General features: G+C 60.1%; 53 protein-coding genes (1 of these 53 only partly in view). 26 read left to right on the forward strand and 27 right to left on the reverse strand.

Annotation, left to right across the window (positions count from 1 at the left end; all coding sequences use genetic code 11):
• The 3 genes from lon to AC1Q9F_RS19050 all read left to right on the forward strand — a co-directional run.
• Positions 1 to 1,256, forward strand: partial view of an endopeptidase La gene (lon, locus tag AC1Q9F_RS19040; protein WP_007951557.1) — the 3' portion only. The gene continues 1,141 nt to the left of window position 1, outside the view; only the last 1,256 of its 2,397 coding nucleotides appear in the window; the start codon falls outside the window, past its left edge; it ends in the stop codon at positions 1,254 to 1,256.
• A 148-nt stretch (positions 1,257 to 1,404) separates the two neighbouring features.
• A complete protein-coding gene (locus AC1Q9F_RS19045; RefSeq protein ID WP_002552737.1) occupies positions 1,405 to 1,677 on the forward strand; it encodes an HU family DNA-binding protein in 273 nt (90 codons plus the stop codon).
• Between the two features lie 231 nt (positions 1,678 to 1,908).
• A complete protein-coding gene (locus AC1Q9F_RS19050) occupies positions 1,909 to 3,780 on the forward strand; it encodes a SurA N-terminal domain-containing protein (protein WP_492620634.1) in 1,872 nt (623 codons plus the stop codon).
• A gap of 60 nt (positions 3,781 to 3,840) precedes the next feature.
• Here the strand turns inward: AC1Q9F_RS19050 and AC1Q9F_RS19055 are convergent, their stop codons facing one another.
• Positions 3,841 to 5,046: an MFS transporter gene (locus AC1Q9F_RS19055; protein WP_492620635.1), complete on the reverse strand. Its 1,206-nt coding sequence runs from the start codon at positions 5,044 to 5,046 to the stop codon at positions 3,841 to 3,843.
• A 122-nt stretch (positions 5,047 to 5,168) separates the two neighbouring features.
• Here AC1Q9F_RS19055 and AC1Q9F_RS19060 point away from each other — a divergent pair, with 122 nt between their 5' ends.
• Complete coding sequence (locus AC1Q9F_RS19060) at positions 5,169 to 6,068, forward strand: LysR family transcriptional regulator (protein ID WP_492620636.1); 900 nt, start codon at positions 5,169 to 5,171, stop codon at positions 6,066 to 6,068.
• A 93-nt stretch (positions 6,069 to 6,161) separates the two neighbouring features.
• The gene (locus AC1Q9F_RS19065) at positions 6,162 to 7,025 is read left to right on the forward strand and encodes a DUF2242 domain-containing protein (protein WP_492620637.1); all 864 of its coding nucleotides are present in this window, start codon (positions 6,162 to 6,164) and stop codon (positions 7,023 to 7,025) included.
• A gap of 320 nt (positions 7,026 to 7,345) precedes the next feature.
• On the opposite strand, the gene AC1Q9F_RS19070 is transcribed toward AC1Q9F_RS19065, so the two are convergent.
• Both AC1Q9F_RS19070 and AC1Q9F_RS19075 read right to left on the reverse strand, forming a co-directional pair.
• A complete protein-coding gene (locus AC1Q9F_RS19070; RefSeq protein ID WP_492620638.1) occupies positions 7,346 to 8,386 on the reverse strand; it encodes an AraC family transcriptional regulator in 1,041 nt (346 codons plus the stop codon).
• A gap of 3 nt (positions 8,387 to 8,389) precedes the next feature.
• Complete coding sequence (locus AC1Q9F_RS19075; protein ID WP_492620639.1) at positions 8,390 to 9,520, reverse strand: nitrilase-related carbon-nitrogen hydrolase; 1,131 nt, start codon at positions 9,518 to 9,520, stop codon at positions 8,390 to 8,392.
• A 205-nt stretch (positions 9,521 to 9,725) separates the two neighbouring features.
• Here AC1Q9F_RS19075 and AC1Q9F_RS19080 point away from each other — a divergent pair, with 205 nt between their 5' ends.
• Positions 9,726 to 11,765, forward strand: a complete 2,040-nt coding sequence (locus AC1Q9F_RS19080; RefSeq protein ID WP_492620640.1) for a 2,4-dienoyl-CoA reductase FMN-binding domain-containing protein — start codon at positions 9,726 to 9,728, stop codon at positions 11,763 to 11,765.
• Between the two features lie 172 nt (positions 11,766 to 11,937).
• On the forward strand, positions 11,938 to 12,846 hold the full coding sequence (locus AC1Q9F_RS19085; RefSeq protein ID WP_492620641.1) for a 1-aminocyclopropane-1-carboxylate deaminase/D-cysteine desulfhydrase: 909 nt from the start codon (positions 11,938 to 11,940) through the stop codon (positions 12,844 to 12,846).
• Here AC1Q9F_RS19085 and AC1Q9F_RS19090 read toward each other — a convergent pair.
• From AC1Q9F_RS19090 to AC1Q9F_RS19100, 3 genes are all read right to left on the reverse strand, one after another.
• Positions 12,843 to 13,397, reverse strand: coding sequence for a cytochrome b (locus AC1Q9F_RS19090; RefSeq protein ID WP_207983285.1), 555 nt, complete (start codon positions 13,395 to 13,397; stop codon positions 12,843 to 12,845). The two genes, AC1Q9F_RS19085 and AC1Q9F_RS19090, sit on opposite strands and share 4 nt — an antisense overlap.
• Before the next feature lie 197 nt (positions 13,398 to 13,594).
• Positions 13,595 to 14,422, reverse strand: a complete 828-nt coding sequence (gene phnX / locus AC1Q9F_RS19095; protein ID WP_207983284.1) for a phosphonoacetaldehyde hydrolase — start codon at positions 14,420 to 14,422, stop codon at positions 13,595 to 13,597.
• Positions 14,423 to 14,567: 145 nt separating this feature from the next.
• Complete coding sequence (locus tag AC1Q9F_RS19100; RefSeq protein WP_492620642.1) at positions 14,568 to 15,677, reverse strand: 2-aminoethylphosphonate--pyruvate transaminase; 1,110 nt, start codon at positions 15,675 to 15,677, stop codon at positions 14,568 to 14,570.
• A 113-nt stretch (positions 15,678 to 15,790) separates the two neighbouring features.
• Between AC1Q9F_RS19100 and AC1Q9F_RS19105 the strand changes: the two genes are divergently transcribed.
• Positions 15,791 to 16,651, forward strand: coding sequence for a LysR substrate-binding domain-containing protein (locus tag AC1Q9F_RS19105; RefSeq protein WP_492620643.1), 861 nt, complete (start codon positions 15,791 to 15,793; stop codon positions 16,649 to 16,651).
• Here the strand turns inward: AC1Q9F_RS19105 and AC1Q9F_RS19110 are convergent.
• Positions 16,621 to 17,520 carry a LysR family transcriptional regulator gene (locus AC1Q9F_RS19110; RefSeq protein ID WP_007951543.1) on the reverse strand — a complete coding sequence of 300 codons (900 nt, stop codon included), beginning with the start codon at positions 17,518 to 17,520 and terminating at the stop codon, positions 16,621 to 16,623. The genes AC1Q9F_RS19105 and AC1Q9F_RS19110 overlap by 31 nt on opposite strands.
• 270 nt (positions 17,521 to 17,790) lie before the next feature.
• Here AC1Q9F_RS19110 and AC1Q9F_RS19115 point away from each other — a divergent pair, with 270 nt between their 5' ends.
• Positions 17,791 to 19,116 carry an MFS transporter gene (locus AC1Q9F_RS19115; RefSeq protein ID WP_007951542.1) on the forward strand — a complete coding sequence of 442 codons (1,326 nt, stop codon included), beginning with the start codon at positions 17,791 to 17,793 and terminating at the stop codon, positions 19,114 to 19,116.
• A 73-nt stretch (positions 19,117 to 19,189) separates the two neighbouring features.
• Positions 19,190 to 20,581 (forward strand): FAD-dependent oxidoreductase, encoded by a 1,392-nt coding sequence (locus tag AC1Q9F_RS19120; protein ID WP_492620644.1) that lies wholly within the window; start codon positions 19,190 to 19,192, stop codon positions 20,579 to 20,581.
• 3 nt (positions 20,582 to 20,584) lie between these two features.
• Here AC1Q9F_RS19120 and AC1Q9F_RS19125 read toward each other — a convergent pair whose 3' ends face one another.
• A complete protein-coding gene (locus AC1Q9F_RS19125; protein WP_492620645.1) occupies positions 20,585 to 21,991 on the reverse strand; it encodes a type VI secretion system Vgr family protein in 1,407 nt (468 codons plus the stop codon).
• A 220-nt stretch (positions 21,992 to 22,211) separates the two neighbouring features.
• Between AC1Q9F_RS19125 and AC1Q9F_RS19130 the strand changes: the two genes are divergently transcribed.
• A complete protein-coding gene (locus AC1Q9F_RS19130; protein ID WP_007951538.1) occupies positions 22,212 to 22,916 on the forward strand; it encodes a YebC/PmpR family DNA-binding transcriptional regulator in 705 nt (234 codons plus the stop codon).
• A 39-nt stretch (positions 22,917 to 22,955) separates the two neighbouring features.
• Here the strand turns inward: AC1Q9F_RS19130 and AC1Q9F_RS19135 are convergent, their stop codons facing one another.
• A complete protein-coding gene (locus AC1Q9F_RS19135; protein ID WP_492620646.1) occupies positions 22,956 to 24,269 on the reverse strand; it encodes a leucine-rich repeat-containing protein kinase family protein in 1,314 nt (437 codons plus the stop codon).
• Between the two features lie 61 nt (positions 24,270 to 24,330).
• Positions 24,331 to 25,464: a cell division protein ZapE gene (gene zapE / locus AC1Q9F_RS19140; RefSeq protein WP_492620647.1), complete on the reverse strand. Its 1,134-nt coding sequence runs from the start codon at positions 25,462 to 25,464 to the stop codon at positions 24,331 to 24,333.
• A 287-nt stretch (positions 25,465 to 25,751) separates the two neighbouring features.
• Here zapE and AC1Q9F_RS19145 point away from each other — a divergent pair, with 287 nt between their 5' ends.
• The 7 genes from AC1Q9F_RS19145 (at position 25,752) to AC1Q9F_RS19175 (ending at position 32,175) form a co-directional block, all read left to right on the forward strand.
• Positions 25,752 to 26,261, forward strand: a complete 510-nt coding sequence (locus tag AC1Q9F_RS19145; protein ID WP_492620699.1) for a Csu type fimbrial protein — start codon at positions 25,752 to 25,754, stop codon at positions 26,259 to 26,261.
• Between the two features lie 101 nt (positions 26,262 to 26,362).
• Positions 26,363 to 26,896, forward strand: a complete 534-nt coding sequence (locus AC1Q9F_RS19150; protein WP_492620648.1) for a Csu type fimbrial protein — start codon at positions 26,363 to 26,365, stop codon at positions 26,894 to 26,896.
• A 20-nt stretch (positions 26,897 to 26,916) separates the two neighbouring features.
• A complete protein-coding gene (locus AC1Q9F_RS19155) occupies positions 26,917 to 27,453 on the forward strand; it encodes a Csu type fimbrial protein (RefSeq protein WP_007951533.1) in 537 nt (178 codons plus the stop codon).
• 4 nt (positions 27,454 to 27,457) lie between these two features.
• Positions 27,458 to 27,958: a Csu type fimbrial protein gene (locus tag AC1Q9F_RS19160; RefSeq protein ID WP_492620649.1), complete on the forward strand. Its 501-nt coding sequence runs from the start codon at positions 27,458 to 27,460 to the stop codon at positions 27,956 to 27,958.
• A 24-nt stretch (positions 27,959 to 27,982) separates the two neighbouring features.
• Entirely contained in the window at positions 27,983 to 28,765 is a 783-nt protein-coding gene (locus tag AC1Q9F_RS19165) for a fimbrial biogenesis chaperone (protein WP_492620650.1), read from the forward strand.
• Positions 28,766 to 28,849: 84 nt separating this feature from the next.
• On the forward strand, positions 28,850 to 31,207 hold the full coding sequence (locus tag AC1Q9F_RS19170) for a fimbria/pilus outer membrane usher protein (RefSeq protein ID WP_492620651.1): 2,358 nt from the start codon (positions 28,850 to 28,852) through the stop codon (positions 31,205 to 31,207).
• A complete protein-coding gene (locus AC1Q9F_RS19175; RefSeq protein ID WP_492620652.1) occupies positions 31,204 to 32,175 on the forward strand; it encodes a Csu type fimbrial protein in 972 nt (323 codons plus the stop codon). The genes AC1Q9F_RS19170 and AC1Q9F_RS19175 overlap by 4 nt, the downstream gene beginning before the upstream one ends.
• Before the next feature lie 5 nt (positions 32,176 to 32,180).
• On the opposite strand, the gene AC1Q9F_RS19180 is transcribed toward AC1Q9F_RS19175, so the two are convergent.
• On the reverse strand, positions 32,181 to 32,933 hold the full coding sequence (locus AC1Q9F_RS19180) for an anti-sigma factor family protein (RefSeq protein ID WP_207983272.1): 753 nt from the start codon (positions 32,931 to 32,933) through the stop codon (positions 32,181 to 32,183).
• Positions 32,930 to 33,436 carry an RNA polymerase sigma factor gene (locus AC1Q9F_RS19185; RefSeq protein WP_085667513.1) on the reverse strand — a complete coding sequence of 169 codons (507 nt, stop codon included), beginning with the start codon at positions 33,434 to 33,436 and terminating at the stop codon, positions 32,930 to 32,932. Before AC1Q9F_RS19185 ends, AC1Q9F_RS19180 begins: the two co-directional genes overlap by 4 nt.
• Before the next feature lie 157 nt (positions 33,437 to 33,593).
• On the opposite strand from AC1Q9F_RS19185, the gene AC1Q9F_RS19190 reads away from it, so the two are divergent.
• Both AC1Q9F_RS19190 and AC1Q9F_RS19195 read left to right on the forward strand, forming a co-directional pair.
• A complete protein-coding gene (locus AC1Q9F_RS19190) occupies positions 33,594 to 34,688 on the forward strand; it encodes a catalase family peroxidase (RefSeq protein ID WP_492620653.1) in 1,095 nt (364 codons plus the stop codon).
• Entirely contained in the window at positions 34,685 to 35,230 is a 546-nt protein-coding gene (locus AC1Q9F_RS19195) for a cytochrome b (protein ID WP_492620654.1), read from the forward strand. Before AC1Q9F_RS19190 ends, AC1Q9F_RS19195 begins: the two co-directional genes overlap by 4 nt.
• Positions 35,231 to 35,237: 7 nt before the next feature.
• Here the strand turns inward: AC1Q9F_RS19195 and AC1Q9F_RS19200 are convergent, their stop codons facing one another.
• A complete protein-coding gene (locus AC1Q9F_RS19200; RefSeq protein ID WP_492620655.1) occupies positions 35,238 to 36,446 on the reverse strand; it encodes an MFS transporter in 1,209 nt (402 codons plus the stop codon).
• 147 nt (positions 36,447 to 36,593) lie between these two features.
• Entirely contained in the window at positions 36,594 to 37,745 is a 1,152-nt protein-coding gene (locus AC1Q9F_RS19205; RefSeq protein WP_207983268.1) for a M14 family metallopeptidase, read from the reverse strand.
• A gap of 97 nt (positions 37,746 to 37,842) precedes the next feature.
• Between AC1Q9F_RS19205 and AC1Q9F_RS19210 the strand changes: the two genes are divergently transcribed.
• Positions 37,843 to 38,061 carry a hypothetical protein gene (locus tag AC1Q9F_RS19210; RefSeq protein ID WP_143492966.1) on the forward strand — a complete coding sequence of 73 codons (219 nt, stop codon included), beginning with the start codon at positions 37,843 to 37,845 and terminating at the stop codon, positions 38,059 to 38,061.
• A 163-nt stretch (positions 38,062 to 38,224) separates the two neighbouring features.
• Here the strand turns inward: AC1Q9F_RS19210 and AC1Q9F_RS19215 are convergent, their stop codons facing one another.
• Positions 38,225 to 38,563 (reverse strand): DUF6124 family protein, encoded by a 339-nt coding sequence (locus AC1Q9F_RS19215; RefSeq protein ID WP_492620656.1) that lies wholly within the window; start codon positions 38,561 to 38,563, stop codon positions 38,225 to 38,227.
• Between the two features lie 129 nt (positions 38,564 to 38,692).
• Between AC1Q9F_RS19215 and AC1Q9F_RS19220 the strand changes: the two genes are divergently transcribed.
• The gene (locus AC1Q9F_RS19220) at positions 38,693 to 39,349 is read left to right on the forward strand and encodes a LexA family protein (RefSeq protein WP_492620657.1); all 657 of its coding nucleotides are present in this window, start codon (positions 38,693 to 38,695) and stop codon (positions 39,347 to 39,349) included.
• Positions 39,350 to 39,388: 39 nt separating this feature from the next.
• On the opposite strand, the gene AC1Q9F_RS19225 is transcribed toward AC1Q9F_RS19220, so the two are convergent.
• The 4 genes from AC1Q9F_RS19225 to AC1Q9F_RS19240 are packed head-to-tail and all read right to left on the reverse strand — an operon-like array spanning position 39,389 to position 44,950.
• Entirely contained in the window at positions 39,389 to 41,338 is a 1,950-nt protein-coding gene (locus AC1Q9F_RS19225; protein ID WP_492620658.1) for an acetyl/propionyl/methylcrotonyl-CoA carboxylase subunit alpha, read from the reverse strand.
• On the reverse strand, positions 41,338 to 42,153 hold the full coding sequence (locus AC1Q9F_RS19230; RefSeq protein ID WP_492620659.1) for a gamma-carboxygeranoyl-CoA hydratase: 816 nt from the start codon (positions 42,151 to 42,153) through the stop codon (positions 41,338 to 41,340). The genes AC1Q9F_RS19225 and AC1Q9F_RS19230 overlap by 1 nt, the downstream gene beginning before the upstream one ends.
• 13 nt (positions 42,154 to 42,166) lie before the next feature.
• Positions 42,167 to 43,774: a carboxyl transferase domain-containing protein gene (locus AC1Q9F_RS19235; RefSeq protein ID WP_492620660.1), complete on the reverse strand. Its 1,608-nt coding sequence runs from the start codon at positions 43,772 to 43,774 to the stop codon at positions 42,167 to 42,169.
• 12 nt (positions 43,775 to 43,786) lie between these two features.
• Complete coding sequence (locus AC1Q9F_RS19240) at positions 43,787 to 44,950, reverse strand: isovaleryl-CoA dehydrogenase (protein ID WP_064597789.1); 1,164 nt, start codon at positions 44,948 to 44,950, stop codon at positions 43,787 to 43,789.
• Positions 44,951 to 45,151: 201 nt separating this feature from the next.
• On the opposite strand from AC1Q9F_RS19240, the gene AC1Q9F_RS19245 reads away from it, so the two are divergent.
• Positions 45,152 to 46,849 (forward strand): AMP-binding protein, encoded by a 1,698-nt coding sequence (locus AC1Q9F_RS19245; RefSeq protein WP_492620661.1) that lies wholly within the window; start codon positions 45,152 to 45,154, stop codon positions 46,847 to 46,849.
• A 72-nt stretch (positions 46,850 to 46,921) separates the two neighbouring features.
• Here AC1Q9F_RS19245 and AC1Q9F_RS19250 read toward each other — a convergent pair whose 3' ends face one another.
• A complete protein-coding gene (locus AC1Q9F_RS19250; protein WP_492620662.1) occupies positions 46,922 to 47,281 on the reverse strand; it encodes a DUF6124 family protein in 360 nt (119 codons plus the stop codon).
• An 87-nt stretch (positions 47,282 to 47,368) separates the two neighbouring features.
• Positions 47,369 to 47,734 carry a DUF6124 family protein gene (locus AC1Q9F_RS19255; RefSeq protein ID WP_492620663.1) on the reverse strand — a complete coding sequence of 122 codons (366 nt, stop codon included), beginning with the start codon at positions 47,732 to 47,734 and terminating at the stop codon, positions 47,369 to 47,371.
• A gap of 615 nt (positions 47,735 to 48,349) precedes the next feature.
• Here AC1Q9F_RS19255 and AC1Q9F_RS19260 point away from each other — a divergent pair.
• Positions 48,350 to 48,544, forward strand: a complete 195-nt coding sequence (locus AC1Q9F_RS19260) for a hypothetical protein (protein WP_492620664.1) — start codon at positions 48,350 to 48,352, stop codon at positions 48,542 to 48,544.
• Positions 48,545 to 48,556: 12 nt separating this feature from the next.
• Positions 48,557 to 48,895, forward strand: a complete 339-nt coding sequence (locus tag AC1Q9F_RS19265) for a hypothetical protein (RefSeq protein WP_492620665.1) — start codon at positions 48,557 to 48,559, stop codon at positions 48,893 to 48,895.
• Between the two features lie 539 nt (positions 48,896 to 49,434).
• Here AC1Q9F_RS19265 and AC1Q9F_RS19270 read toward each other — a convergent pair.
• Positions 49,435 to 50,202, reverse strand: coding sequence for an HNH endonuclease (locus AC1Q9F_RS19270; protein ID WP_492620666.1), 768 nt, complete (start codon positions 50,200 to 50,202; stop codon positions 49,435 to 49,437).
• A 3-nt stretch (positions 50,203 to 50,205) separates the two neighbouring features.
• A complete protein-coding gene (locus AC1Q9F_RS19275) occupies positions 50,206 to 51,531 on the reverse strand; it encodes an ATP-binding protein (RefSeq protein WP_492620667.1) in 1,326 nt (441 codons plus the stop codon).
• A gap of 319 nt (positions 51,532 to 51,850) precedes the next feature.
• Here AC1Q9F_RS19275 and AC1Q9F_RS19280 point away from each other — a divergent pair, with 319 nt between their 5' ends.
• The gene (locus tag AC1Q9F_RS19280; RefSeq protein ID WP_492620668.1) at positions 51,851 to 52,555 is read left to right on the forward strand and encodes a hypothetical protein; all 705 of its coding nucleotides are present in this window, start codon (positions 51,851 to 51,853) and stop codon (positions 52,553 to 52,555) included.
• A 172-nt stretch (positions 52,556 to 52,727) separates the two neighbouring features.
• Here the strand turns inward: AC1Q9F_RS19280 and AC1Q9F_RS19285 are convergent, their stop codons facing one another.
• The 4 genes from AC1Q9F_RS19285 to AC1Q9F_RS19300 all read right to left on the reverse strand — a co-directional run bounded on the left by AC1Q9F_RS19285 (position 52,728) and on the right by AC1Q9F_RS19300 (position 54,765).
• The gene (locus AC1Q9F_RS19285) at positions 52,728 to 53,498 is read right to left on the reverse strand and encodes a hypothetical protein (RefSeq protein WP_492620669.1); all 771 of its coding nucleotides are present in this window, start codon (positions 53,496 to 53,498) and stop codon (positions 52,728 to 52,730) included.
• A gap of 274 nt (positions 53,499 to 53,772) precedes the next feature.
• Entirely contained in the window at positions 53,773 to 54,093 is a 321-nt protein-coding gene (locus AC1Q9F_RS19290; RefSeq protein WP_492620670.1) for a phage virion morphogenesis protein, read from the reverse strand.
• 287 nt (positions 54,094 to 54,380) lie between these two features.
• Positions 54,381 to 54,521: a hypothetical protein gene (locus tag AC1Q9F_RS19295; RefSeq protein ID WP_492620671.1), complete on the reverse strand. Its 141-nt coding sequence runs from the start codon at positions 54,519 to 54,521 to the stop codon at positions 54,381 to 54,383.
• Positions 54,522 to 54,633: 112 nt separating this feature from the next.
• On the reverse strand, positions 54,634 to 54,765 hold the full coding sequence (locus AC1Q9F_RS19300) for a hypothetical protein (RefSeq protein WP_492620672.1): 132 nt from the start codon (positions 54,763 to 54,765) through the stop codon (positions 54,634 to 54,636).
• Positions 54,766 to 55,395: the final 630 nt, after the last annotated feature.

Here is a 55,395-nt window from a genome sequence, read left to right on the forward strand (position 1 = left end):
TGCGTGATGAAGCGGAAATCCGTGGTCACCGTCGGACTTACATCGGTTCGATGCCAGGAAGATTGATTCAAAAGATGACAAAAGTGGGTGTGCGCAACCCGCTGTTCCTGCTCGATGAAATCGACAAAATGGGCAGCGACATGCGTGGCGACCCGGCGTCGGCGTTGCTGGAAGTGCTCGATCCTGAGCAGAACCACAACTTCAACGACCACTATCTGGAAGTCGATTACGACCTCTCGGACGTGATGTTCCTGTGCACCTCGAACTCGATGAACATTCCGCCGGCGCTGCTGGACCGGATGGAAGTCATCCGTCTGCCGGGTTACACCGAAGACGAGAAGATCAACATCGCGGTCAAGTACCTGTCGCCGAAGCAGATTGCAGCCAACGGCCTGAAGAAGGGCGAGCTGGAATTCGACGAAGAAGCGATCCGCGACATCATCCGTTACTACACCCGCGAAGCCGGTGTCCGTGGCCTCGAGCGGCAGATTGCCAAGGTCTGCCGCAAGGCGGTCAAAGAGCACGCGCTGGAAAAACGCTTCTCGGTAAAAGTGACAGCTGATCTGCTGGAACATTTCCTCGGTGTTCGCAAGTTCCGCTACGGTCTGGCCGAGCAACAGGACCAGATTGGTCAAGTGACCGGCCTGGCCTGGACTCAGGTGGGCGGCGAACTGCTGACCATCGAAGCCGCTGTGGTGCCGGGCAAAGGTCAGCTGATCAAGACCGGTTCGCTGGGTGACGTAATGGTCGAATCGATCACTGCGGCCCTGACCGTGGTGCGCAGCCGTGCCAAGAGCCTGGGCATTCCCCTGGACTTCCACGAGAAGCGCGACACGCATATCCACATGCCGGAAGGTGCTACGCCGAAAGACGGCCCGAGCGCCGGTGTAGGCATGTGTACTGCGCTGGTGTCGGCGTTGACGGGTATTCCCGTGCGTGCCGATGTCGCCATGACCGGCGAGATCACCCTGCGTGGTCAAGTCCTCGCCATTGGCGGTCTGAAGGAAAAACTGCTGGCCGCTCACCGTGGCGGAATCAAGACAGTGATTATTCCGGAAGAGAACGTGCGCGACCTGAAGGAGATTCCTGACAATATCAAGCAGGATCTGCAGATCAAACCGGTTAAATGGATTGACGAGGTCCTGCAAATTGCGCTGCAATACGCGCCGGAGCCCTTGCCGGATGTGGCTCCGGAGATAGTTGCCAAGGACGAAAAACGTGAGTCTGACTCTAAGGAAAGAATTAGCACGCATTAATACGCTTTTGCCTGGGGGGCTTCCTTGACAGCTTTTTAGAGCCCTTGTTATAAAGCGGCTCTTAAGTGTCTGTAGGCCATTCAGCACTCGTTTTTGCTTTCACCAAAAAACTTAGAATCATACTCAAATAGATATAAGGGGACTTAGAGTGAACAAGTCGGAACTGATTGATGCTATCGCTGCATCCGCTGATATCCCGAAAGCTGCTGCTGGCCGTGCGCTGGACGCTGTAATCGAATCCGTCACTGGCGCTCTCAAGGCTGGCGACTCCGTTGTTCTGGTTGGTTTCGGTACTTTCTCCGTGACTGATCGTCCAGCTCGCATCGGTCGTAACCCACAGACCGGCAAGACTCTGGAAATCGCGGCAGCCAAAAAGCCAGGTTTCAAAGCCGGTAAAGCCCTGAAAGAAGCCGTCAACTAAGTTTGATTCAGGTTTTTACCCATCCGGGTCGGGGTCATGCCTGACTTGGCAGCGGAGCGGTAGAGCAGGCGGTTGGAATAGCTGCCTGTCACACCGGGATCGAGGGTTCGAGCCCTGTCCGCTCCGCCAGTTACGAGAAGGCGCATCCTCGGATGCGCCTTTCTTCTATCCGGATTCTACCCACGCTCCACGGTTGCCTAATTTTGAAGTTCAACCGTTTCTGGGGGACGCATGCTGCAGAATATCAGGGACAATTCACAAGGCTGGATTGCCAAGACCATTATCGGAGTCATCGTTGCACTGATGGCTCTGACCGGTTTCGACGCCATTTTCCAGGCCACGACTCACAAGAATGAGGCGGCCAAGGTCAACGGTGAAGAAATCAGCCAGAACGAGCTGAGCCAGGCGGTGGATATGCAACGCCGTCAGCTGATGCAACAACTGGGCAAGGATTTCGACGCTTCCTTGCTGGACGAAAAAATGCTGCGCGAATCGGCCCTCAAGGGTCTGATCGATCGCAAGCTGCTGCTGCAAGGCGCAGAACAATCGAAATTCGCTTTCTCCGAAGCGGCCCTGGACCAAGTGATCCTGCAGACGCCTGAATTCCAGGTCGACGGCAAGTTCAGCTCCGACCGTTTCGATCAGGTGATCCGTCAACTGGGCTACAGCCGCATGCAGTTCCGCCAGATGCTGGCTCAGGAAATGCTGATCGGCCAACTGCGCGCCGGTGTGGCGGGCAGCGGTTTCGTGACCGACGCTCAGGTGCTGGCCTTCGCCCGTCTGGAAAAACAGACCCGCGATTTCGCCACGCTGAACATCAAGGCTGACCCTTCGGCCGTCAAGCTGACCGATGACGAGGTCAAGGCTTACTACGACGAGCACGCCAAGGAATTCATGACCCCGGATCAAGTGGTCATCGATTACCTGGAGCTGAAGAAGGCTTCGTTCTTCGATCAGGTCGCCGTCAAGGACGAAGACCTGCAGGCGGCGTATCAGAAAGAGATCGCCAACCTGTCGGAACAGCGTCGTGCGGCGCACATTCTGATCGAAGTCAACGACAAGACCACCGAAGCTCAGGCCAAGGCGAAGATCGAAGAAGTCCAGGCGCGTCTGGCCAAGGGCGAGAAATTCGAAGCGCTGGCCAAGGAGTTCTCGCAGGATCCGGGTTCTGCCAACAACGGCGGTGACCTGGGTTATGCCGGTCCTGGCGTTTACGATCCAGCCTTCGAGAAAGCCCTGTACTCGCTGAACAAGGATCAGGTTTCCGAGCCGGTTCGCACCGACTTCGGTTTCCACCTGATCAAGCTGCTGGGTGTCGAGGCGCCTGAAGTGCCGACTCTGGCCAGCCTGAAAGACAAGCTGACCCGCGAGCTGAAAACCCAGCAAGTCGAGCAGCGTTTCGTCGAGGCGACCAAGCAACTGGAAGACTCGTCTTTCGAAGCATCCGACCTGGCCCAGCCAGCGCAGGACCTGAAACTGACCGTGCACACCTCCAAGCCGTTCGGCCGTGAAGGTGGCGAAGGCGTTGCAGCCAACCGTGCCGTTGTGACTGCCGCGTTCAGCACCGAAGTGCTGGAAGAGGGTGCCAACAGCACCGCTATCGAACTGGATCCGGAAACCGTGATCGTGCTGCGCGCCAAGGAGCACCTGAAGCCTGCTCAACTGCCGTTGGAAAGCGTGGCCACCGCCATTCGCGCCCAGTTGACCAAAGAGCATGCCAGCGCTGCTGCCAAAACTCACGCCGAGCAGATGATCGCCAGTCTGCGTGATGGCAAGACGCCGCTGGACAAGGCTGTCGACGGTCAGAGCTGGAAAGTCACTGAAGCGGCGAACCGCGCTCAGGAAGGCGTTGATCCGGCAGTGCTGCAAGCGTTGTTCCGCATGCCGAAACCGGCCGCCAAGGACAAGCCGACCTTCACCAGCGTGACGCTGGCGGATGGCAGCCTGACCATCGTGCGCCTGAACGGTGTGAACGAAGCGGCGGCTCCGACCGATGAAGAGAAAGCGCAATACCGTCGCTTCCTCGCATCGCGTGTGGGCCAGCAGGACTTCGCGGCATACCGCAAGCAGCTGGAAGCCGAAGCCGACATCAAGCGTTTCTGATGCCTGGCTGAGCCGCAAGACCCGAGCCCCGGATGAAAATCCGGGGCTTTTTCATGCGCGCTATCCGACGTTCGGGAAACCATGGCTCCGGGCATTGATGGTCGCATACAGGGTCAGCAGCAACAGACCCGCGACCATCCACGGGTAAGTCCCGACGCCCAAGTTGTTCAGCAGCAGACCACCCGCAAGCCCGCCGCCGGCAATGCCGACATTCCACAGGGTCACCAGCATCGATTGCGCGGTGTCGGCAGCCTCCCTGGCGGTTTTCGCCAGAGCCGTCTGCAACAGCGAGGGCATCGCGCCGAACGCCAGACCCCAGACGGCAGTGGCGGTGTAGACCACGCCCGGCGATTCGCGCCACAGACCCAGTGCAATCGCCGACAGAAGGAACAGCGCGGCACTGACCAGAACCAATTGACGCAGCCAGCGATCAATCAGGCTGCCGACGATCCACAGGCTCAGCACCGACGCCAGGCCGAATACCAGCAACACCCGGTCGATTTCTGCGCCAAGTCCTGATGGCTCCAGAAATGGCGCGATGTAGGTGTACAACAGGTTGTGCGCGACGACGTAGGACAAAGTCACAAACAACACGGATCGCACGCCCGGCAAGGTAAACACCTGACGCAGTGGCAGGCGTTTTTCGGCGCGTTCACCGGCAAAGTCCGGCACTTGCCAACGCACCCAGATCACCAGCAGCACGGTCAGCCCGGTCATGATCGCGAAGCTCAGACGCCAACCGACGGCCGTGCCCAGCAAGGTGCCGGCGGGGATGCCCAGTGACAGCGCAAGGGGCGCCCCGAGCATGGCCACCGTAATCGCCCGGCCTTGTAGGTGCGGTGCGACCATCCGGCTCGCGTACCCCGCCAGCAAAGCCCAGAGCAGCCCGGCGAATACGCCCGCGATCAAGCGTGCAATCAGGGTCAGCCAGTACAGCTCCGACAGCGCAGTGATGCTGTTGGCGATGGCAAATCCACCAATGGCCGACAGCAGCAGCGGGCGTCGACGCCAACCCCGGGTGGCGATGGTGAGTGGAATTGCTGCCAGCATCGAACCGACGGCGTACAGCGTGACCAGTTGCCCGATCAGTGCCGGAGAGACATCAAGCCCAGCGCTCATCTGCGGCAACAGGCCGGCGGGCATCGCTTCGGTCAGCACGGTGATGAATCCGGCGGTGGCCAGAGCGAGCAGTGCGCCCAGCGGTAATCGTTCTGCGGGCTCGACGGTGCCGGCGAGCGAGGGGGAAGTGAGTGGCGCATCGTTCATGGGCGGGTTTCCATTTTGCCAAAGGAGACGAAGGCCATAGGGTAGGGCGCTGTACATTCGGGAAAAACAGGTTAGGGTTCCGAACATCTCGGACAAAAATGTCGCGAATCAGGGAGGGACGAATGGACAGTCTGGGCAGTATTTCGGTGTTCGTGCAGGTGGCGGAAACCCGCAGTTTTACCGAGGCCGGCCGCTTGCAGGGCGTGTCTTCGTCGGCGGTCGGCAAAAGCATCGCCCGCCTGGAAGCACGGCTCAATGTGCGCTTGTTTCATCGCACCACCCGCAGCATTACGCTGACCAGCGAAGGCGCGCTGTTTCTTGAACGTTGCCGCAAGATCCTCGCGGAGGTCGAAGCGGCTGAATTTGAAATGTGCGATGCCGCAGCGGCGCCTCACGGCAAGTTGCGGGTCAGCCTGCCGCAGGTGCATGAGCTGGTGATGCCAGTCATGAATGAATTCATGGCGCTGTACCCGCAGATCGAACTGGATCTGGACCTGACCGATCGCATGGTGGATGTGGTTGAAGAAGGCTTCGACGCGGTAATCCGAACGGGTAAACCGAGAGACTCGCGATTGATGGCACGACCGTTGGGCGAGTTTCACATGGTGTTGGTGGCCAGCCCCGCCTACTTGCGCGAGCGCGGCGAGCCGCAGACCCCGGCCGATCTGGCGGAGCACGTCTGCCTGCGCCATACGTTTCACGCGACCGGCAAGCTGGAGCCTTGGCCGCTGAAGCGCGAGGAGGGCGCGCCCGAGCCGACCTTGCCGACACGTTTGGTCAGTACGTCGATCGAAGCCGTGCGGCATGCAGCACTGGCGGGCATGGGCATCGCCTGTCTGCCGGACTTCATGATCTTCGAGGCGCAGCAGCAGGGCCGCTTGCAGCGCGTGCTGGATGAGCATCTGGAGCACGTCGGGCAGTTCTGGGTCCTGTGGCCGTCGAGCCGGCACGCAACCGCCAAATTGCGCGTGTTCGTCGATCATTTATCGACGCGACTTTTTCCTGCCACTGAAGGTCAATAGAGTTGTAACTGTTTTAAGACACTAATCCATACGCCGCGGGGCAGCGATCTGTTGCACAATACGCCCCGGACCGTTTTCCCCTCAGGATGTTTAATGTTGAATTCTATTCCCGTGCGTTTCATCGGGTTGGCGTTGTTGCTGACCGCCGCTGCCGGCTGCTCCAAGGACAAGCCCATCTACGAGCATGAGAATTTCGACGACTCCGGCACCTTTTCGCGCAATTACCCGGTGACCGACACCGCCAGTTGCGAAGCGGCCCGCCGAGCGTTGCTCAGCCAGGGCTACATCATTACCAGCAATGACCCGAAACTGGTCAGCGGGCACAAGAGCTTCCAGCAGACCGGCGAAACCCACCTGGAGATCAGCTTCAACGTGGTGTGCGCCGATGATGGCAGCGCCGGCCATCACGCCACCGTGTTCGCCAACGCCTTGCAGGACCGCTACGCGCTGAAGAAGACCAACAACTCGGCCAGCCTCGGGGTTGGCGTGTTGGGCTCGGTGTCGATGCCGATCGGCTCGTCTGACGATTCGATGGTCAAGGTGGCCAGCGAAACCGTGTCCTCGCAGAAGTTCTACGAGCGTTTCTTCACGCTGGTCGAGCTGTTCCTGCCGGCCGATGCGAAGAAAGCCGCGCACATCACTGAAAAACCGAAGACCGATCTGGGTGTGCCGGAAGCCAAGGCTGCGCCGGCTCCATTGGCTCCAGCCCCTGCGGCTGAACCGACCCCGGCCCCAGCGCCGGCCGCCGAGCCCGCTGCGGCACCGACGCCAGCGCCTGCAGAAGCGACCCCGGCCAGTTCCGAGCCGGTAGCACCGCCGGCTGAAGCTGCACCGATCACCCCGGCACCGGTTGTCGAGCCTGCGCCCGCGACGGAAACCATCACGCCGCCGGCCAACCCGACGGACATCCCGCCGCCCTCCGAGCCGATTCCGGCCATGCCTGCCTCCGGGCAGTGAACTTTACGCCACGCCTCCGACCCCTGTCGGACGTGTGGCGTTTTGTTGTCTCCCTTGAGCTTCTTCCTGCCAGCCCCGTCGAGAAATTTCCCGCGATAAATTCCTGACCGCCTGCTACGTTTAGTTCATGAAGGCCGTGTTTCATTTTTCCTTCATACGGGCACTTTATGCTCGAGGCACTGGTCATTTGTTCCAGGCCATTTCAAGCAAGCAGTAGGGGGATTACGCAATGGATGACTATCAAGAAGAACTGCTCGAATTCCAGGCTTACGAACTGGATTCTCCAGAGCCTGCGGAAGACGCCACCGAGCTGTGACGCGTCAGCCTGTCTTGCGGTGACTGCGGCGAAATTCGCCCGGCGTCTGGCCGTTCCAGCGCTTGAAGGCGCGCTGGAAAGCTTCGGCCGAGGCAAAGCCCAGCAGGTAGGCAATTTCACCGAATGCCAGTTCGGTGTCGCGGATGTAGGTCATCGCCAGATCACGACGGGTGTCATTGAGGATCGCGCGAAATTGCGTGCCTTCCTCGGCCAGCTTTCGTCGTAACGTCCAGGTTGGCAGCTTCAGGCGTGCCGCCACTTCTTCCAGGTCCGGTTCCCGGCCGCCATTGAGCAACGGCCCGAGCAATTGCGTGATACGTTCGCGCAGGCTGCGGGTGCGGGTCAGTTGTTCCAGTTCCCGTTCACACAAACCGAGCAAATGTTTCCAGGTGCTGGGGCAGTGCTCCGGGTTGCGTTGGGCCAGGCTGGTGAGGCTCAGACGCAATTGATTGTGTTCGGCGCCGAACTGTATCGGGCAATCGCCCAGCACCGCATAAGCGTCGCGATAATCCGGGCTATCGAATTCGATCTCGATCCGCTCGGCGCGCAAGGGCTCGGGGCTGACGCTGGACAACTGATGCAACCAGCCGGCGATGATCGAATCCACCACAAAGCGGTTGTAGGCGTTGTACGGGCTGATTGAGTAGAACCGCAGCCACGCACCGCTGGCATCCTCGTGGAAACTCGACTGGCCGCGATAGTTGGAGCCGTACAAGGGTTCGAAGCGAGTCAGGCAGCGAGCGGCCTCGCGCACCGTCGGGGCCTGCGCGGCGGTCACACCGGCCAGCCCGGCCTGACTCAATCGGCTGAGCCGGCCCATGCGCAACCCCAGTGCCGGATCGCCGGTCAGCTGGATCGCGCCATGCCCCAGGCGCATGTAGCGCGGGATCGACAGGCGCGCCCCGGCTTCGGCCAGCCGTGCGGCATCCAGGCCGTACTGTTCGAGCAATGGCAGCGGATCGACGTCATGGCTGCGCACGGCATCGGCCAGGCTGTGGACGAAGCCCACTGACAGATCCCCGAGACGCATCGGCTGCGGTTTCATGGGTTACAACCAGAGGTTCAGCAGGCGCGCGCCACGGGCTTCGCTGTCAGCGAATTGCTGGCCGTTGCTGCTGAGGAAGCTCTGCCCGGAACTCGGTTTGTCCCAGAACTGCCCGCGCAGAAACACACTCATGCCGGCCAGCGCCTTGCTGGCCGACAGTTGCGCGGTCAGGGTCAATTGGTGCCAGGCCTGGCCTTCACTGACTGCTCCCGGTTTCAGGCTGATCGAGTCTGGCACGCTCAAGCCTTTGTAGCCCCGCCAGGGTTGATCCCACGCGCCATGACCCGCGACGAACGCGGGCACCGCGATCAGTTGCGCGCCTTGTTCGTCGAGTTTGCGGTAGTTGTCCGGATACCAGCTGTCACTGCCGATGAGCACGCCGAGGCGCCCGGCCGGGGTATCGACCACATTGACCCGGGAAGTCTCGCGGGTGTCGGATGCGTCAGCCTGATCCAGGATCGGGCGCATCTGCCGTTGTGGCTGGCCGAGCGGGGCACCATCGCGGCCAAACACTACGGTGCTGTTGTACAGCGCACCACTGCCGGCCTTGAGCCGGCCATCGATGATGTTCGGTTCAGGCAATACGATCGAGCCGGCAACCAGGGTGATGTGGAATTCCTTGGCCAGGCCACCGAACAGCGCCTGATAGTTCTTGGCCATGTCCCGGGATTTCATCCGCAGATGTGCGTCATCCAGACGACTGCTGCCCTTGGCGGTGAGCCAGGCGCGAGCAAATTGTACCGGGTTGCTCGCCGCCAGCCAGTTCATCGCCTCGGCGAGGGTGGCGGCTTGGTACAGCTCGTCTTTCTCGCCGCTGATCATCAGCCAGGTGCCGACATGCTCCGGCAGGATGACCACGGTTTTATCATTCAACAGCCCCTGATCCTGCGCCTGCTGCAAGTAGGCGGCGAGCTTGCGGTGCAGGCGTTCGGGGCTTTGGTAGTCGGTGGGGAACAGCTCGGGCTGGATGCCCAGCAGGTTGCCATGGTCGGCGGGCGTGCCCTGATCGACCGCGAGTTTGATCCGCAGGTCCGACAGGTAATGACCGGCCGGGCGGTCAGCCGCCCACATGGCGTAGAAGGTAAGCGCGGCGATGAGCGCCATGGAAAAAGTCAGGTACAGAAGTTTGCGCATGAAATCCAACAACAACCGGGTACAGGGTGTGCGGACAGGGTAGGGCGCCAGCTCCGGCTTGCCAAGGGGCGCTGCGCATTTGGATCAATAACTTGTCAGTTACGGTCATTGAGTGACAGCGATTCGACTCCTAATCTGTCGAACATGACTGACGGGGGACGCAGAGCTCCCGCATTTTCCGTGATCGCTCGCTGTGGAGTTAACGATGACCGCCACTCAATACCCGCACCTGTTGGCCCCGCTGGACCTGGGATTCACCACGTTGCGCAACCGCACCCTGATGGGCTCGATGCACACCGGCCTTGAAGAGAAGCCGGGTGGTTTCGAACGCATGGCGGCGTACTTCGCCGAGCGTGCCCGTGGCGGCGTCGGCCTGATGGTCACCGGCGGTATCGGCCCGAACGACGAGGGCGGTGTGTATTCCGGCGCGGCCAAGCTGACCACCGAGGAAGAAGCGCTCAAACACCGCATCGTGACGCGCGCCGTGCATGATGCGGGCGGCAAGATCTGCATGCAGATCCTCCACGCCGGCCGTTATGCCTACAGCCCGAAACAGGTCGCGCCGAGCGCCATTCAGGCGCCGATCAACCCGTTCAAGCCCAAAGAGCTGGACGAGGAAGGCATCGAGAAACAGATCAGCGATTTCGTCACCTGCTCGGTACTGGCCCAGACCGCCGAGTACGACGGTGTGGAAATCATGGGCTCGGAAGGTTATTTCATTAACCAGTTCCTCGCCGCCCACACCAACCACCGCACCGACCGTTGGGGCGGCAGCTACGAAAACCGCATGCGCCTGCCGGTGGAAATCGTTCGCCGCGTACGTGAAGCGGTCGGCCCGAACTTCATCATCATCTTTCGCCTGTCGATGCTCGATTTGGTGGAAGGCGGCAGCACCTGGGAAGAGATCGTCACCCTGGCCAAAGCCATCGAGCAGGCCGGCGCGACCATCATCAACACCGGTATCGGCTGGCACGAAGCGCGGATCCCGACCATCGCCACCAAAGTGCCGCGTGCGGCGTTCAGCAAGGTCACGGCCAAGCTGCGTGGCTCGGTGAACATTCCGCTGATCACCACCAACCGCATTAACACTCCGGAAGTCGCCGAGCAGATCCTCGCCGAGGGCGATGCCGACATGGTTTCGATGGCGCGCCCGTTCCTCGCCGACCCGGACTTCGTCAACAAGGCTGCTGAAGGCCGCGCTGACGAAATCAACACCTGCATCGGTTGCAACCAGGCCTGCCTCGATCACACTTTCGGCGGCAAGCTCACCAGCTGCCTGGTCAACCCGCGTGCCTGCCACGAGACCGAACTCAACTACCTGCCGGTCAAGCAGATCAAGAAAATCGCCGTGGTCGGTGCCGGTCCTGCCGGTCTGTCCGCCGCCACCGTGGCCGCCGAGCGCGGGCATCAGGTGACGCTGTTCGATTCGGCCAGCGAGATCGGTGGTCAGTTCAACGTCGCCAAACGTGTGCCGGGCAAGGAAGAGTTCTACGAAACCCTGCGTTACTTCAAACGCAAACTGCAGACCACCAACGTCGAGGTGTGCCTGAACACCCGCGTTGACGTGGCGAAACTGGTAGAAGGCGGTTACGACGAAGTCATTCTGGCGACCGGTATTGCACCGCGTCTGCCGGCGATTCCGGGTGTCGAGAACGCCAAAGTGCTGAGCTATCTGGATGTGCTGCTCGAGCGCAAACCGGTCGGCAAGCGTGTGGCGGTGATCGGCGCTGGCGGTATCGGTTTCGACGTGTCGGAATTCCTCGTCCATGAAGGCGTGGCCACCAGTCAGGATCGCGCTGCGTTCTGGAAAGAGTGGGGCATCGACACGAACCTGGAAGCCCGTGGTGGCGTGGCCGGGATCAAGGCTGCACCGCACGCACCGGCCCGTGACGTGTTCCTGCTGCAACGCAAGAAGTCCAAGGTCGGCGACGGTCTGGGCAAGACCACCGGCTGGATTCACCGCACCGGTCTGAAGAACAAGCAGGTGCAGATGCTCAACAGCGTCGAGTACCTGAAGATCGACGACGAAGGCCTGCACATCCGCATCGGCGAAACCGGCGAGCCGCAAGTGCTGTCGGTGGACAACATCGTCATCTGCGCCGGCCAGGATCCGTTGCGCGAGCTGCACGACGGGCTGGTCGCAGCCGGGCAGAACGTGCACCTAATCGGCGGCGCCGATGTGGCGGCCGAGCTGGATGCCAAACGCGCGATCAATCAGGGATCGCGTCTGGCCGCCGAGCTGTAATGCTGCAACCAGGTTCAGCGTGCCGATGACCATCGCGAGCAAGCTCGCTCCCACAGGTTTTGCGTCGTTCACAGATGTTGTGAGCTCAGCAGACCTTGTGGGAGCGAGCTTGCTCGCGATGGCGTCCTTTGAGCGACTAGAATGCTGGCTCTGTCCAGAATGAAAAGTCGCCATGTTTCTGCCTCCCACCGACTGGCTACCTCAAGCCCCCCTCGAACCGCTTCATCTGGACTGGCTCACCGCCGCCGGCATTGAAGTCGCGATCCTACGTCTCGACCGGATCGATCCGCTGATCAGCGGCAACAAGTGGTTCAAACTCGTCGAACACCTGAAGGTCGCCGACCGCGCGGGTGCCGAAGGCATCATCAGCCTGGGCGGTGCGCATTCCAATCATCTGCATGCACTGGCGGCTGCGGGCAAACGCCTGGGATTCGCAACGGTCGGGCTGTTGCGCGGGCATCCGCAGGACACGCCGACGGTCAGGGATCTGCAGGATTTCGGCATGCAGTTGCACTGGCTCGGATTTGGCGGTTATCGGGCGCGGCACGAGCCGGGGTTCTGGCAACCGTGGCAAGCGCAATACCCGACGCTGCATCCGGTGCCTGAAGGGGGCGGCGGTTTGCCGGGCGCGCAGGGTTGCGCGTCATTGAAGGAGCAGGTCATTAACCAACTCGGGAAGCTCGGCTGGGACGACTACCACGGTTGGTGGCTGGCCTGTGGCACGGGCACCACGCTCGCGGGATTGGTGTTGGCCGAGGCCGGACAACATGCGGTGTACGGCGCAATGGCCGTGCCCGACGATCACGGCGTCGCGGCGAATGTCGAGGCGATTGTGGGCAAGGCTGGAGGCTACGAGCTGATCGACGCCAGCCGTGGCGGTTTCGCCAAGGTCGATCCGGCGCTGCTTGAATTCATCGCGCAAACCGAACAGGCCAGCGGCATTCCCCTCGAGCCGCTGTACACCGGCAAAGCCTTGCTGGCGCTCAAACAACAGATCGAGGCGGGCCGCTTTGCCCGGGGTTTGCGCTTGATCTTCATCCACACCGGCGGCTTGCAGGGCCGGCGCGGCTTCGACGGTTAACCCTGGCTGCGCTTGGGCATCATCCGCAGCAGCGTGTTATCGCGCACCACGTAATGGTGATAGATCCCCGCCAGCGCATGCAGGCCGATCAGCCAGTAGCCGACGGTGCTGATCAGTACGTGCCAGTGCTCAACGTCTTTGGCGAACACCTTGTCTTCACTCACCAGCAACGGCAGGTCGAAACCGTAGAACATCACCTGATGACCTTCAGCGCTGGTGATCAGCCAGCCGAGAATCGGCATGCTGATCATGAACAGGTACAAGGCCCAGTGCATCAAGCGCGCGAGGGTGGTTTGCCATTGCGGCGAAGCGGGGAAGATTTTCGGCGCCGGGCCCAGGCTGCGGGCGAACAGGCGAAACCAGACCAGCACGAATACGGTCAGCCCGAGCATGTAATGCACTTCGCGGATCAGCGTGCGACCGCCGCTGCCCTTGGGAAACAGCCCGCGCAATTCCATGCTGGCGTACACCAGCACCAACAGCACCAGCATCAGCCAGTGCAACAGGATCGACACGGTGCTGTAACGGGATTCGGAATTTGTCCACGGCATACGGCGTTCCTCACGGTTCAGGGCTCAAGCGTACCGTTCTGCGACGGCATGCCTTAACTGTAATCCCCTTTGGCGCGTTTGCCCGAGGCTAAAAAAGCTTTCACTGAGCTGAGTCAGCGATTTGACTGAAAACACCCATGAAAAAACGCCAGTGTCGGGCAGACACTGGCGTTTTTTGTTTGCCGCGATGGATGCAATCAGCTGCTTTGCGGCATCTCGCCGTTGGCCAGGCGCTTGTTGATGTCGGCGATCACTTCCGGCAGATCGCTGATGGTGTCGATCATGTAGTGCGGGCGTGAGCTTTCGAACAGCGCATGAATGCGCTTGCGCTCGCTGGCCAGCGCGTCGCTGCCCAGTGCGCGAAAGCCTTCGTAATCCAGGCCCAACGCGTTGCCGGAGCAGATCAGCGCCACGGTCCACATCCCGGCGCGTCGGCCTTCAAGAATGCCCGGCACGGTGTCGTCGATCTTCACGCAGGCGGCGACATCGTCGATGCCCAGCGCAATCACGTTGGCCAGCGCTTGTGCAGGCCATGGGCGGCCGTTCGGCACTTCATCGGTGGCCACGACGTGGTCGGCGATGTAGCCGTTGGTGGCGGCCAGTGCCACGACCTTGTCCATCACTTGCTTCGGATAACCGGAGCAGGAACCGATCTTGATGCCTTGCTGACGCAGGTTGGCGATGGTCTCCAGCGCGCCGGGAATCAGCGCCGAGTGCTCGGCGATTTTCTCGATCTGCAGCGGCATGAAGCGGTTGTAGATCGCGGTCACGTCATCGTCGGTCGGGGTGCGGCCGAATGCCTTGCGATAGCGCTCGGCAACCTGCGGCTGATCGCACAGGGTACGGATGTGATCCCACTTGCCCATGCCCATCGGGCCACGGGCTTCTTCGATGGAGACCTGGACGTCGAACTCGGCGAAGGCTTCAACGAAGATCTGGGTCGGTGCGAAAGAACCGAAGTCGACGACGGTGCCGGCCCAGTCGAGGATGGCGGCTTGCAGCTGGGTTGGGTTGTTGTAGTTCATGGCAAAAATTCCTGTGATAACACGCAATTCGAAAGTTTGGTGATCTTGTGGGAGCGAGCTTGCTCGCGAAGGCGTCGTGCCAGTTGGCATCTAGGTTGAATGTGTGACCGCATTCGCGAGCAAGCTCGCTCCCACAGTGGGTGGCTTAAATATCGAGCACTTCCATCTCGCGCAGCACTTCACCCACCGCCGCGACGGCTTCGCGCATCTGCGCCGGGGTGACGTGGCCGATGCAGCCGACGCGGAAGGTTTCGACCTGGGTCAGCTTGCCGGGGTAGAGGATGTAACCCTTGGCCTTGACCCGTTCGTAGAAGTCCTTGAACTGGTAGCGAGGATCTTTCGGTGCGTGGAAGGTCGCGATGATCGGCGCCTGAATCGCAGCCGGCAGGAAGCTGCGCAAGCCGAGTTTGCCCATCTCTTCCATCAGCGCCTGGCAGTTGGCGGCGTAACGCGCATGTCGCGTCGGCAGGCCACCTTCTTCGTTGTATTGCAGCAGGGCTTCGTGCAGCGCGGCGACCACGTGGGTCGGCGGGGTGAAGCGCCATTGGCCGGTCTTCTTCATGTAGCTGTGCTGGTCGAACAGGTCCATCGCCAGCGAATGCGAATTGCCGGCGGCTGCGGCCAGAGATTCCTTGCGGGCAAACACGAAGCCCATGCCCGGTACGCCTTCGAGGCATTTACCCGATGCGGCGATCAGCGCGTCGAACGGGACTTTTCGCGCATCCACCGGCAGTGCTCCGAAGGAGCTCATGGCATCGATGATCAGGCGTTTGCCGTGCTGCTCTACAACCTGGGCGATTTCCGGCAGCGGGTTGAGAATGCCGGTGCTGGTTTCGCAGTGGATCAGCGCGACGTGGGTAATGTCGCTGTCGGCGCGCAGCAGACGGTCGACGTCGGCGGCGGTGGTCGGTTCGTCTTCAGCGGTTTCAAAGTTGCTGAACGAGCGGCCCAGCACTTCGCAGATTTTCGCCAGACGCTTGCCATAGGCGCCGTTGATCAGCACCAGCACCTTGCCGTCACGAGGGACGAGGGTGCCGATCGCGGCTTCGACGGCGAAGGTGCCGCTGCCCTGCAAAGGTACGCAGTGATGGCTGTCGGCGCCGTTGAGGATCGCCAGCAGTTGTTCGCACAGGCTGGCGGTCAGTTGGTTGAAGCGGTCATCCCATGAACCCCAGTCGACCATCATCGCCTGGCGGGTGCGGGCCGAGGTGGTCAACGGGCCGGGAGTGAGCAGGATGGGTGCGGCAGTACTCATTCGTGTGTCCTCGCGATAGCGCTGTGGGATGAAGCTACGGGGCATACGTTGCAATTCGGCGGATCATCAATCAAATTGTTTGTTGTTATGCCAGCCATCAGTGAGGGTTATCCATGAACCTGTTCCAGCTCCGCGCCTTCGACGCCGTGGCCCGGGAAGGCAGCTTCACCCGTGCCGCCGCGCGCTTGTTCATCAGCCAGCCGGCGGTCACCGGGCACATCAAGGCGCTGGAGGAGCATTACCAGATCACCCTGTTGCGACGGACGGCGCGCCGGGTGGAGCTGACGGAGGAGGGCACCAAACTGGCGGCAATCACCCGGGCGATGTTCGGTATGGCGGAAGAGGCGCAGGCGCTGCTAGAGGCTAATCGGCAATTGCTGACCGGACGCCTTGAGGTGGCGGCGGACGGTCCGCACATGGTCATGCCGATGCTTGCCAACCTGCGGGCGCGCTATCCGGGGATCACGGTGAATCTGCGATTGGGCAATGCCCAGGAAACCTTGGCGGCGTTGTTGTCCGAGCATGCTGACGTGGCGGTGCTGACCGAAGTCGAACCGCGCAAAGGGCTGCATCTGCAAGCGCTGAGCGAATCGCGGATCTGCGCGCTGGTGCCGGCGGGGCATCCGTGGGCGACACGTGCAGGCGAGGTCAGGCTCAAGGAACTGGATCAGGTGATCATGGTGTTGCGCGAGCCGAGTTCGATTACCCGGCGCACGTTTGATCAGGCCTGTGCGCAGGCGTCGGTCAGCCCACGGGTGTTGCTGGAACTGGACAGTCGCGAGGCGGTGACGGAAGCGGTGGCGGCTGAACTGGGGGTTGGGGTGGTGTCATCGGTGGAGGTCAGTCATGACCCCCGTGTCGTCGCGATTCCCATTGCCGGAGAAGGGCTGGTGAACCGGCACATGATCGGCTGTGTGGAGCGGCGGCGGGAGTTGCGGTTGATTCAGGCGTTTTTCGGATTGGCGCCGGTCTGAACAAGGCTTTCGCGCACCATCTCGAGAAACGTCGCCACCACCCGCCGCGAACTCTGCTCGCGCAGGCACACCAGTGTCTCGGTCAACCTCCGGGTGCAATCGGTGATCGGCAGCGCGCAAACCCGTGAGTCCGCGCCAAACTCCGCCGCCGATACCACCCCCACACCAATCCCCACCACCACTGCCTCCCGCGCCGCTTCCCGGCCTTCGACCTGGATCGCCGGGCGGATGCGAAACCCGGCGCGGGCCATTTCTTCTTCCAGGGTCTGGCGGGTCACCGAGCCGTGTTCGCGCAGCACCAGCGGCGTGTCGTCCAGATCTTCCAGGCAGATTGATTCACGCTCGGCCCATGGATGATGGCGCGACACGAACGCCACCATCGGGTCGTTGCGCAGCGGCACACACAGCAGACGTTCATCGCTGACGTCGCGCCCGAGCAACGCTAGATCCGCCTGATAGTTGAACAGTCGAAACAGCGATTCATCGGTGTTACCGGTTTCGATCTTCACGCTGATCCCAGGGTAGCGCTCACAAAACCGGGCGATCTGCGGCAGCACATGCACCGGGGCATCCACCGCCAGAATCAGGCTGCCGGTCTGCAAGGCCTGGGATTCCTGCAACAACTCCTGGGCTTCGGCCTCGACCACAAACAAACGCTGGGTGATTGCCAGCAAGCGTTCACCGAGATCCGTCAGGCGCACCGAGCGCTTGTTGCGGTGGAACAGCAACACGCCGAAGCGTTCTTCCAGCTTGCGCACCTGGTCGGAAATCGCCGGTTGCGTCAGATAAAGCCGCTCGGCGGCCTTGGTGAAGCTTCCGTGCACGGCCACGGCGTGAAAGGCTTTGAGCTGTGCGTGTGAAACCGACATGTCTGACTCCAGTAACAAGCTGAGCTTATGTGTGAAATACGATAAATCGATTTTATTTATTAAACAGTAATTGCTTTGATCCGCTCACGCCAACGCTGACTGCCCGGTCGGGCAGCGACGCTGGCCATGAGCCTGTGCGTGCAACACCAGGACTCATCTGACCGGTATCGCCGAAGGGACGGGGTGATATCGCAGTGCTCAACAATAAAAAACACAGGCGTTTACTCATCGATTCTGCCGGCACACTCACACCCTGAGGTCAGAACCACAATGAACAAGCACATCGGCACCATTGCGCGTTGGCGCATGCAGATCTTCGCTGTCACCTGGCTCGCTTACGCCGCGTTCTATTTCACCCGCAAAGCCTTTTCGGTGGCCAAACTGGGCATCGCCGAAGACCCCAGTTTCACCCTCGACAAAATGGCCATGGCCAACCTCGACGCGATTTACCTGGCGGCCTACGCCATCGGCCAGTTCACCTGGGGCATGCTCGCCGACCGCTTCGGCCCACGAGTCGTGGTGCTTGGCGGCTTGCTGATTTCCGCTGCGGCGGCGCTGGTGATGGGCAGTTTCGCGACCTTGCCGATCTTCGCCACCTGCATGCTGATTCAGGGGCTGGCGCAGTCCACCGGCTGGTCGGGGCTGTGCAAGAACCTCGGCAGTTTCTTCCCCTCCGAACAGCGCGGGCGAGTGCTGGGGTTGTGGAGTTCCTGTTACGCATTCGGCGGTCTGGTGGCGTCGCCGTTCGCCGGCTGGTGGGCTTACACGCTGATCGGTTCGTGGCACGCGGCGTTCATTTCCAGTGCGGCGGTGGTCGCGGTGGTCGCGGTTTTGTTCTTCATCTTTCAGCGCGACAAACCGGAGGATGTCGGCCTGCCCGCCGTGGAGCCGGAGCCGGTCATCAGCGCCGAAGAGGCCGAAGCCAACAGCAAACTCAGCGTCTGGGAGCCACTCAAGGAAATCCTGCGCAACCGCACGGTGCTGGTGCTCGGGCTGGCGTATTTCCTGCTGAAACCGGCGCGTTACGCGATTCTGCTGTGGGGCCCGGTGATCGTATTCGAACAGATGCCCTCGGTCGGCAAGGTCGGCGCGGCGATCATTCCCACCGCGTTTGAACTGGCCGGTCTGCTGGGTCCGATCATGATTGGCCTGGCCTCGGACAAACTGTTCGGCGCCCGACGCATGCCGGCCTGTGTGTTGAGCCTGCTGGCGCTGACCGTGACCCTCGCGCTGTTCATGGGCGCCTTGCACACCGGCAGCGTGATGCTGGTGGTCGCACTGTTGTTCGTGATGGGCCTGACCCTGTACGGCCCGGACTCGATGATCAGTGGCGCGGCCGCCATCGATTTCGGCAAGGCCAAGGCCGGCGCCACCGCGGCGGGATTCGTCAACGGCTGCGGTTCGGTCGGTGCGGTGCTCGGTGGTTTGTTGCCGGGCTACTTCGACTCGGTGACGGTGTTCATCGTGTTCGCCGGTTGCGCGCTGTTCTCGGCGCTGGTGCTGATTCCGCACTGGAACAGCCGCCCGGTCGGCGTCATGGAGCCACGTGCCTACGTGCCCAATCGCGCCCTGACCATCAAACCCCTGCGTAACTGAATAAACCCTGCCTCGCGGCCTGCTGCGGCACTCGCGGCAGGCTGTGCCGTGGCCGATTGACTGGAGATTTTTCATGAGACCGTTTTGGCTGGAGCAGGCTTTGCAGCTCGACACGTCCGAACCTTGCCCGCCGCTGCAAGGCGATGTGCGCACCGACGTGTGCATCGTCGGCGGCGGTTACACCGGGTTGTGGACGGCGATCATGCTCAAGCAGCAGAACCCCGAACTCGATGTGCTGCTGATCGAAGCCGACATCTGCGGCTCCGGCGCCAGTGGGCGCAACGGCGGTTGTGCGCTGTCGTGGTCGGCGAAGTATTTCACCCTCGAGCGGCTGTTCGGCGTCGAGGAAGCGGTGCGTCTGGTCAAGGAATCCGAGCGCAGCATCCATGCCATCGGCGAGTTCTGCGAGCAATACGGCGTCGATGCCGATTACCGTCTCGACGGTACGCTTTACACCGCCACCAACCACGCGCAATGCGGCTCCACCGATGCGGTGATTGCGGCGCTTGAGCGCAACGGCATCAACTCGTTCACCCAGCGTCCGGTCGCCGATGTGCAGCGCATGGCTGGTTCGGACAAGCATCTGGAAGGCTGGTTCTCGCCCGCCGCCGCCAGCGTGCAGCCGGGCAAACTGGTGCGCGGGTTGCGCCGGGTGGCGTTGCAACTGGGCGTGCGGATTCATGAAGGCACAGCGATGACCGGGCTGGAAGAGGGCCGTCCGGCGCGCCTTCACACGGCGAACGGCTGCGTGACCGCCGACCGCGTGGTGCTGGCGATGAATGCGTGGATGGCCCGCGCTTTTCCGCAATTCGAGCGCAGCGTGGCGATCGTTTCCAGCGATATGCTGATCACCGAACCGCGTCCGGAGCTGTTGCAGGAAATCGGTTTGACCAGCGGCGTCACCGTGCTCGATTCGCGGATTTTCGTGCACTACTACCACAACACCCCGGACGGTCGGATCATGCTCGGCAAGGGCGGCAACACCTTCGCTTACGGCGGGCGGATGCTGCCGGTGTTCGACCAGCCATCGCCCTATACCGGGTTGCTCAAACGCAGCCTCGACGACTTCTTCCCGGCGTTCGCCGATGTGAAAGTCGACGCAACCTGGAACGGCCCCTCGGATCGCTCGGTCACCGGCCTGCCGTTCTTCGGCCAGATGAGTGCCAGCGGCAACGTGTTCTATGGTTTCGGCTATTCCGGCAGCGGCGTCGGGCCGTGCCACATGGGCGGGCAGATTCTTGCTTCGCTGGTGCAGGGTCTCGACAACCCGTGGACGCGCTCGCCGCTGGTCAACGGGCCGCTGGGCTATTTTCCGCCGGAACCGATTCGTTACCTCGGCTCGCTGATGGTGCGCAACGCCATTCGCCGCAAGGAGCGCGCCGAGGACCACGGACGGCGGCCCCGGCACCTCGATGTGCGTCTGGCGAAGTTCGCAGCGGCGGCGGGCAAGGCCGACAAAGGTTGAGCATCAGCGCGGCGGGGCGGAGCGGTTGAGCAGCCAGTCGAGCAGGAGGTCGTCGGCAGGCTCGGTTTCTGTGGGCTGCGACGTTCGCGGGCGGCAGGCGTCGAGGCAGAGGATCGGCCGGTCGGGATCGCTGTCGAGAAAACTCACCCAGACCTCGCTGCCGGCGCAGGGCAGATTTTCCCGAGGCAGGCCGCCGCCGGCGTGGGGCATGACCACCGGCAACCACAGTCCTTCGCTGGCGCAGGCATCAGGTTGGTCAGGCCATAAACGCACGGCGATCCGTCCCTGATCGTCCACCTGCGCCGGTTGCCCCGGCGCGCCGAGCACTTGCGCCGGCTGATACCCCGGAATGCCCGGGTGCGGTTGTTTCGGCGGCGGGCGAAACGGGGTCGACCAGGGTAGCGCGGTGAAGTCGTTGTGATAGCGGCGAACCGTCGGCACTGGATCGAGAATGGAAGGTTGCTGACCTTGATGACGCAAGTCGGTAATCAGCCATTGCTCGTTGAAGGCGCTCACCGGGTGCTCCATGACTTGCAACAGGCGCCCGCTGAGCAGTCGCGGGCAATCGCTGCGGCCGTGGATCGAGCGCGACCGGCAACGTTGGCGCTCCAGCAGGCGACGACTGCGCTGGGCGGCGTGACGTTGCGCAGTCGGCAGGAATCCCGGTGGGGCGACGGCACTGCCCAACGTGTGATTGGCGGCCTCTTGGCCCGTAATCGATTGTCCTCGCTCACGCACGGCGGCAGGAATCTGAGGCAGCGCCGCCTCATGGCGCTGGAACAGGCTGCTGAGGCCGGTTGTCGGCGCATCGATCTGCGTGTTGAAAGCAATCGCCGTCGGTTGCTGCGGTAGGCTCAGGCTGTCATCGGCGAATACCACCACATGCCCGTCCGGTTGATGTTCGAAGTGGTAGTGGATGCCTTCTTCCTCGCAGAGCCGTTGCAAAAGGGCCAGGTCGGTTTCTTCGTACTGAATGCAGAACGGGCGCGGAGGGTAGTGGCCGACGGTCATCTCCATCCGATAGCTGTTGGCTGGCAGGTGATGTTCGCTGAGCAGTTGCTCGAGGATGGCCGGCACGTTCAGTTGCGTGAAGACCCGGCGTACGGGATGTTGCTCCAGCGCTTGCAGATGCGGCATCAGCACCAGTTGGTAGGCGATCCGGTGCGTCGCGCGGTGTTCGCAACTGGCACTTTGAATGATGCCGTGAATCCCGTGGTCGTCATCCAGGTGCAGAAACGCCGCCTGATGCAGCAGCGTGCCGGGTGACCAGGCGGGTGCCAGGCCCATGACTTCGATTTCGAACCGATAGGGCTGATTCAGCGCTTCATGACCGCTGAAACGCAGGACCGGCAGGCTTATCCCGCCTTCGGCCAGGATCAGCGAAAACGGACTTTCCTTGTCATTGAGCATTCGGGCGGGCTCTGTTCAGGCAATACGGGCCACAGAGGGTACGAAAACGCGACGTTGAATGGACGTGGCAAACCGGTTTTTCAGAATCGCCCTACAAGGCGCGTAGAAGATGTCGATGCGCATCGGAATTTTTGGTCGATTGCCGACTTTAGGCCGTATAAACTTGGCGCCATGCGTCGGCCAATAGATGTCTCGGCGCCACAGATCAAGAGAGTGAGTAATGGGCGCACAGTGGAAGGTTAAACACAAAGAAGCGGCAGCCAACGCCAAGGGCAAGATCTTCGGCAAACTGGTGAAGGAAATCACCATTGCTGCGCGTAACGGTGCCGATACCGCCACCAACGCACACCTGCGTCTGGTGGTCGAACAGGCCAAGAAAGCCTCGATGCCGAAGGAAACCCTGGACCGCGCCATCAAAAAGGGTGCTGGCCTGCTGGGTGAGACCGTTCAGTACCATCGCGTGACCTACGAAGGCTTCGCGCCGCATCAGGTGCCGTTGATCGTCGAGTGCGTGACCGACAACATCAACCGCACCGTGGCGGAAATCCGCGTGGCGTTCCGCAAGGGCCAACTGGGTGCTTCCGGTTCCGTTGCCTGGGACTTCAACCATGTCGGCATGATCGAAGCGTCGCCGGACACCCCGGACGCCGATCCGGAAATGGCCGCGATCGAAGCTGGTGCCCAGGATTTCGAGCCGGGCGAAGAGGGCGCGACGCTGTTCCTGACCGACCCGACTGACCTGGACTCGGTGCAGAAAGCCCTGCCGGAACAAGGCTTCACCGTGCTGTCGGCCAAACTGGGCTACCAGCCGAAGAACCCGGTCAGCGGCCTGAGCGACGAGCAGATGGCTGAAGTCGAGGCGTTCCTCGAAGGCCTGGACAACCATGACGACGTGCAGGACATGTTCGTCGGTCTGGCCGGCTGACACACCAGAAAATCGCAGCCCTCGGGCTGCGATTTTTTTTCAGGCGTGTTGCAACGCCAGACTGATTTCGTCAAACCCCGGCCGCGCCAGCACATCCGGCTGACAGCAGCGCTGTTCCAGGGCTTTCAGTGCCTGACGCTGTTCATCGCTCAAGCCCGAGTCGATGCGCGCCAGCAGTTCCCCCAGCAAAATCCCGAACGCCCGCACTTCGAGGCGTTGCAGCGCGCGGGTTTCAGGCGTGTCCGCCATGGCATGGAACGACGCCGCACCAAAATCCCCCAGCAGACAGTCGCCCTGATCGTTCAACAGAATGTTGTGTCCGTAGAGATCGCCATGGGTGATGCCGTGACGGTGCAGATGCCCGGCGACCGAGGCGATGCCCTGAGCGATACGCAGGGCGACGTCGGCGCTGAAACGGCAATCGTCGGCATACACATCCCGTGAACAGGACGCCAGGCTCGGCAGCCCGGCGAGGTTGCGGTAACTCGGATCGATCAACTGCATCAACAGGCCTTGCTGACCATCCGGATGGAGGTCGATGCGGCCTTCGACGCGGATCAGGTTCGGGTGCAAACCGGCGGTGATGCACGCGTTCATTTCATGCAGCGGCGAGCCGTCGCTGGTCATCTCGCCCTTGTACAACTTGACTGCCACGGGCGTGGCGGGCTGATTCGCGGGTTGCCACTGCGCCCGGTAAATGACCCCGGAAGCGCCTTCGCCCAGCCGTTGCTCCAGCTGCAGCGCCGACCAGTCGATCAGGGGCGCTTTGTTGAGGGCGGCGGCATCGGCTTCGGTTTCCAGCGGATTGCCGGCGTAGGCCAGCCAGGTCAGGCTCGGCAGGGTCAACAGCCATTGCGGTAATTCGGTCATTTGGTTGGCAGCGATGCGGATCAGCTCTAGCCGATGGCACTGGCTCAGTGACGGCGGCAGGGTGCGCAGGCGATTGCCGGCGAGCATGAGTTTTTGCAGCAGCGGACGTTCGCCCAGTTCGGTGGGCAAGGTTTCGATGGCGTTGTCGGTCAGGATCAGCCAGCGCAGATTTGGCGGCAGTGCCGCGCCGGGCACCTGAGTGATCCGGTTGGCCTTGAAACCGATCATCGTCAGCGCCTGGCACTGGCCCAGGCACGCCGGCAATTGGGTGAACTGATTGTCGGAGCAGAACAGCACGCGCAGGCGCGTCAGACGGTGCAAGTCGTCCGGCAGGCTGCTCAGGGCGTTGCCGCTGAGGTTGAGCACTTCCAGCGTGTCGGCCAGGTTGAAAATCTCCGGCGGAAATTCAGTCAGGCCTTCAGCCAGATTCAGCCGGGTGATGCCCGACAGTTCGCCGGCGCGCAGTTGTGCAAGGGTGTGCATGAAAAGGATCGCTATCGAGAAGGCGCAGGGCGCCGGAAATGGGCCGCATGATAACGGCAAATCAGTCCGGTTCGTGCACTTCGCTCAATTGCCCGAGCCGGCTGCGGGTGCGGGCCAGATCGATCGCCTGGCCGCCGAGGCTTTCGTGCAACGGGAGTTGGCCGAGCAGGGTCAGGTGCTTGTCCTGATCGTAGAGCACGTCGATCAGGTTGATGAAGCGCTGCTGGGCGGCGATCGAACATTCGCCCAGTTCCGGCAGTTCATCGATGATCCAGTGGTCGAAGCGCCGGCACAGTTCCAGATAATCCATCACGGCCGTGGGCTGTTCGCAGAGGTCGTTGAAGGTGAAACCGACACGCCGGTCTTCGCACAGCCGCGCCTGCAAATGCCGGCTGCCGACTGCCAAAGGCAATGGCGCGGCGTCGAGGGGCGGCAGGTTCAAGGCCAGGCGCTGCGCCGGGGTGGCCGGCCAGACGTAATGGCCCTGGGTGAACAGCTGATGTGCATGCCGGCGCGCCTGGCTGCGGTAATCGTGCGGGCCGCCGACTTCCATCACCTGCATGCGCGCATTGATCAGGTCGATCACCGGTTTGAACCGCGCGTGGTACAGCGGGTTGGGCAGCAAGCCTTCGGGCGGGTAGTTGGAGGTCACCAGCAGCAGGATTCCGCGCTTGAACAGCGCCTTGAACAGACGGGTGATGAGCATCGCATCGCCGATGTCATGCACATGAAATTCATCGAAACACAGCACCCGGCAGTCCATCAGCAGCGTGTCGAGAGTAACGGCGAGGGCGTCGTCGCGGTCGCGGTGCTCGAACATGCCTTGATGCAACTGGGCGAAGAACCCGTGGAAATGCAGACGGCGCTTTTGCTGGATCGGCAGCGCCTGGAAGAATCCGTCCAGCAACCAGCTCTTGCCGCGCCCGACCGCTCCGTGCAGATACAGGCTGGGCGGAGTTTGCGCAGGGGTGCCGAACAACAGGCCGGCCTGATGGGCCATGCAGTCGATGACCCGTTGCTGGCTGTGACTGAGGGTGTAGCCCTGGCCGTGGGCCTTTTGCCGGAAATAGTCACGCACGGATTGCGCGCTGGCGGCGCACTGGCCCGCGTTTGTAACGGAGCGTTTGCCGAAGAAATGGCGCAAGGCTGACCAGCGCTGGGTCAGACGCGAACGGTCGGGCGGTCGGGCGGGCACTGCAATCACTCCGTCATCATCGGGCCGGCTCCCCCCGAGCGCGGCGGCGTAGTTTAACCAGACGGATAGTTTTGCTTCCACTGCGCTTTATCGTTTTTCCGGAGAGCAATCTGCGGCGTGTACAGGATTTTTCAACACTTTAAATCGACGTATTACCAACCTTTCGAAACAAATCCCGGCCGGTGACTGGATCCAATCGACTGGCGCAATCGGCGTCCGTTGCTAACCTGAAACACTGTAACGACACAGATGCTGTCGCCATCAAGGAACGGGCGGTGAATGCAGGGATGGTCTGGGCATTGCTGTGCGGGCTCGCGGTACCGGTCCACGCCGCCGACCTTCAGGTCGAGGTGCGGGTCGATGTGCAACGCGGTTGCCAGTTGATCGGCCAGCAACGCGAGGCCGGTATCGAGCAACTGGGCGTGCTCGACTTCGGCACCACGGCGCGGCTCGGCGACCGGGACGGGCCACTCGGTGCGGCGCTCACGAATTCGCGCCTGCCGCGTCTGGAATGCAACCCGGACACCCCGTACCAGTTGCGCGTCGATGGCGGCCTGCACGGTGGCGTCGGCGAGGTGCGCTACATGGCGGGAGAGGCCGGCAGCAAGCCGATTCCTTATCGCCTGTATCAGGACGCCGCGCGACGGGTGCCGCTGGTGGTGGATGTGCCGGTCAGCGGCCGGGTGCCGGACAGCGGCACAGTGGACTTGCCGTTATACGGGCGGATCGAGCGGATGGCCGAAGTGCCACGGGTCAGCCGGTATTCGGACCTGGTGAAGGTGACGGTCACCTGGTGATCGCGGAGTTTTTTCAGCCATTCGGTGGAACCGGGTGGCGCAGGGAAGGGCGTTCAATGACGAGCGCAGTGGTCGAGTGATCCTGAAGGAGTAGGGGCTCAATGATGGGCAGACACGGGCGGGTAATCGCCACAGTCACGTTGCTGTTGTTCACCGAGGTCGCATCGGCGGCAGTCAGTGGGCAGATCCTTGCGCGCCTGACTCTGATTGCCGGCTGCGAGGTGACCAACGCTACCAGCCCCGCCAGCCCGGTGGACGGGCTGGGCTCTCTCGATTTCGGCCAGCAGGGCCCGACCTGGAACGCACCGATCAAGGCCAGTCTCAGCGAAGCGGGCAGCGGCCAGCTGAATGTCGCCTGCAACCCTTCGGTCACCGGGTTCACCGTGACCATCGACGGCGGCGCCCATGGCGACGGCACCACACGCCGGTTGAGCAACGGTCGCCAGACACTCCCCTATCAGCTGTTTCTCGATGCCTCCGGCAGCCAGAGCTACAGCATCGGTCAACAACACAATTTCGCTGTCACCAGCGGCGCACAGATACCCATCCCGGTATTTGGCTCGGTGGTGGCGAACACCCGTGCGGTACCGGCCGGTGTCTATACCGACACCCTGACGGTGACGCTCGACTGGTAACCCCGTAGAGGACGGACACCATGCGTACGATTGCATCAAGGATAGGTTTGTCGTTGCTCGGCCTGACGCTCGCTTCCAGCGTCAATGCCGCCACCACGGTCACCGGCCAGATCACCTCCAGCCTGATCCTGATCAGCAGTTGCCAGGTCAACGGTTCCGGCGGTTCTACCGGGCTGAACTTCGGTGCGTTGAACTTCGGCACCGCCAACAGCCTGTTCACTACGGCCACCGGGCAGGTGCTGGGCGGCGGGGGCGGGGCGCTGTCGATCCTGTGCTCGGCCGGCACCACGCCGACGGTCAAGGTCCGGGCCGGCGCTCATGACGGGCTCTCGCCCGGCGGTACTCGCGCGCTGTACGACGGGGTCGCCAACTACGTGCCGTACGACCTGTACACCGACGCCGGGCACTCGCAATTGCTGGCCATCGACGGGGTGATCAATCTCGCCGCCAGCACCGGTGTGGCGCAGACCGTGAACATCTACGGTCAGGCGGTGGGCAAGGCCGGGCTGCCGGCGGGCACCTACACCGACACGATTTCCGTCGAACTGACGTTCTAGTGCCATGGGCCGGCATGGCTGTGCGGCGCTGCTCCTGTTGTGTGCGGGCAGCTTGTCGCTGCCGTTGGCGGCGGTGACCAGCCAGAGCTTTCAGGTCAGTGCCACGGTGACGCCGGGTTGTCTGGTGGTGGGGGGCGTATCGAACTATGGCGGGCTGAATTTCGGTTCGCGTTCGGCGCTGGCCACCGGCACGGTGCAGGTCGCGTTGACCGGTGGCGTCACGCTGCAATGCACGCCTGGGGTGGCGCTGAACATGACGGTCGATGGCGGCCAGTACAACAGCGGCGGGCGACGCATGCAGATCAGCGGAGGCAGCGCGAAGGTGGCGTATGCGCTGTTTCGCGATGCGGCATACAGCCAGAGCCTGGGCATCGGCCAGAGTGTGGCGGTGGCCTACAGCGACGCGAACAACATCAGTCTGCCGATCTACGGTCAGGTGCAATTGCCGGGCAATCAGCCCGGGGGGACATACAGCGATGTGTTGCAGGTGCAGCTGTCGTGGTGATGTGAAATGACAAGGAGCAGGTTTATGGGGTTTTTCACGTCACGCTATTCGTCCGTGTGTTGCGCCGTGCTGGCGCTGGTCATGTTCGGGACGCTCAAGGCCCAGGCCGCCAGTTCGGTGCTGATCTGGCCGATCGATCCGGTGCTGGAGGCCGATCAGCAGGCCAGTGCGTTGTGGCTGGAAAATCGCGGGACGGAAACCGCCAACCTGCAGATCCGCGTGTTCGGCTGGAGCCAGAGCGGTTTCGAAGAGCAATACCGCAATCAGCGCGAGGTGATCGGCAGCCCGCCAGTGGCGAAGATCGAGCCGGGCCAGAAACAACTGGTGCGCCTGACCCGCACCAAGGACGTGCCGCCAGGCCAGGAGCTGGCGTACCGGATCATCATCGATGAAATCCCCTCGGCCCAGCCGCCCGTTGCCGAAGACGGCAAGACCGCTGCGGCGATCCGCTTCCAGATGCGCTATTCGGTGCCACTGTTCGCCTATGGCGCTGGGCTGTGGAGCAAGGAAGACAGCGCCCGCCAGCGTGACCCCAAGGGCATCGGCCTGCCGCAACTGAGCTGGCGCACGGTGGCGGTGGAGGGCCGTCCATATGTGGAAGTTCGCAATCAGGGCGCGGTGCATGCGCGACTGACCGATGTGGCCGTTACACAAGGCGGTCAAAGCAAAGCGCTGGCCGAGGGATTGCTCGGCTACGTGTTGCCCGGCGCGGTGATGCGCTGGCCGGCACCGGGACCGGTGGCGGGAGAATTGGCTGGGCGGATCAATGGCGCGGCAAAGGTGCAGAGCATTCCGCCGGCGCGATAGCCGTAGCGAGTCATGTCGGAGCTTTCGGGTTTCGGCGCCAGCGGTTTCAGGAGGAATCAGTCCATTGACGGACGTAACACGCTAATGAGTCCGGGATGGGCTCGACGTATTCAGCGTCCGTTGTGGCTCATGACCGGCGCGTGGTGCCTGATGTTCATTCATCCATCCGGGGCCGGTGAACTGCCGCCGCCTCCCAGCGGCATGGAGGCCGTCAGCGATGCACAGTTGTTTCTGGAACTGGTGGTCAACCAGATGAATACCGGTCGGGTGGTGGCGGTGGAGCAGCGCGGCGGTCGCCTGTTCCTGCCGGCCAGCGTATTGCGCGACACCGGCATGAAGCTGCCGGAAGAGGCCGGTGCCGAAGTCGATCTCGACGGCCTGCCGGGCCTGCACAGCGATTACGACAGCGTCAGCCAGCGCTTGCTGCTCGACGTGCCGCCGGACTGGCTGCCGGAGCAGTTCATCGGCAACCGTGAAGTCTATCCGCGCACCCCGGCGCTGAGCAGTTTCGGCGCGTTGTTCAACTATGACCTGTACCTCAATGACACCGACGACGCCGGCACCTATCTGGCGGCGTGGAACGAGGTGCGGGTGTTCGACAGTTGGGGCACGTTGTCGAACACCGGGCAATATCGCCGTACGTTGTCGGGGGATGCGGTCAGTACGCTGGACAACGGCTATCTGCGTTACGACACCACCTGGCGCTACTCCGATGACGAGCGGATGTTGACCTACGAGGCCGGGGACGTGGTCAGCGGCGCCTTGCCCTGGAGCAGTTCGGTACGGCTGGGCGGCGTGCAGTTCTCGCGGGATTTTGCGGTGCGCCCGGATCTGGTGACCTATCCGCTGCCGCAGTTCGCCGGGGAAGCGGCGGTGCCGTCCTCGGTGGATCTGTTCATCAACGGCTACAAATCCAGCAGCACCGACCTGCAGCCGGGGCCGTACACCCTGACCAACATTCCGTTTATCAACGGTGCGGGTGAGGCGGTGGTGGTGACCACCGATGCGCTGGGCCGGCAGGTATCGACCACGGTGCCGTTCTATGTCACCAGCAGCCTGTTGCAAAAAGGCCTGAGCGATTTTTCGGTGGCTGCCGGTACGTTGCGCCGGGATTACGGCCTGAAGGATTTCAGCTACGGGCCGGGCGTGACTTCGGGCAGTCTGCGCTACGGCGTCAGCGACACGTTTACTCTGGAAAGCCACGCCGAAGCGGCGGATACCCTGACCCTCGGCGGGCTGGGCGGTAATCTGCGGCTGGGCAATTTCGGGGTGCTCAACAGCGCGATCAGCCAGAGTCGTTTCGACGGCGACGGCGGTCAGCAACTGAGCCTCGGTTATCAATACAGCGGCCAGCGCTACAGCTTTTCCTACCAGCGTCTGCAACGCCGCGACCGTTACGCTGACCTGACCGTGGTCGACAGCCCTTACACCACACTCAGCAAGCGCAGTGAGCAGGCGACCCTGAGCCTCAACCTTGAACGCTGGGGCAGTCTCGGCGTCGGGTATTTCGATATTCGCGCGGCAGACGAAACCCGCACGCGGTTGCTCAACCTGAGCTGGAGCAAACCGCTGTGGCGCAACAGCAGTTTCTACCTGTCGGCCAACCGCGAAATCGGCGACAGCAACTGGGCGGTACAGGCGCAACTGGTGATTCCGTTCGACCTGCGCGGCAGCCTGGCCATCAGCAGCGAACGCAGCAAGACCGGGCAGACGCAGCAGCGGGTCAACTACAGCCGCGCCGTGCCGTCCGAGGGCGGGGTGGGCTTCAATCTCGGCTACGCTAAGGGCGACGGCGCCGATTACCGCCAGGCCGACGTGACCTGGCGTCTGCAATCGGTGCAATTGCAGGCCGGCGTCTACGGGACGTCCGACGCCGAAACCCGTTGGGCCGATGCCAGCGGGTCGCTGGTATGGATGGACGATCAAGTGTTCGCTGCCAATCGCATCGACGATGCATTCGTGGTGGTCAGCACCGATGGCTACGCAGATATTCCGGTGCGTTACGAGAACCAGCAGGTCGGCCAGACCGACCGTAACGGCCACTTGCTGGTGCCGTGGAGCAGCGCCTATTACCGCGGCAAGTACGAAATCGATCCGCTGAACCTGCCGGCCAACGTGCGCAGCCCCAATGTCGAGCAACGCGTTGCGGTACGCCGGGGCAGTGGCTATCTGCTGGAGTTTCCGCTGAGCCGGGTGATCGCCGCGAGCATTGTGCTGGTGGATGCGCAGCAGAAGGAATTGCCGCTGGGCAGTGGCGTGCTGCACGAGCAGAGCGGCACGCGAACGGTGGTCGGCTGGGACGGGCTGGTCTACCTGGAAAACCTCCAGGCGCAGAACTCGCTGCGGGTGACTCTCGCGGACGGCAAGACCTGCCAGGCGCAATTCAGCGTCGATCTGCAGCAGAACGAAGTGCCGCTGATCGGCCCACTGGTGTGCCAATGATCCGGGCGCGGCTTGTTCTGTGGTTGCTGTTGCTGCTGCCGGGGCTGGCGCAGGCGCTGTGTTCGGTGGTCACCACCACGCCGGCCGGGTTCGGGAACATCAGTTCGATCGCCGTGCGCACGACCTCACAACCCAGTTCCACTTTGAATGGAGGATTGAGTTGCACCGGTTCGCTGCTGTCGCTGTTGACCAACAATGACCATTTCTGGGCCACCGTTACCTCGACCCAGAGCGGTTTGCTCGGACCCACCGGCGACGTGATCGGTTACACGATCTACGCCAACAACAGCACCAGTTACCCGCTGACGCGCGGCACCGCCTATGACTTCGCCCGCAACGGCATCATTGATGCCTTGGGATTATTGGGCGGCACGGTGCCGAAAACCGTTCCGCTCTATTTCGGTACCACCATCGGCAGCAACGTGGCGGCCGGCGTGTATACCGAGACCCTGAGCATTTTCTGGAACTGGAATTATTGTTCGGGCATCGGTGTCGGCGGGCTTTGCCTGGGCCGCGACATCAACAGCGGCACCACGACGCTGACGGTCAACCTGACGGTGGCCAACGATTGCACCATCACCGCGCCGAATATCGCCTTTGGCAGCGCCCCGGTGGTCAGTGCATTTACGCCGGTAACCGGGCAGACCATCAACCTCGCCTGCACCAAGGGCAGTGCCTACACCGTGGGGCTGAACGACGGGCAGAACGCGCTGAGTGTCGGAGGGCGGCGACGGATGATTTCCGGCAGCAACTATCTGGCCTACGACATTTTCAAGAGCGCCGGGACCACCCGTTGGGGCAGTGTCGGCGCGGCTCGCCGGGCCAGCAGCGATGCCGAGGTCAACCCCGGCAACGGGCTGGGCACCGGCAGCCAGATCTTCAATTACAACGCGAAAATCTACACCGACCAGACCACACCGCCCGCCGGAACCTATCTGGACAATGTGGTGCTGGATGTGGGGTTCTGAACCGGCTAGAAACTCACGGATTGCTTGAGCATTTTCGCTGCGGGTGTGTCAGTCGGGCTGACCATCGCATAGTTGTAGCCCTTGCCTGACCAGTACTCGGCCTGCAGATCCCCGTCCTGGCGGCTGCCCCGGGGCAGAAAGGTATTTTTCGGTCCAGGTGGACGCACGTAGAAACTGACCTTGTGCCCGCTCTGGTCTTCATACATCACCATCGCCGCCGGGCCTTCATCGGTGCTCAGCAGACGGCCGCTGACCGGTGCAAACCCGGCCGACGTCAGGTCCGGCAGGCGATTGGCCTGAGTGAAATAGCGGTCGAGCCAGCGCTGGATGTCGCCGTCGCCATCGACCTTGTAGTCCGCCGGCAGAAGCCCTTGCTGGGCGATCAAACGGTACGCCTGCAAGGCATCCGTCATCGGTGCCGGGGGATGAAACACGGTCATGTCCCGGGCCTTCCAGCCACCGACACCGCCGAGGCTGACGGCAATCAGCAACACCGCTGCGCTGGCCCATTGGCGGCGCGACTGGCGTTTGAGGCGCTGACGGATCATCAACGGATCAAGGTCCGGATTGGCCGGTTGTTGCAAGGCACCGCCGAGGGCGGCGCGCAGGTGCTGGGCATCCTGTTGCCAGGCGCGAACCTGCGCCGCTTCGTCCGGATGGCTGGCGAGCCAGGTTTCCAGCACATGCCGGTCGGCCTCGCTGAGCTGGTGGTCGACGTAGGCGTGCAGGTCACGTTCATTGGGGGGCAGACTGATCATTTGAGTATCCGCAAGGAAGGGCTGCTGATTTCCCCGTCGCTGAGCTGGCGCAGGGCCTGGCGAGCACGGGACAGGCGCGACATCACGGTGCCGGTGGGGACGTCGAGAATTTCGGCGACCTCCTTATAAGTCAGGCCTTCCACCGACACCATCAGCAGCAGCGCGCGCTGTTCGGTGGGCAGTCGGTCGAAGGCCTGCAGGGTCGATTGGGCAATCACGGTGCGTTCCACCGAGGGCTCGGCGTCATCGCGGCCGGTAAAGAATTCGAGCATCCGCGCATAACGCCGCGAACGCCGATGCGCATCGAGGAATTGCCGGTACAGGATCGAAAACAGCCAGGCGCGCAGATCGCCGTCGGCGCGCTTGTCGCCCCAACCCGACAGCGCCCGCTCAAGACTGGCCTGTACCAGGTCGTCGGCGCTGCTGCTGTTGCGTGTCAACGACACGGCAAAGCGCCGCAATCTGGGAATGATTTCTCTCAGTTGTTCGTCGAATTCGCTCATGAAGTTCTGCTAGTCACTACGCTGTGGACTAGGAAGACGCCCGGCATTGGAGGTTATTCCACGTTCTGAAAAATAAATACCGGGCCGTGGAATAAATCCCGATGGCGTGCGTCTTGCTGACTCTTCCTACTTGTGGCCGATGGCCCTGGAGTGCTTCATGGTTGATCGCAGCTCATCGCCCGGCGGGCCACAACGCCCGCCACTGAGTACCGCGAGCCTGGTATTGCGGCTTGGCGGAATCGCCGTGGTGGTCGCAGCCCTGGCCGGGGCGTTTGCCTACGTTCATGGTTCATTTGACCCACAGCGCCTGACGCCGAAAGCGTTGGTCGATGTGCTGGAAAAGAACAACGGTGTGCATCCCGGCTTTCGCCGCAATCACGCCAAAGGTGTTTGCGTGATCGGGCATTTCGAGAGCAGCGGCGAGGCTCGCCCGTATTCTGTCGCGCAAGTGTTCAATGAACCACGCACGCCAGTGGTCGGGCGCTTTGCGCTGCCGGCCGGCAATCCGTATGCGCCGGACAGCGCCGTACCGATCCGCAGTCTGGCGCTGCGTTTCACTCAGGCCAACGGCCAGCAGTGGCGCACCGGGATGAACAGCATGCCGGTGTTCCCGGTCGGCACACCCGAGGCGTTCTATCAGTTGCAGCAGGCGCAATCGCCGGATCCCGCCACCGGTAAACCGGATCCGACCAAGGTGCCGGCATTTTTTGCCTCACACCCGGAAGCCGTGCCGTTTCTGACCTGGATTAAAACCGCCAAACCTTCGGCCAGTTACGCGACGGAAACCTACAACAGCGTCAACGCGTTCTATCTGGTGGATGCCAGCGGCAAGAAACAAGCGGTGCGCTGGAACATGACGCCTCTGGCCCAAGACGCTGCCGGCGCGACTGCGCCTGAAGGTAGCGACTTCCTTGAAAAAGACCTGGTGCAACGCCTGGCTGAAGGGCCGCTGCGCTTTCAGTTGAACATCACCTTGGCCAATGCCGACGATCCTGTGAACGATGCGAGCAAGACCTGGCCCGCCGGTCGCAAGATGTTGAACGCCGGCACCCTGGTGCTGGAAAAGACCCAGCCGCAGCTCAGCGGTGAATGCCGTGACATCAATTACGATCCGCTGGTGCTGCCGGCCGGCATTCAGGGTTCCGACGATCCGCTGCTGGCCGCGCGCTCGGCCGGTTACGCCGATTCCTACCTGCGTCGCACCAGCGAAGTCAGCCAACTGCCAACCGGCAAAAAGGAGGCTCGCCCATGAGCACGCAACCGACTCATTTCAATCCGCTGGCGCGCCTGCTGCACTGGTTGATGGCGTTGATGATCATCGCGATGTTGTTCATCGGCGCCGGCATGGTGACCTCGGTGTCAGCGCGGCATGAATGGCTGATCAATCTGCACAAACCATTGGGCATCGCGATACTCGCTTTGGTGATCGTGCGCATTCTGTTGCGACTGGGCACCCGTCAGCCGCCGCTGCCGGCGGATCTGCCGGGCTGGCAGGTGATGGCGGCCAAGGCCTCTCATCTGTTGTTGTATGCGCTGATGTTGGTGTTGCCGCTGTTGGGCTGGGCGATGATCAGCGCGGCGGGGGATCCGGTGATGCTCGGCACGTCCCTGCAATTGCCGTCGATCGTGCCGGCGGATGCGCAGGTGTTTGCGTTGCTGCGCAAGGCTCACGGGTATCTGGCGTATCTGTTGTTCCTGACCGTGCTGCTGCATCTGGCGGCGGCGCTGTTCCATGGCTGGGTGCGCCGCGACGAAGTGCTCGACAGCATGCTGCGGGGACGCAATCGCGGTTGATAATGTGTCAGTCCGACGTGGCGAGGGCGCAAGCAGCCTCGCCACGTTTCGGTGTGGCCAGCGTTCGCCACCAGTACAGCAACGCGACCATGTTGATTCCGGCACCCAGCCAGCACACGCCCGACCATCCTGCCCAGGCGTACATGGCTGTCGAGGCGATTGAGCCCAAGGCACTGCCAATGGAGTAAAACAGCATGTAGCCGGCGGTCAGTCGGCTCTGCGCCTCTGGTCGGACGCTGTAGATCATGCTCTGGCTGGTGACGTGCACGGCCTGCAAGCCAAGATCCAGGGTAATGACGCCAAGCAGCAGCGCCCACAACGAAGATTGGGTGAGTGCGATCGGCAGCCACGAGCCCAGCATCAGCAGCAGCGACAGGCCGCTGACCCATTGTCCCCATCCTCGATCCGCCAGATGCCCGGCTCTGGCTGCGGCCAGTGCGCCTGCCGCGCCGGCGAGTCCGAACAATCCGATTTCACTGTGGGAAAGCGACAGCGGCGGGGCGGCCAGCGGCAACACCATCGGCGTCCACAGCACCATGGCGCTGGCGAAGGTGAGCAGGGCGAGGATTGCTCGTTGGCGCAGCACCGGTTCTTCACGAAACAGGCTGAACACTGAAGCGATCAATGCCACGTAACGTGTGCTCGGTCGCGCGTCTTCATCTTTGGGCAACACCCGAAACAGCAGCGCGGCCATTACCAGCGTCAATCCTGCCGAGAGCAGGTAGATCGAGCGCCAGCCGGCCAGATCAGCCATGCCGCCGGCCACCGTGCGCGCGAGCAAAATGCCGACGACGATGCCGCTTGTGATCACGCCCACAACCTTTCCGCGTTGTGCCGGGATGGCCAGAGTCGCGGCGTAGGCGACCAGCACTTGGGTGACCACGGCAAGCAGACCGGTGAGGGTGACGCCGATCAGCAGCCCGGCACTGTTCGAGGCCAAGGCAATCATCAGCAAGGCTGCGGCGGACAACAGCGTTTGCGTGACAATCAGCCGCCGGCGGTTGAGCAGATCGCCGAGGGGCACGAGCAATAACAGCCCGAGGCCGTACCCGACCTGGGTCAAGGTCATGACAATGCCAACGCTGCCCGGCGACAGACCGAAGGCTTCGGCCATCGCATCCAGCAGCGGCTGGGCGTAATACACGTTGCCCACCGCGAGGCCGCAAGCGATGGCGAAAAGCAGCACGACACCTTTATCGAGTGTTGCAGTGTTCATGTCCCGGATCCTTTCAGGTTTCAATTTGAAACTTGATTGACGGTAAATAATCCAGTTTTGATTTGCAACCTGATTGGGTGAAAGTCGGCGCAAAAAAAAGATCGCAGACAGGCTGCGATCTTTCGTGAAGCGAAAATCAGGGGGCGATCAGCGCAGGGTGTCGACCATATCCGCGATGGTGGTCAGCACATCCTTGCCCAGTTGCTTGGAACGCTTGCCCGACCAGCCGGTGAGCGGGTTCGGCGCGTCATCGTGATCCTTGAACGGCATTTCCAGGGTCAGCGACAGGCAGTCGAACTTCTGGCCGACGCTGTTGCAGGCCAGGGTCATGTTGGCCTGGCCCGGTTCGTCGCGGGTGTAGCCGTACTTGGTCTGGAAGTCTTTGGTGGTGTGTTTCAGGTGGCTGCGGAAGTGCTCTTCGAGCTTCTCCAGGCGCGGGGTGTAACCCGGATTGCCTTCGCAACCGGCTGTGAACACGTGGGGAATTTCTTCGTCACCGTGTACGTCGAGGAACAGATCGACGCCGTACTTTTCCATCTGCTGCTGTACGAAAAGTACTTCCGGGCTTACTTCCTGACTGGCGTTCTGCCAGGCGCGGTTCAGGTCCTGGCCCATTGCGTTTGTGCGCAGGTGACCGTGGAAGGCGCCGTCCGGGTTCATATTCGGCACCAGGTACAGATCGGCGCTGGCCAGGAGTTTGTTCAGCACCGGATCGTCATGACGTTCCAGGCGTTCGATCACGCCTTCCATGAACCACTCGGCCATGTGCTCGCCGGGATGTTGCTGGGCGATGATCCAGATCTTGCGGCGACCTTCGGCGCCGGTGCCTTTGCGCAGCAGCTGGATGTCGCGGCCTTCGACGCTTTTGCCGGTAGCCAGCAGTTCGGTGCCGGCCTTGGTCAGCGCTTGCTCGATCAGCCAGTCATGACGACCACGGCTGTAGGGTTCGAAGTAGGCGAACCAGGCGTGGGTCTGCTCGGCTTCGAGGCAAAAGCGCAGGCTGTCGCCTTCGAACTGGGTCGGAATGCGGAACCAGTTGACGTGGTCGTAGGAAGCGACCGCCTGATAGCCGGTCCAGGCTTTGTTGTAGGAAGACTGGCTGGCGTTGACCAGGCGGAACCAGTGTTCCTGATGGACGTGCAGGCCGCTGGCCTTGAAGTGGAACCACTGGAAATGGGCGCTGCGGGTATCTGGCCGAATTGCCAGAACCGGGTTGAGCGGATTGCTGATGTCGATGACTTGGATGTTGCCGCTGTCGAAGTTGGCGCTGATGTCGAAAGAAGATTTGGCCACAGTCATAATCGGTTCCTGAATATGATTTTTATGGCGGCTACTTTACACGCAAGACAGGGGTGAAACCGAGGGAAATTGCGGGTTGTGGCGGGGGGCGTCCTCCATGACGCGGATGCAGCTTAGTGGCTGTGCGATTGATTCTCAAGTGCTAATTGGCATTACTTTGCCCCAATGTGGCCGGGGTCCGCTTGCCAAGCAATATTCTTTTGATATTATCCGCGCCATCGAATTTGCAGCACCCAAAGACTTCATTAGCCTGAAGCCACAAGCCAGAAAACTGGCAAAAAAAAGACCCGGCAAAAAGCCGGGTCAAAAACCGTGATTAGCCTGATGAGGAGATAGTCCAGAAGACCGACCTAAGGTCTCTGGTCCATCGACTGATCTCGCGACCAGCTGCTTGCAATAATAATCATTATCATTTGCAAGTCAAATGTTTTTATCTGCGCGATTGGAAAATTCTTTCCCGTCCGTCCGAACTCCCGTTTTCAGCGAACCGCGCCATCGAGCGAGTGATCAACCATCGCCCGCGCCATGTCCACCATGTGCACGACCGAAAACGCCAGATCCCGACTCACGCCCTGCAAGCCGTCCGCCGCCTTGAACGCCGTAGCCGCTGCACATCGCAGCAGATCGGAGGCGTGGACCAGGGATTCTTCGCCACTCAGATTGCTGTTCACACCGAAAAAGCGCTCATCCACTTCCGGTTCTGACACAGCTGGTTTCAAGTAATAGTCCAACGTCCGTTGCGCAGCGGCGCACCCTTGCGGTGACGTGAAGGTGGTGTCCATTTGCAGGTCGGGCAAGTCTTTGCTGGTGATGTTCATGGTGAAAGGTCACTCCTTGGTCGATTCAAATCCGTTACTCAAGCATAGTACTATCAGTATTTGTGACCAGAATTTAAATACTACAATATGTGTTTTGCCGGCCGCAGGCGTCCACGTATGGTGCCGCACATGGATAAATGGATTGAGTTGGTCAAGGCCAAAATGAGTGAACTCAACGTCACTCAAGTCGAGCTCGGCGAGCGCGTCGGCATGTCTCAGGGCGGTATCGGCCATTGGCTGAACAAGCGCCGCGAACCCGGCATCACGCAGATGAACCGCGTGCTGAAAGCGCTGGGCATGGAATATCTCGAGGTCGCGGTGGTGATTCGTGAACCGCAGGTCGATGCGGATGACGAAATGCCTCTGGCGCAGAAGTACAACCCTTACTTTCGCTATCCGGTCAGCGAGTGGAATGCGCCGGTCGAGGCCCGTGAGAGCCAGCCAGCGTATTCGAGTGCCAAGGACAAACGACGTTTCGAACTGACGGACTACCACGCCCGTGGCCCTGCGTTCTGGCTCACGGTGATGGGGAATGCGATGACCGCGCCCACCGGGCAAAGCATCGGCGAGGGGATGATGATCCTGGTGGACCCGGCACTGGAAGCCGAGCCCGGCAAACTGGTGATCGCCCAGTGGCCGGACAGCGACGAGGCGATTTTCCGCAAACTGATCGAAGAGGGCGGCCAGCGTTACCTGGTGCCGCTCAATCCGACCTGGCCGAAAGCCTTGTTGACCGACGAGTGCCGAATTATCGGTGTCGTGGTTCAGGCAACGGCCAAATACTAGTCAGATCGATCCTCGCCAGGCGTAGGATCGATCCACCTTTTACGCTTCTTCCAGTTCGACCAGTGCACTGCCTTCGCTGACCATTTCGCCTTCCTGGCAATACAGCGCCTTGATCACGCCGGCGTGGGGCGCGCGGATGCTATGTTCCATCTTCATCGCTTCCAGCACCACCAGTTGCGCACCGGCCTCAACCGATTGACCGGCCTCCACCAGCACCCGCACGATGCTGCCGTTCATCGGCGCCGTCAGACCACCCTGATGGCTATGACTGGCTTCGACAGCGCTGATCGGGTCGTAGGTTTCAACGCGTCGCAACTCGCCGTCCCATTGCAGATACAGAACCTCTCCACGACGAATCGCCCGCAGCTGCCGGCGCAGCCCATCGTGCTCGACCACTAGTTGCTCGCCGAGCAGTTTTGCATTGCCGCCAGCACCGAGCGTCAACGCCCGATCCTGCCCCTCGCAGCTCAGATGCAGAGTAATTTCACGTGGCAACCCGGCGCGCAAACCGCTGTGGAGCGCCCAAGGCGAAGCCGGATCATCCGCCCGAGCCATCCCCAGCAGGCTCTGCGCAAAAGCCTGCGCCGCCGCCTCCCAGAACTCATCACTCAGCGCAGCGGGCGCTGGCAGCAACTGTTCCTGATAGCGCGGAATGAATCCAGTATCCAGCTCGGCTGCCGCAAACGCCGGATGACCGATGATCCGCCGCAGGAAGTTGATGTTGGTCTTCAGTCCACCAATCGCGAACTCGTCGAGCATGCTCAGCAACCGCAAACGCGCCTGCTCACGATCCTCGCCCCAGGCAATTAGTTTGCCGAGCATCGGGTCATAAAACGGCGAAATTTCATCGCCTTCCTCAACGCCGCTGTCCACACGGCGCCCCGGCCCTGCGGCGGATTCGCGATACAGATCCAGACGCCCGGTTGCCGGCAGGAAATCATTCGACGGATCTTCCGCATACAACCGAACCTCAATCGCATGCCCGTTCAACGGCACCTGATCCTGAGTGATCGGCAGCGCTTCGCCACGGGCGACGCGAATCTGCCAGGCCACCAGATCGAGCCCGGTGATGGCTTCGGTGACCGGGTGTTCGACCTGCAACCGCGTGTTCATCTCCATGAAGAAGAACTCGCCACGCGCATCCAGCAGAAACTCCACCGTGCCTGCACCGACATATCCGATGGCCTGCGCCGAACGCACCGCCGCTTCGCCCATCGCCCGACGCAGCTCCGGGCTCAAACCCGGTGCCGGCGCCTCTTCAACGACCTTCTGGTGCCGACGCTGAATCGAGCAGTCGCGCTCGTTCAGGTACAGGCAATTGCCATGCTGATCGGCAAACACCTGGATTTCCACGTGACGCGGCTTGAGCAGGTATTTCTCCACCAGCATCCGCGAATCGCCGAACGACGACTGCGCTTCACGCTGGGCCGAGGCCAACGCTTCAGCCAATTGACTGACGTCCTCGACCACCTTCATGCCTTTGCCGCCACCGCCGGCTGTGGCTTTGAGCAGCACCGGATAACCGATTCGCTCGCACGCATCGCGGAAGGTGTCCAGATCCTGAGCTTCGCCGTGATAACCCGGCACCAGCGGCACGCCGGCAGTTTCCATCAGCGCTTTGGCGGCGGATTTGCTGCCCATCGCATCGATGGCCGAGGCGGGCGGGCCGAGGAAAATCAGGCCGGCCGCTTCAATGGCGCGGGCAAAACCAGCGTTCTCCGACAGAAAACCATACCCCGGATGAATCGCCTGAGCGCCGCTGGCCTTGGCCGCCGCGATCAGTTTGTCGATTTGCAAATAACTGTCGGCCGCTTTGCTGCCGCCCAGATCGACGCGGATATCCGCTTCACGGCTGTGTCGCGCTTCACGGTCGGTGGCGCTGTGCACGGCGACGGTGGTCAGGCCCAGGGCCTTGGCGGTGCGCATGACCCGGCAAGCGATTTCGCCACGGTTGGCCACCAGCAAGGTGGTGAGAACAGGTGCGCTCATCAACGCGGCTCCTTGGTGGTGGTTGCGGCTTGCCAGCTCGGCGGACGCTTCTGCAAAAAGGCCCGCAGACCTTCCTGGCCTTCCGGGCTAACGCGGATGCGGGCGATGGCGTTTTCGGTGTAGCGGCGCAGGGCCGGAGTCAACGCGCCGTTGCCGACTTCACGCAGCAGATCCTTGCTGGCGCGCATGGCGGCGGGGCTGTTGAGCAGCAGGTTGTCGATCCATTGCTCGACTTTCTGCTCAAGCTCGGTCGCTGGATAGCTCTCGGACAGCAGACCGATTTCCCGCGCCCGCTGCCCTCCGAAACGCTCGGCCGTCAGCGCATAACGCCGTGTCGCGCGCTCGCCGATGGCTTGCACCACGAACGGGCTGATCACCGCCGGCGCCAGGCCAATGCGCACTTCCGACAGACAGAACTGCGCGTCATCGGCGCCAATCGCCATGTCGCAGCAACTGATCAGACCCAGCGCGCCGCCGAACGCCGCGCCTTGCACCACGGCCACGGTCGGGATTTTCAGTTTGGCGAGGTTGTACATCAGCTCCGCCAGTTCCCGGGCGTCGTCGAGGTTGGTGTGGTAATCGAGTTCGGCCGATTGCTGCATCCAGGTGAGATCCGCGCCGGCGCTGAAGTGTTTGCCGCGTCCGCGCACCAGCAGAAAACGCAGGCTGGCGTCGCTGGCAACCTTGTCCAAAGCCAAAATCAACTCGCGGATCATTTCGGCGTTGAACGCGTTGTTCTTTTCTTCGCGGCTCAGCCACAGGGTCGCGAAACCCCGTGGATCGCTGTGCAATTCGAGGGTGTTGAAGTCGCTCATGAGGTTCTCCCGATCACATCCGGAACACGCCGAAGCGGCTCGGTTCGATAGGCGCGTTCAACGACGCGGACAAGGCCAGGGCCAGCACATCGCGGGTCTGCGCCGGGTCGATGACGCCGTCATCCCACAGCCGTGCGCTGGAGTAGTAGGGATGACCCTGCTCTTCGTACTGGTCGAGAATCGGTTGCTTGATCTCGCTTTCCTGCTCGGCACTGAACGTCTGGCCGCTGCGCTCGGCCTGCTCGCGCTTGACCTGAACCAGCACGCCAGCTGCCTGTTCGGCGCCCATCACGCCGATCCGCGCGTTCGGCCACATCCACAGGAAACGCGGATCGTAGGCCCGCCCGCACATGCCGTAGTTACCGGCGCCGAAGCTGCCGCCGATGATCACGGTGAATTTCGGCACCTTGGCGCATGCCACGGCGGTCACCAGTTTCGCGCCGTGTTTGGCGATGCCGCCGGCCTCGTATTTCTGACCGACCATGAAGCCGGTGATGTTCTGCAGGAACAGCAGCGGAATCCCGCGCTGGCAGGCGAGTTCGATGAAGTGCGCGCCTTTTTGCGCGGCTTCGGCGAACAGGATGCCGTTGTTGGCGAGGATCGCGATCGGGTAGCCGTGCAGATGGGCGAAACCGCACACCAGCGTGGTGCCGAACAAGGCTTTGAATTCATCGAACACCGAACCGTCGACCAGCCGCGCAATCACTTCGCGCACATCAAATGGCTGTTTGGCGTCTGCCGAAACCACGCCGTACAACTCATCGCTGGCGTACAGCGGCGCAATAGGCGCGCGCTGCTGCACTTCGCCGAGCTTGCGCCAGTTGAGGTTGGCAACACTGCGGCGGGCGAGGGCGAGGGCGTGCTCGTCGCTTTCGGCGTAATGGTCGGCAACCCCGGACGTCTTGCAATGCACATCGGCCCCGCCGAGGTCTTCGGCGCTGACCACTTCACCGGTCGCGGCTTTTACCAAGGGTGGGCCGGCGAGGAAGATCGTCGCCTGATTGCGCACCATGATCGCTTCGTCAGCCATCGCCGGCACATAGGCGCCGCCGGCGGTGCAGGAGCCCATGACCACGGCAATCTGCGGAATGCCCATGGCGCTCATGTTGGCCTGATTGAAGAAGATTCGCCCGAAGTGTTCGCGATCCGGGAACACTTCGTCCTGACGCGGCAGGTTGGCGCCGCCCGAGTCCACCAGATAAATGCACGGCAGGCGGTTTTGCTGGGCGATGGTCTGGGCGCGCAGGTGTTTCTTCACGGTCAGCGGGTAGTACGAGCCACCTTTCACCGTCGCGTCGTTGGCAACGATCATGCACTCGATGCCTTCCACGCGGCCGATCCCGGCAATCACGCCAGCGGCCGGCACGTCTTCGCCATACACGGCGTGTGCAGCCAATTGGCTGATTTCCAGAAACGGCGAGCCCGGATCGAGCAAACGGTTGATCCGCTCACGCGGCAGCAGCTTGCCGCGCGAGGTGTGCCGTTCCTGGGCTTTCGCGCCGCCGCCCTGAGCCACTTGGGCGAGCAGGGTGTGCAGGGCGTCGACCTGTTCGAGCATCGCCGCGCTGTTGGCGACGAACTCCGCTGAACGGGGGTTGAGCTGGGTATGCAGGATAGCCATGGACAGCTCCGTTTAGCGGGTTTCGTTGAACAGTTCGCGACCGATCAGCATGCGACGGATCTCACTGGTGCCGGCGCCGATTTCGTACAGCTTGGCGTCACGCAGCAGACGGCCGGCCGGGAATTCGTTGATGTAGCCGTTGCCGCCGAGAATCTGGATCGCGTCCAAAGCCATTTGCGTGGCACGTTCGGCGGTGTAGAGGATCACGCCGGCGGCGTCCTTGCGCGTGGTTTCGTTGCGCTCGCAGGCCTGGGCCACGGCGTAGAGGTAGGCGCGGCTGGCGTTGAGCTGGGTGTACATGTCGGCGACTTTGCCCTGGATCAGCTGGAATTCGCCGATGCTCTGGCCGAACTGCTTGCGGTCGTGGATGTACGGCACGATCAGGTCCATGCACGACTGCATGATCCCGGTCGGTCCACCGGACAGCACGACGCGCTCGTAATCGAGGCCGCTCATCAGCACTTTCACGCCGCCGTTGAGTACGCCGAGGATGTTTTCTTCCGGCACTTCGACGTCATCGAAGAACAGCTCGCAAGTGTTGGAGCCGCGCATGCCGAGCTTGTCGAACTTGTTGCTGCGGCTGAAGCCTTTCCAGTCGCGCTCGACGATGAATGCGGTGATGCCGTGCGGGCCTTTTTCCAGGTCGGTCTTGGCGTAGATCACGTAGGTGTTGGCGTCGGGGCCGTTGGTGATCCAGGTCTTGCTGCCGTTGAGCACGAAACGGTCGCCGCGTTTGTCGGCGCGCAGTTTCATCGAAACCACATCGGAACCGGCGTTCGGCTCGCTCATCGCCAAAGCGCCGACGTGTTCGCCGCTGATCAGCTTCGGCAGGTACTTGGTTTTCTGTTCGTGATTGCCGTTGCGGTTGATCTGGTTGACGCAGAGATTGGAGTGCGCGCCGTAGGACAACGCCACCGAAGCCGAGCCACGGCTGATTTCTTCCATCGCCACGACGTGCGCCAGGTAACCCAGGCCGGCACCGCCGTACTCTTCCGGCACGGTGATGCCGAGCAGGCCCATGTCGCCGAACTTGCGCCACAGATCAGCCGGGAACAGGTTGTCGCTGTCGATCTGCGCGGCACGCGGGGCGATCTCCTTGGCGACGAAGGACTGAACCTGATCGCGCAGCATGTCGATGGTTTCGCCGAGGGCAAAGTTCAGGGATGGGTAGCTCATGGGTCACCTTTTGGCTTTTTTGTAGGGTGGGGAGAAGGGCGTTTCAGTTCTCACCTTTACGTTAACGTAAGCCTGTGACGAATGGCTGTCAATCACCCTTTACGTTAACGTCAACTTGAGCGAGAGTAGGGCTAGTTCTGAACGGTCGGAGCTCATATGGCTCCTGTCCAACACCCACTAATAAAGACAATAGGGGTCGTCATGGATCAACCCAGTGCAAACCCGCAGCGCAGCTACACCCGTGGTTCACAGGACAAAGCCTTGCTGGCGATGACCATCGGGCAGAAGTTCGACGAGACCGTCGCGCAGTACCCGGATGGCGAGGCGCTGGTGGTGCGTCATCAGCAGCTGCGTTACACCTGGCGGCAACTGGCCGACGCGATAGACGTACATGCCAGAGCGCTGCTGGCGTTGGGTTTGCAGGCCGGCGACCGGCTGGGCATCTGGGCGCCGAACTGCGCGCAGTGGTGCATCACTCAGTTCGCCACCGCGAAGCTCGGCGTGATTCTGGTCAACATCAACCCGGCCTACCGCAGCTCCGAACTCGAATACGTGCTCAAGCAATCCGGTTGCCAATGGCTGGTCTGCGCCGGTGCCTTCAAATCTTCGAACTACCACGGCATGCTGCAAGGCTTGCTGCCGGAACTGGCCGAGCAATCCATCGGCGAACTGCGCAGCGAGCGCCTGCCCGAGCTGCGCGGGTTGATCAGCCTTGATCCCCAGCCGCCTTCGGGTTTTCTCCCGTGGTCGCAACTGGCAGATCTGGCCGCCAGTGTCTCTCCAGAACAATTGCGTGATCGCAGCGACAGCCTGCACTTCGATCAGCCCGTCAACATCCAGTACACCTCCGGCACCACCGGTTTCCCCAAGGGCGCGACCCTCAGTCACTACAACATCCTCAACAACGGTTACATGGTCGGCGAAAGCCTCGGCCTGACCGCCGCCGATCGGCTGGTGATCCCGGTGCCGCTGTATCACTGCTTCGGCATGGTCATGGGCAACCTGGGCTGCATCACCCACGGCAGCACGATGATTTATCCCAACGATGCCTTCGATCCGCTGCTGACCCTGAGTACCGTCGCCGAAGAAAAGGCCACCGCATTGTACGGCGTACCGACCATGTTCATCGCCATGCTCGATCAGCCGCAGCGCGCCGAGTTCGACCTGTCGACCTTGCGCACCGGGATCATGGCCGGCGCGACCTGCCCGATCGAAGTGATGCGCCGAGTCATCAACGAAATGCACATGAGCGAAGTGCAGATCGCCTACGGCATGACCGAAACCAGCCCGGTCTCGCTGCAAACCGGACCATCCGACGAACTGGAACTACGCGTGACCACCGTCGGCCGCACCCAGCCGCAACTCGAAAGCAAAATCATCGACGAGGCCGGCAATCCGGTACCGCGCGGCACCATCGGCGAACTGTGCACCCGTGGTTACAGCGTGATGCTCGGCTACTGGAACAACCCGAATGCCACCGCCGAAGCCATCGACGCCGCAGGCTGGATGCACACCGGCGACCTGGCGAGCATGAACGACGAGGGTTACGTGTGCATCGCCGGCCGTAACAAGGACATGATCATCCGCGGCGGCGAAAACATTTACCCGCGTGAACTGGAAGAATTCTTCTTCACCCATCCCGCAGTAGCGGATGTGCAGGTGATCGGCATTCCCTGCTCGCGTTACGGTGAGGAAATCGTCGCCTGGATCAAATTCCATCCCGGCCACAGCGCCACCGAACAAGAGCTGCAAGCGTGGTGCAAGGAGCGCATCGCTCACTTCAAGACGCCGCGGTACTTCAAGTTCGTCGAGGAATTTCCGATGACGGTGACCGGCAAGATCCAGAAATTCCGGATGCGCGAGATCAGTATCGAGGAGTTGCGCAGTAACGAGGGTTGACACAGTTTCAAATTTCTATATCGATCAGAGCCTTCGAAGCCAGGGCGCGGACCCTGGCTTCGAAAGCAGCGCTTATTGCTTTGCTTCTACATTTTCCAACGCTTGATTCACTGCCAATTCCCCCAACATCACCACTTGCGCAATGCCCAACAGGGTCTTGCGGTTCGGCCCTTCCAGCAGGCCGGCAAAGTCACCGAGCATGACCGTGGCTGACGCGAGGGATTCGCAGGCGTTGGCCAGCAAGGACTCCGTGTCGGTTTGCGGGTTGACCATGAACATGTCGTTTGGGGTGTAGGGCGTGGCCATGATCTGGGCTGCCGGGGTCAGGTAATAGTCGAGGGCGCGTTCGGCGGCGTCGTGGAGTTTTCTTGAATCGGGAAATTCGTAGGGGGACACCGGGTCTTCTAACGGTGGAATGACGGTCTTGGACATCAGCTGGAACTCCGGAAAGAGTCGCTTGAGGATTTTTATAGACGGCTGCCAGGCGGTGAGGGGACAAGCCCCTCACCGAGGCGGCAACTACCGCGAGACGTGATGGTTATCCAGCACACGATTGACCAGTAGCTCACTCAGCATGATGACCTGCTGCAGAATCTGCATCGCCTTGCGCTGCGACGGATCGACGGTGTCGCCGAGATCCCGGGCCATGTCACTGGCCGACGACAGCGTTTCGCACGCTTCGACCAGCAGCGTTTCGTCATCCATTGTTGGATTGACCAGATAGATCTTGCCGGGTTTGCGCGATGGCTTGGACGTCTTCTGCGCCCCGGGATCGAGGTAGTGATTGATCGCCCGCTCGGTGGCCGTTTTTATGTTTTCGGCTTCGAGTGCGGTGTCGTAGGGGATCGGATCTGCATCCGGAGGGTTAGGCGTAATCTTGAACATATATCTAATTCCTGAAATAGGGCCGCGACCGTTCTCTACTAAAAGAAGGGTGGCGGCTGCGCGCAGGTTAGTAGACCGGAGGAATTAGCAAGACCGGCGCGCTCGAGAGCGCCCTGCGCACAACCACCATCAAGTGCAGGACTAGACGTACCTGACTGAATGGGGCTCATGCACTTACTAAGACCATACGGGCTACTAAACCCGACCACTGATGGGCAGTGGCAGGTAAACGATAGAGTCCGAGGTCTAAGCGCACAAGCCGGCGGATTCTGGCGTACGCGTAGGCAACGACGCAAGGTGTTGTAGCCCTTATGGCGTAACGGTTCGTGTAATTTAAACGCCCATCCCACGTCGTGTTTACACACAGCGAAAGCCGTCGTTTTGTTTTTGATGGACTCTCCGGGGTATGTGGATAGCTGGATGCTGCGGTTTGAGCACATGCCAATTGAGTGCTAACTGGAAGGTCGTCGTTGGCGACTGTGTGTCAACGTAGTTTTTTGGGTTGGACTTCGTGAGCGCGGCAGTTAGTGTGAATGTCATGTCGGCGTCAGTCCCATGATTCCACTTGGTGCAGTTGGCGAGCGACAATCAATGAACGTGAAGGAGGTTTTACAGATGGATGAGGAAATCACGCTTGAGCATGAAGGTGTTCAACACGCCGCTACCTATAACGTGTTTGGGGATACGCTGACGGTCTACTTGCCCAATGGTGACGCTCGGTCAACTGAGTTGCGGGGGCTGGGGGCTGAGTCGGCCGCCATGGTGCATCTGAAGTCGTATGTACTAAATGTGGCAGGGAAGAAAAACTAAGGAGAGTCACGCATGGCAGCGGCCAATATCGAAGGGTTTAATGTGCTGGTGGGGGCGATCTACGCCAAGCTTTATCAAGAATGCCCGGTTGCCATAGAGTTGCAACCGGAAGATTTTGAGGAACAGAAGGCGGTCAATCGGCCGGAGCAAGAGGTTGACGATTATCGCCATCGCCGTGATGCAGTCTTTTTTGTTTCGACGGTTGTTGCGTTGAAGCGTTTCCTCATCGCAGATATTCGTAGACCATCTGCATGCTGTAATGCCTTTGCAAATGGCTGCCCCTTTCTACTGTCGTGCATAAAGGGTCATAACAACAGCCTCGATGCGCATTATACCCATGCGATCCGTTAGCTTTTTATGTCTGTCGGATATAGACGTTTCCGTAAATCCGAGCTTATAAACGACGACTTAATTTGTGCGAACGGGTAGATGAAGCCAAGTCTGTCGCTAAGTACGGGTATGTCGACAGTGCTTTTATCACGGTATGGAACATCCATTTATCAACCTCAAAGTAGAAGACCAAATACGCCTTATGTAGCAGCTGGCCAATGGGCAATGTGGTCTTACCCTATCAAAACGTACGCCAATTCCCCGCTACATTGGTTCTACCGTTAAGCGCCTGAGCCCCCTCAGTGAACGAGATTCCATAACGCGGAGCAGATGTTGCTTGTTGCCATACTCTAAGGCATTTGCCAGGCTATTCAACGCTTCTCGATCCGGCTTGATTGCTTTCTCGAGGCTCTCAGCCTTACCTTGCTCTGCGAGCTTGCGAACCGGGATGGTCAACGGCAGCAAGCCAATCTGTCGAGCAAACTGCCGTGTCCGTCCTACGCGGTAAGCCTTGCAACACCGCCGCGTAATCGGCTCAAAGTTGAGGTGGTGTCCAGTGACTAAGCATCCTGCAACTCAAATCGAGCCGTAGCGCGAAGGTAAGCTTCAGATGCGCCACCACGCACAGCTTCTATGATTTCTATGATTTCTGGATCCGCTAGCTTTCGAAAGGCAGGACGCGCCCGTTTCATTATTTTGGCAAGCTGTGGGAGACTCAGCTGAGTATTATCACTTACCAACTTCATAATCGCAGTATGATGAGACTCAGATGCCTGTGCTATTTCAAATATTCGCCTAGACTCAACAGATCCCAATGAGTTTAGTTTGCAGACGTCAATTACGCTCTTGCCGCGAGCTTTGGAGTTTGCGCTTCCTATTTCTCTGAATAGATATCCAGAGACGATTTCTATGTGGTCGCTGTATCGATGTATATAGGGGTGTACCCAATTGTAGTCAACGATTGCTAGAGGATAGGCATCTGTTGGTAATAGTGTTCGCGCTAGTACATTATGATTCTTCTTCAACCAATTACAGCGCTTGCAAGCGGCCACAAGGTTGGAGTGCTCATAAGTAAATCTAGCCATGCCCGGCAACGCTTTGGCTACGACATGATCTATCTCGTTTCGTCCGATTTCCGCGGATATACCACGCCGACAGTATGCGCATCTGTGTTTCTGTACGCGAAGAAGGTACTTTCTTACCGAGTCTCTAACAAGTTTTAAATTGGATTTTGACCATTCCTTGTGCCCCCCTTTGAAATATGTAAGGATCAAGGTTTTCTCAGCAGAGCCCCAGTTTTTCCTCTTGATGATATCAAAGTCGGACATAAATTAAGCCCTGTTAATGACCAAGCTTTTTATTGATGAAGCGATCGAACGAACTTGGTCGCCCTCCGGTAATTTTGCGAGGATGGGTTCGATCTCTTTAAGTATTTTCTTGATTTTTTTAGCATTATCTTCAGCTCCCCGTGCGACCAGTTTAAGTAGTTCATCCATTTTCGCTACAAAGGCAGTCCCTCGGGTGCTTTCGAGTTCGAATTTTAATTCCAGGATATCGTTGGATTGCCACCCTTCGGGAATATCCTCAAACTCCGCCCAGAGCACTCCGTTGGTAGCATGCCTACGGAGAATTATTAACTCAGAGGAAAATCCTCCGGCAGAGCCGATCAAAAGAGGAGAATGAGTGGCGATGACGATGTGACATCCCTTTGAGCCGGCAACAGCCTTGCTGAGGCAATCTACAAAGTCGCGTTGCCAAGATGGATGCAAAGCGCTTTCCGGCTCATCAATTAGTATCAAAGAATTATCAGTAACTTTTAATGCCAATGTCACAATCGATGAGAACAAACCCCACTGTCCTGCGCTGTAGTCATCTGGATTAAAAATATTTGAATTGCCAGTCATATGTCGACGAATTGACAGTAATCTGTGTCGAAGGATAATGTCTATGAAGGGTATCTGTGGGTAGCACATACCAGAAATTAAATCGACCTCGATAGTTTGCGGCTTTCTGGTTGAGGTCTCAACAAATGATGTGAAGTCTTCGAGCAAGTTATTTCTTTTTAAAAATTCTATGTCTTCAAATTTAGCTTTGCTTCCGACTCGCTCATCAAAAAAATCTGCCAACAGGGATGCACGTCTACCGCTGGAAATATCTCCTCTTATAATTGTTGTGAATCGAGTTGGGATAGTTGTTCGTTCGCAGAGCATTGTAATGAGATCAGTCACTGTCGGAGATCTTTCTCTATTCGTCAGCACCGCAGACACTAGCGCGCTCAGGCTTTGATTTCGGCTTATTATGTTCTGGTTGTGTCTTGGGCCTATATATTCGTACTCATCTATTTCATAACGAGATCTTGCTGATCCGCCCACGCGCATTTTGGTGGGAAATCTATCGTTAGGAATAGCAGACAGTGCGATCACTCTGCTAGGTGCTTGGTAAAATTTAACCGTCGCTGACGTTTTAGGCGCACTCTCCGTAGCTACAGTGATTTCCCGAAGCGCTTGATCTAAGAATCCTCGAAGCAAAGTGCTTTTTTGGGTTCCATTTACACCCAATAGCATAGTCAACCTATTTTTTCCACCAGACTTTGGTGGAATAGGAACAACCTCACCTGATGGCAAAGTAAAAGATTTTATAAGCACATGACCTCCCATTGTCCATTCATTACTTTTCCCTCGTAATCCATTTTATCAAGCTGGTACAGAATCGCTAGGCGTGTGCTTATGTTTAAGCGGCGGCAACCCGAACGCTTTCGCTCGTTGCGCTAGCTGCCTTCAAGAGTCGTGGCAGGGTTTCACCCGTTTGAAACGCAGTTTCAGAAGCGAAAGTATGCCAGACACCTAGGCGCTAAGAAATGGATGTTCGATGCTGGAGAGCCTAAGCATCGCAAGATTTTTTGCGGAAACTAGGTATTCCAACACATTAGCTTGTGGCAAAGTGTGAATCCCGTCAGCACATGGAAATGCACAGTGTATGAGCCTTCCTAACCATTTGATTCAAGCAGTTCGAGATAATCCATTGGAGGCAGCGACCGCTGTCTGTCGCTACGCACTTAGTGTGATAGGACAACAATCTGAATGGACGCAAGATGACCATTCAACGTTGCTTGAGGCAACGGCTTTGATTCTCAGCTTGCAGGAACAGTTTCTAATTCCTCATACAAAAGAAGCTCCGGACCTAGATGGCAGTATGGGTTTTGTATGCAACCGAATGCGTACTTTTCTCACAGAGGTCCAAGATGAGTTGATCGGACAATCATCGACTCAGAAGCTGGAGAGTATAAAGAGTCGTTTTTCTATAACTCTAGCTAATGGATTCGGGTATGAGTTCACCGATGGGGATTTGAAGCGTATTCGCACGCTGATCAACGAACTTCGGGAATTGATAGTTGCTAACCAAGAGCTTGATGAAGATCACAAACAACGACTTCTTAAACGCTTAGAAAAAATGCAGGCGGAGATCCATAAAAAGATGTCTGATCTAAATAGCTTCTATGGTTTGTTGGTCGAGGCAAGCATCGTGCTTAAGAAGGTCGGTGATAATGCGAAGCCAATTGTGGATCGTATCAAAGAGCTAACAAAAATCTCATGGGGCACCCAAGCTCGCGCAGAAAATTTGCCGTCAGGGTCAGAACCTCCGATGATTGGTAATGATCCGGAGCCACCTGCACTGGACTGAGTGCAGCATGAGAGCTCAAGGGAGCACGAATTTCTGACGGGGAAATTACGCTGGTCGAGCGAGTTTCCCGGTCTTTGATACACGGCAACTGGCTACCAGATTCACGGTGTGGTACGGAAATTTTATAGGATGTCGCATAAATTTTAAAAAAATTAAAGATTTATCTTAAAGCTCAGTTTTTTAGTTTTTCAGCTAAAGTCTTTTCCGAAGCTTGAATAGGCTGTGTTGGTGTTGGTGTTGGTGTTGGTGTTGGTGTTGGTGTTGGTGTTGCAGCGGCTGCCTGGGAGTCTTTGCTAGACAGAATCGTTTTCTTGATCTCAGCGACTTGCGCCTCTACTTTTTTCGCCGCATTCTCAGGTTCTATTTCCGCTTCAGTTGCGCAACGATTCGATGTATTAATAGATGCCCATACAATCTGCCGTCGCACTTGTAACGTGGAATCCTTGTCGCTGAGCAACGCTTTTATCTCCACATTATAATTCGCAAGAATTTTGCTAACGATGCGTGCTCGATTTGATCGGGCGGATGCGTTGTCGCTCAAGTCAGCTTGAATACCATTGGTTGCCCCCGATAAGCCTGACCAAGCTTTTGCTGCTGATCCACCCGCGGTGATCCCAAAGACGCTTCCCGCCAGCACACCAAGCACTTTGACCGCTAATCGAGTGTCGGAGTTGATGTTCCCGCCGTTCTCATAATAATTGCTGACCTTCCTGCAGTACGTGCCTGTTGCAAGCATCGCTGTGAACATATCGTTGTCGCTGCAACTGGTCGTACGGCAATCGTTCAGAAGGTATTTGTTGTCCTTGTCCTTGTCCTTGTCCTTTTGGTTCCAAGGCCAAATTGGAGACGGGTTTACTATGACCCTTGTCGGCGGGTCAGCTGTACCACTTGCGCAACCATTCAGAATGCAGCTAAGCCCGATAAGCTCGATCAGCGTTTTCATCGATTGTCCTTAATCTAGGGGGGGGCAATATCATATTGACATTGGCTCAGATAAATCGAAGCGCAACGGCGCGGAACACTTCCTTTCGTTGCCTGGAATTGGGATGGCTGGGTAACACCCTAGCAGCGTACTGCTTCTTTCAAGTGAGCCAACACTAAGCCGAGAATGGACTTCTCCGCTTCAGTCTCCAGACTGCCGTCAGCATCCATGGGCAAATATGGCCTAGTCGGTATGTCTCCCCACAGGGACGGAAATTCGGTCTGCTCCCATCGAATTACATCATCGCCGCATCCGGTTTGTTGCTGCCAACCATGGCCGAATTGTCGGTTGCATATGTGGTTATCGACGGAGCCAAACCAGCAGCACTGACCTGCAGGATCTGGTTCGGCCAGTGGCCGTGTTTGGCTCGGTTTTCGGTGGTGACGTCGGAGAGTTCTGTCCATTGGGGGCGGTCTTCGTGTTCGAAGTTTTCTTCGGTCTGGCTGGCGAGTTCGGTGGCGATGGTTTGCATCAGGGGTTTGAGGTCGCCGACGGCCGACCCTATTTGGCTGGGGGGTTGCTGTAGTCGCTGGTGGTTTATTTCGATGGTGAGCATTCTGGGTCTTTGATCCGGTCAGGAAATTTTTGGGGGCTGGTCGTTCGCTATCGCTGACAAGCCGGCTCCCACAGGGAATTGGAGTGCGTCAATTAGTGTGGTTTTGGGTTTTGTTTTAGGGCTTGGGTCAGGCCTGTGTCTGGGGCGTGGTTGAAGCCGGGGTCGGGACGGAAGGATGGTTGGCCCTGGCTGGTTTGGACGGTCAAGCCTTTGCGTTTGATGGCGGCTTCGGTCAGGGCGATGACCCGGCAGCGGCAGTTGTAGCCGCTGGGTGGGTCGATGGTTTTTCAGATGGGGTCGTCAGGGCGGTAGACCTGGCCATGGAGTGCGCAGTGGCTGGAGTGGGTTTTGCTGTCGAGGATGGCGATGAGCATCCAGTACGGTTGGGTGTGGGTGGTTTGTTCCATGGCGGTTTTGCGGCCGGCCATGAGGCGCTTTGCAGGTTGGTTTGGTAGATGGTTTTTAGTAGGCCGGTTGGGCGGCGCCTTGGCTGTAGACGATGATGGGTTTACCTCACTAACGTTGGGCTTGCAGGGTCGGTTATAGGTTGTCGGTGAATTGTTTGAGGGTGTGGCCTTGTTGCAGGGCTGTTTCGAGGGCGGCGCGGATGTCGGACAGCAGGTGCATGGCTTTGGCGACGGTGAAGGCTTGGTCGTGGGGCTGGTCGAGCATGTCTTGCCAGTGCCAGGTGATGGCGTAGCCCTAGGCTTTGAGGTAGGCGATGGCGATGTCGGGCTGGAGGCCGAAGATGGCTTTGAGGTCGGTGGGGTTTACGGGTTGGGTCGGGATTATGTCGCTTTTGGGGTGTTGTTTAGGTCAGTCGTGAAAAGCCAGACAGCACAAAGGGGAGCCGAAGCTCCCCTTTAATTTTGTCGTCGCGTGCTCTTTTTTATTATTGAGGGGCGGTCTGTTGTTGTTTTTGGCAACCGTGGCCCTTTACCGCTGTTTTTGGCGACCCCCATCCGGGGTCAAGAGCAAACGTATTTTTTTGAGCGCTGATCTGCTTTCTCGCTAGGCGATCCAACCGATTCGGGAGCTACCTGAAGGTAGTTTTATTGTTCTCTGCCCGGTTGCGGGTCATTCCGAGGAATACCCTGAAAAGCACACCTTCTCCAAAAAAATCTGTTAGCTGCGTCTCTGCCGTGTTGTTTTTGTTATGTCAGAGTCGGTACGTCTTATTTTTATTGGTTTGCTGCTTTTTATTCTTGTTATGCCATAGAGATAGCAGAAGCCGTGCCAACTTTTCAAAACCCTTGTAAATCAAGGGTTTGAGATTTTTGAAGGATTTTTCCTTCAGGCAAA

The organism is Pseudomonas sp. GW823-FHT04A03, from assembly GCF_058796615.1.

Coding starts and splice junctions, on each gene's coding strand:
- AC1Q9F_RS19265 (WP_492620665.1), top strand. CDS start 48,557: ATGGCAGCGGCCAATATCGAAGGGTTTAATGTGCTGGTGGGGGCGATC.
- AC1Q9F_RS19215 (WP_492620656.1), bottom strand. CDS start 38,563: ATGAACATCACCAGCAAAGACTTGCCCGACCTGCAAATGGACACCACC.
- AC1Q9F_RS19115 (WP_007951542.1), top strand. CDS start 17,791: ATGAACAAGCACATCGGCACCATTGCGCGTTGGCGCATGCAGATCTTC.
- AC1Q9F_RS19255 (WP_492620663.1), bottom strand. CDS start 47,734: ATGTTCAAGATTACGCCTAACCCTCCGGATGCAGATCCGATCCCCTAC.
- AC1Q9F_RS19100 (WP_492620642.1), bottom strand. CDS start 15,677: ATGAGTACTGCCGCACCCATCCTGCTCACTCCCGGCCCGTTGACCACC.
- AC1Q9F_RS19190 (WP_492620653.1), top strand. CDS start 33,594: ATGGTTGATCGCAGCTCATCGCCCGGCGGGCCACAACGCCCGCCACTG.
- AC1Q9F_RS19090 (WP_207983285.1), bottom strand. CDS start 13,397: ATGCCGTGGACAAATTCCGAATCCCGTTACAGCACCGTGTCGATCCTG.
- AC1Q9F_RS19060 (WP_492620636.1), top strand. CDS start 5,169: ATGGACAGTCTGGGCAGTATTTCGGTGTTCGTGCAGGTGGCGGAAACC.
- AC1Q9F_RS19070 (WP_492620638.1), bottom strand. CDS start 8,386: ATGAAACCGCAGCCGATGCGTCTCGGGGATCTGTCAGTGGGCTTCGTC.
- AC1Q9F_RS19175 (WP_492620652.1), top strand. CDS start 31,204: ATGATCCGGGCGCGGCTTGTTCTGTGGTTGCTGTTGCTGCTGCCGGGG.
- AC1Q9F_RS19150 (WP_492620648.1), top strand. CDS start 26,363: ATGATGGGCAGACACGGGCGGGTAATCGCCACAGTCACGTTGCTGTTG.
- AC1Q9F_RS19165 (WP_492620650.1), top strand. CDS start 27,983: ATGGGGTTTTTCACGTCACGCTATTCGTCCGTGTGTTGCGCCGTGCTG.
- AC1Q9F_RS19170 (WP_492620651.1), top strand. CDS start 28,850: ATGAGTCCGGGATGGGCTCGACGTATTCAGCGTCCGTTGTGGCTCATG.
- AC1Q9F_RS19180 (WP_207983272.1), bottom strand. CDS start 32,933: ATGATCAGTCTGCCCCCCAATGAACGTGACCTGCACGCCTACGTCGAC.
- AC1Q9F_RS19230 (WP_492620659.1), bottom strand. CDS start 42,153: ATGAGCGACTTCAACACCCTCGAATTGCACAGCGATCCACGGGGTTTC.
- AC1Q9F_RS19125 (WP_492620645.1), bottom strand. CDS start 21,991: ATGCTCAATGACAAGGAAAGTCCGTTTTCGCTGATCCTGGCCGAAGGC.
- AC1Q9F_RS19295 (WP_492620671.1), bottom strand. CDS start 54,521: ATGGCCGGCCGCAAAACCGCCATGGAACAAACCACCCACACCCAACCG.
- AC1Q9F_RS19075 (WP_492620639.1), bottom strand. CDS start 9,520: ATGCGCAAACTTCTGTACCTGACTTTTTCCATGGCGCTCATCGCCGCG.
- AC1Q9F_RS19080 (WP_492620640.1), top strand. CDS start 9,726: ATGACCGCCACTCAATACCCGCACCTGTTGGCCCCGCTGGACCTGGGA.
- AC1Q9F_RS19205 (WP_207983268.1), bottom strand. CDS start 37,745: ATGACTGTGGCCAAATCTTCTTTCGACATCAGCGCCAACTTCGACAGC.
- AC1Q9F_RS19160 (WP_492620649.1), top strand. CDS start 27,458: ATGGGCCGGCATGGCTGTGCGGCGCTGCTCCTGTTGTGTGCGGGCAGC.
- AC1Q9F_RS19145 (WP_492620699.1), top strand. CDS start 25,752: ATGGTCTGGGCATTGCTGTGCGGGCTCGCGGTACCGGTCCACGCCGCC.
- AC1Q9F_RS19290 (WP_492620670.1), bottom strand. CDS start 54,093: ATGCTCACCATCGAAATAAACCACCAGCGACTACAGCAACCCCCCAGC.
- AC1Q9F_RS19130 (WP_007951538.1), top strand. CDS start 22,212: ATGGGCGCACAGTGGAAGGTTAAACACAAAGAAGCGGCAGCCAACGCC.
- AC1Q9F_RS19110 (WP_007951543.1), bottom strand. CDS start 17,520: ATGTCGGTTTCACACGCACAGCTCAAAGCCTTTCACGCCGTGGCCGTG.
- AC1Q9F_RS19195 (WP_492620654.1), top strand. CDS start 34,685: ATGAGCACGCAACCGACTCATTTCAATCCGCTGGCGCGCCTGCTGCAC.
- AC1Q9F_RS19220 (WP_492620657.1), top strand. CDS start 38,693: ATGGATAAATGGATTGAGTTGGTCAAGGCCAAAATGAGTGAACTCAAC.
- AC1Q9F_RS19200 (WP_492620655.1), bottom strand. CDS start 36,446: ATGAACACTGCAACACTCGATAAAGGTGTCGTGCTGCTTTTCGCCATC.
- AC1Q9F_RS19250 (WP_492620662.1), bottom strand. CDS start 47,281: ATGTCCAAGACCGTCATTCCACCGTTAGAAGACCCGGTGTCCCCCTAC.
- AC1Q9F_RS19085 (WP_492620641.1), top strand. CDS start 11,938: ATGTTTCTGCCTCCCACCGACTGGCTACCTCAAGCCCCCCTCGAACCG.
- AC1Q9F_RS19065 (WP_492620637.1), top strand. CDS start 6,162: ATGTTGAATTCTATTCCCGTGCGTTTCATCGGGTTGGCGTTGTTGCTG.
- phnX (WP_207983284.1), bottom strand. CDS start 14,422: ATGAACTACAACAACCCAACCCAGCTGCAAGCCGCCATCCTCGACTGG.
- AC1Q9F_RS19225 (WP_492620658.1), bottom strand. CDS start 41,338: ATGAGCGCACCTGTTCTCACCACCTTGCTGGTGGCCAACCGTGGCGAA.
- AC1Q9F_RS19120 (WP_492620644.1), top strand. CDS start 19,190: ATGAGACCGTTTTGGCTGGAGCAGGCTTTGCAGCTCGACACGTCCGAA.
- AC1Q9F_RS19210 (WP_143492966.1), top strand. CDS start 37,843: ATGACGCGGATGCAGCTTAGTGGCTGTGCGATTGATTCTCAAGTGCTA.
- AC1Q9F_RS19155 (WP_007951533.1), top strand. CDS start 26,917: ATGCGTACGATTGCATCAAGGATAGGTTTGTCGTTGCTCGGCCTGACG.
- AC1Q9F_RS19275 (WP_492620667.1), bottom strand. CDS start 51,531: ATGGGAGGTCATGTGCTTATAAAATCTTTTACTTTGCCATCAGGTGAG.
- AC1Q9F_RS19135 (WP_492620646.1), bottom strand. CDS start 24,269: ATGCACACCCTTGCACAACTGCGCGCCGGCGAACTGTCGGGCATCACC.
- AC1Q9F_RS19260 (WP_492620664.1), top strand. CDS start 48,350: ATGGATGAGGAAATCACGCTTGAGCATGAAGGTGTTCAACACGCCGCT.
- AC1Q9F_RS19270 (WP_492620666.1), bottom strand. CDS start 50,202: ATGTCCGACTTTGATATCATCAAGAGGAAAAACTGGGGCTCTGCTGAG.
- AC1Q9F_RS19245 (WP_492620661.1), top strand. CDS start 45,152: ATGGATCAACCCAGTGCAAACCCGCAGCGCAGCTACACCCGTGGTTCA.
- AC1Q9F_RS19240 (WP_064597789.1), bottom strand. CDS start 44,950: ATGAGCTACCCATCCCTGAACTTTGCCCTCGGCGAAACCATCGACATG.
- AC1Q9F_RS19280 (WP_492620668.1), top strand. CDS start 51,851: ATGAGCCTTCCTAACCATTTGATTCAAGCAGTTCGAGATAATCCATTG.
- AC1Q9F_RS19050 (WP_492620634.1), top strand. CDS start 1,909: ATGCTGCAGAATATCAGGGACAATTCACAAGGCTGGATTGCCAAGACC.
- AC1Q9F_RS19185 (WP_085667513.1), bottom strand. CDS start 33,436: ATGAGCGAATTCGACGAACAACTGAGAGAAATCATTCCCAGATTGCGG.
- AC1Q9F_RS19285 (WP_492620669.1), bottom strand. CDS start 53,498: ATGAAAACGCTGATCGAGCTTATCGGGCTTAGCTGCATTCTGAATGGT.
- AC1Q9F_RS19235 (WP_492620660.1), bottom strand. CDS start 43,774: ATGGCTATCCTGCATACCCAGCTCAACCCCCGTTCAGCGGAGTTCGTC.
- AC1Q9F_RS19055 (WP_492620635.1), bottom strand. CDS start 5,046: ATGAACGATGCGCCACTCACTTCCCCCTCGCTCGCCGGCACCGTCGAG.
- AC1Q9F_RS19105 (WP_492620643.1), top strand. CDS start 15,791: ATGAACCTGTTCCAGCTCCGCGCCTTCGACGCCGTGGCCCGGGAAGGC.
- AC1Q9F_RS19300 (WP_492620672.1), bottom strand. CDS start 54,765: ATGCTCGACCAGCCCCACGACCAAGCCTTCACCGTCGCCAAAGCCATG.